Source organism: Rhodococcus zopfii NBRC 100606 = JCM 9919 (assembly GCF_001895025.1).
Classification (GTDB): Bacteria; Actinomycetota; Actinomycetes; order Mycobacteriales; family Mycobacteriaceae; genus Rhodococcus; species Rhodococcus zopfii.
Map to the genome: position 1 here is coordinate 1 of NZ_BCXI01000051.1, position 51,363 is coordinate 51,363.

A 51,363-nucleotide genomic window follows, 5' to 3' on the forward strand; every position below is an offset into this window, starting at 1 on the left:
TGCGGTCACGAATCTGAACCTGTTTCAGCTACCGCTGACGCGGGTGCTGCTCGAGGCACGTGCCCTGCCCGGTCGCCTGGTCGATGCCCGCGGCCGGCACCGAGGACCGCCGCGGACCCCGGAACCGCCGACCTTCCGCATCCGGGACCTGCCTGAGCGGGGCTGGATCGTGCTGGGGGAACGGCCGGGGTCGGAACTGGTGTGCGGCCAGGTGGGCAAGCCGTGGAAGGGCGCCGGTGGCATGCCGGACCGGCCCGTCACGACGGGCGATTTCGCCGCCTTCGACCAACCGGGCTTCGCGAAGTTGGCGGAGAGCACGCTGGTCATGCCATACGGGGCAGCCGCGTGCGTCTTGATCGCGGAGTCGCGGGTCGCACTCACCGACGAGGACAGCAGGCGACGGTTCCGCCGCTACTGGCTCGCGGCCGGGCCGTTCATCCGTCTGATGCGCCCAGCGGTGATGCATGCGCTCGCTCGGCAGTTCCCGGAGCCTCGGCAGTTCCCGGAGCAATGAGCGGCGGCGAACCTCACGTTCCCTTCCCGGCGGGGCGGGAACGATCGATGTCCAGCCGAAGGTGATAAGTTACCGGTCGGTAACGTCGGGTAGGCTCCGAACGCATCGGGCCTTTCCCGGTCCGGGACCGACCGCTCGTCGCGGACCGTGACGAGACGAGAGCATGGCTCCATCAGGAGGAATCAGCGTGGCTCCAACCACCTCAACGCAACGCAGTGTCGTGTTCGTCGACGGCATCCGCACCCCGTTCGGTAAGGCCGGGGCGAAGGGTATCTACGCCGAGACTCGTGCCGACGACCTGGTCGTCAAGGCGATCCGCGAACTCCTTCGCCGCAATCCGCAGCTGCCGCCGGAGCGCGTCGACGAGGTCGCGATCGCGGCCACGACGCAGACCGGTGACCAGGGCCTGACCATCGGCCGCACTTCGGCGATCCTCGCGGGTCTGCCCGAGACCGTCCCCGGCTTCGCGATCGACCGCATGTGTGCCGGCGCGATGACCGCCGTGACCACCACCGCGTCGGGCATCGGCTTCGGTCAATACGACGTCGTCATCGCCGGTGGCGTCGAGCACATGGGCCGCCACCCGATGGGTGAGGGCGCCGACCCGAACCCGCGTTTCCTCGCCGATCGTCTCGTCGACCCGTCCGCGCTGGTCATGGGCAACACGGCCGAAAACCTGCACGACCGGTTCCCGTCGATCACCAAGGAGCGCACCGACGCCTACGCCGTCGCGTCGCAGAACAAGTACGACGCCGCGAAGAAGGCCGGCTTCATCGCCGACACCCTCACGCCCGTCGCCACCCGCTCCGCCAACGGCTGGGGTCTGGCCACCGAGGACGAGCCGCCGCGGCCCGGCACCACCGTCGAGGATCTCGCGCAGCTCAAGACCCCGTTCCGCACCGCGGGCCGGATCTCCGCCGGCAACGCCGCGGGACTCAACGACGGCGCCACCGCCTGCATCCTCGCCGGCGAGGACACCGCCGCCGAACTGGGCCTGCCGGTCGGCATGCGCATGGTCGGCTTCGCATTCCAGGGCGTCGATCCCGCGGTCATGGGCATCGGCCCGGTTCCTGCGACCGAGAAGCTGCTCGCGCGCACCGGCCTGACGATCGAGGACATCGGCCTGTTCGAGATCAACGAGGCATTCGCGGTGCAGGTGCTCGCGTTCCTCGAGCACTTCGGCATCGCCGACGACGACCCGCGCGTCAACCAGTGGGGCGGCGCCATCGCGTGCGGCCACCCGCTCGCATCCTCGGGCGTGCGCCTGATGACCCAGCTCTCCCGCCAGTTCGCGCAGAACCCGGATGTCCGCTACGGCCTGACCACCATGTGCATCGGTCTGGGCATGGGCGGCTCCGTCATCTGGGAGAACCCCAACCACGCTGATTACCAGGCGGGAGTCAAGTAAATGACCGGAATTTCACACGAGGCGAGCGAAGCGACGGGAATTGTGACCGCATTCGCCGACGAGGTCGTCACCAACGCGTACACCAAGCTGGTTTCGGTGCCCGGCATCGACGGCCCGATCGCGCTGATCACGCTCGACAACGGGTTCGACCACACCAAGCCGAACTCGTTCGGCCCCAAGGGTCTGCTCGCGTTCGACGCCGCGCTCGACGAGGCCTTCGCCGCGAACCCCACCGCAATCGCCGTCACGGGCAAGCCGTTCATCTTCGCCGCGGGTGCGGACCTCAAGGGCGTCCAGGCCGTCACCACCCGGGAGCAGGGCCTCGAGGTCGGCCGGCTCGGCCACAAGGTGTTCGGCCGACTGCGCACCTCCGAGATCCCGACCTTCGCGTTCGTCAACGGGCTCGCCCTCGGCGGCGGCCTCGAGGTGGGTCTGCACTGCCACTACCGCACCGTCGCCGACAACGTGCCGGCCCTCGGCCTGCCCGAGACCATGCTCGGCCTCGTGCCGGCGTGGGGCGGCACCCAACTGCTCCCGAACATCGTCGGCCCGGACAACGCGGTCACGCTGATCCTGGAGAACCCGCTCAACAACGGCCGCACCATCAAGGCGAAGCAGGCCGCCGACCTCGGCTACGCGGACATCGTCTTCGGGTCCGCCGATTTCCTCGAGCAGTCTCTCGCATGGGCCGCGCAGGTTCTCGCCGGCAAGGTCACCCCGACCCGCCCGGAGATCGACCGCGGCGCCGGCTGGGACGCGGCGATCGGCCGCGCCAAGGCGCTCGTCGCCGGCAAGACCCGCGGCTTCGCGCCGGCTCCGAACCTCGCGATCGAACTGCTCGAGGCCGCGCGCGGCACCGACATCGCGGACGCGGCGTCGCTCGCGGCCGGCTTCGCCGCCGAGGACGAAGCCCTCGCCGACCTGGTGCTCTCCGACGAGTTGCGGGCGGGCCTGTACTCCTTCGATCTGGTCAACAAGCGCGCCAAGCGCCCGGCCGGAGCCCCCGACAAGTCGCTGGCCCGCAAGATCACCGGCGTCGGCATCGTCGGCGCGGGCCTGATGGCCAGCCAGCTCGCGCTGCTGTTCGTCAAGCAGCTGAAGGTGCCGGTGATCCTCACCGACATCGATCAGGAGCGGATCGACAAGGGTGTCGGCTACGTCCACACCGAGATCGACAAGTTGCAGGCCAAGGGCCGGCTGTCCGCGGACGCAGCCAACCGTCTCCGGGCTCTGGTGACCGGTTCGCTCGACAAGGCCGCGTTCGCGAAGACCGACTTCGTCATCGAGGCAGTCTTCGAGAACATGGACGTCAAGAAGAATGTGTTCGCCGAGCTCGAGCAGCACATCACCCCCGAGACGATCCTGGCGACCAACACCTCGTCGCTGTCGATCACCGAGATGGCCGCGGATCTGCAGCACCCCGAGCGGGTCGTGGGCTTCCATTTCTTCAACCCGGTCGCGGTCCTGCCGCTGCTCGAGGTCATCAAGGGTGAGCAGACCGACGACGCGACCCTCGCGACGGCGTTCGCGACCGCGAAGTCGCTGAAGAAGTCCGCGGTGCTGTGCGGCGACAAGCCGGGCTTCGTGTTCACCCCGTCGCCCGGACTGTCGGCGCTCGTCGACGCCCGCAAGCCCGGCGTGTGGACCTACGGCGAGAACGGCCAGGTCGTCGATCCCGAGGTGGCCGCCCTGTGGCCGCAGGGCGACAAGCCCTCCACCGCCGACGAGGTGCTCGAGCGCACTCGCCGCGCGTTCGCCGAGGAGATCCGCATCATGCTCGACGAGGGCGTGGTCGCGGCCCCCGAGGACATCGACCTGTGCCTGATCCTCGGTGGTGGGTTCGCGTTCTGGAACGGTGGCATCACCCCCTACCTGGACCGCACCGGAACCTCGGAAGCCGTGAACGGCAAGCGATTCCTGGAGCCGGGAGTCGCCGACGCCCGACGCTGACCTGCTCCGCCCGACGACGGCGCATCACCGCACGGTGATGCGCCGTCGTTGCGTAATCTGCCGTGCGAGCAGGCACTTCGGGCGTAGCGTGAGTTCATGACGCAACCCTCCGGTGGTCACGCAGCCAAGGTCATCGCCGTGACGGTCGCCGCGGCGGTAGGCGGATTCCTGTTCGGTTTCGACAGTTCGGTCATCAACGGGGCGGTCGACTCGATCCAGGGCAACTTCGGGCTCGGCGACTTCTTCACCGGTTTCGTCGTCGCTATCGCCCTGCTCGGATGCGCGGTCGGCGCCTGGTTCGCCGGGGAACTCGCCGACCGGTGGGGCCGCAAGAAGGTGATGCTCCTCGGCTCGGCGCTGTTCGTGATCTCATCGGTCGGCTCTGGATACGCGTTCAGCGTTCCAGATCTGATGCTGTGGCGTGTGATCGGCGGCCTCGGCATCGGCATCGCGTCGGTGATCGCTCCGACGTACATCTCCGAGATCGCGCCGGCCCGCTATCGCGGCGCGCTCGCATCGCTGCAGCAGCTCGCCATCACGATCGGCATCTTCGCGGCCCTGCTGTCGGATGCGGTGTTGCAGAACGCCGCAGGCGGTCCGTCGAACGATCTGTGGTGGGGTCTCGAGGCGTGGCGCTGGATGTTCCTCGTCGGGGTGATTCCCGCGCTCGTGTACGGCATTCTGGCGCTGCTGATTCCGGAATCGCCGCGATTTCTGGTGGGCAAGAATCTGGACCGGGAAGCCGCGCAGATCCTCGCGAACATCACCGGTGAGCTCCGCCCGAACGAACGCGTGCACGAGATCCGCCTGACGTTGCGCCACGAGTCCACGCGCTCGTTCGGCGACATCCGTGGGCCGCGGTTCGGCCTTCAGCCGCTGGTGTGGGTCGGCATCATCATGGCGATCTTCCAGCAGTTCGTCGGCATCAACGCGATCTTCTACTACTCGACCACGCTGTGGAAGTCGGTGGGGTTCAGCGAGAACCAGTCGTTCACGACCTCGGTGATCACCTCGGTGATCAACGTGGGCATGACGTTCGTGGCGATCCTGTTCGTCGACCGCATCGGCCGGCGCATCCTGCTCATGATCGGCTCGATCGGGATGTTCGTGAGCCTGCTGCTCGCAGCCGTCGCGTTCTCGCAGGCGGTCGGTGAAGGTGAGAACGTCGAACTACCCAGCCCGTGGGGTGCGGTCGCGCTCGTCGGCGCCAACCTGTTCGTGGTGTTCTTCGCGGCCACGTGGGGTCCGATCATGTGGGTGATGCTCGGCGAGATGTTCCCCAACCGGATGCGCGCGGTCGCGCTGGGTTTGAGCACGGCCGCGAACTGGCTGGCGAATTTCACTGTCACCCTGGCGTTCCCGCCCCTGACGAGCACGGTGGGGCTGTGGTTCCTCTACAGCCTGTTCGCGTTCTTCGCACTCCTGTCGTTCTTCTTCGTGCGCGCGAAGATCCCGGAGACGAAGGGCATGGAACTCGAGGACATGCACGCCTGACGCAGCGGTCCCGGAAGCGAGCGATCCCCGGACGTCGGTCCGGGGATCGCTGGCCGTTCTGGGGGGGTCAGCCGACTCCGCGCTCGCGCTCCTCGACCGATTCCGGCGGGCCGGCGGAATCGAAACCCGCGACCCATCCGGTGATGCGACGAGCGACGTCCTGCGCGGTCAGTCCGAGTTCCTGGTGGATCTGACCGCGCGAGGCGTGATCGAGGAACCGTTGCGGCACACCCAGTTCGCGAGTGGGCACGTCGAGGTCGGCTGCGCTGAGGGCGGCCGCGACCGCGGACCCGACGCCACCGTGCACGCCGCTGTCCTCCACGGTCACCACGATCCGGAAATTGCGGGCGAGCTCGGTCACCGCAGCCGGCACCGGCAGCACCCACCGCGGATCCACGACCGCGGCGGTGATGCCCTGCTGCGCCAGGCGTTCGGCGGCATCGAGTGCCAGCCCGGCGAACGCGCCGACCGCCACGAGCAGCACGTCTCCGCGGTTCCCGTCCGGCATCCGCAGCACGTCGACGGTCCCGCCGAGCCGCTCGAGTGCCGGGATATCCGCCCCCACCGCGCCCTTCGGGAACCGCAGGGCGGTCGGGCCGTCGTCGATCGCGAGCGCCTCGCCGAGTTCCTCCCGGAGTGTCGCACCGTCACGCGGTGCGGCCACGCGGATGCCGGGCACGATGCCCAGAAGCGAGAAGTCCCACATGCCGTTGTGGCTGGCACCGTCCGAGCCGGTGATGCCGGCGCGGTCGAGCACCAGGGTGACGGGCAGCTTCAGCAGCGCCACGTCCATGAGCAACTGGTCGAACGCGCGATTGAGGAACGTCGAATACACCGCAACCACCGGGTGCAGCCCACCCAGGGCCAGGCCGGCTGCTGAGGTGACCGCGTGCTGCTCGGCGATGCCGACGTCGAACATCCGGTCGGGGAACCGTTCTCCGAACTTCGCAAGACCGGTGGGTCCGGCCATCGCGGCGGTGATCGCGACGATGTCGTCGCGGTTCTGAGCCTGCGTGATGAGCTCGTCGGAGAAAACCGATGTCCAGTCCGGCACCGACCCGGACGAGGTGGACCGGCCGGTGCGGGGATCCATGACTCCGGTCGCGTGCATCTGATCGGCCTTGTGGTTCTCGGCCGGGGCGTAGCCGGCGCCCTTGCGGGTGACCGCGTGCACGAGCACCGGTCCGCCGTACGCCTTGGCGCGGCGCAGCGCCCCCTCGAGGGCAAGTTCGTCGTGGCCGTCGACCGGTCCGAGGTACTTGATGCCGAGATCGGTGAACAGCACCTGAGGGCTGACCGCATCCTTGATACCGGCCTTCATCCCGTGCAGCACCGAGTACGCGGCCGGACCGATCCAGGGCAGCTTCTTCACGATGCGCCGGCTGTTGTCGAGAAGTTTCTCGTAGCCCGGCTGCAGCCGCAGCGCCGCCAGGTGGTCGGCGAGACCACCGATCGTCGGCGCGTAGGAACGTCCGTTGTCGTTGACGACGATGACCAACGACCGGTCCTTACCGGCGGCGATGTTGTTGAGCGCTTCCCAGCACATGCCGCCGGTGAGGGCGCCGTCACCGACGACCGCGACGACGGTGCGGTCGCGCTGCCCGGTGAGCGCGTAGGCCTTCGCCAGGCCGTCTGCGTAGGACAGGGCCGCCGACGCGTGCGACGACTCGACCCAATCGTGTTCGCTCTCCGCCCGGCACGGATAGCCCGACAGGCCACCCTGCTGACGCAGAGTGCCGAAACCGGCGGCGCGGCCGGTGAGGATCTTGTGCACATACGCCTGGTGACCGGTGTCGAACAGGATCGGGTCGTGCGGCGAATCGAAGATGCGATGCAGCGCGAGGGTCAGTTCGACGACACCGAGGTTCGGACCGAGGTGGCCGCCGGTCGCGGAGACCTTCTCGACGAGGAACCGCCGGATCTCACCGGCGAGTTCCTTGACCTCGGCAGGCGTGAGCCGCCGCACGTCGTCGGGCGACTGGATGCGGGAAAGGACACCCAACTGGTTTTGCTCCCTCCAGCTCGACTCACGCGAGGGCGCGCGAGCAGTTCCACTCAGTCTACGGAGCGCGGGAAGCACTTCCGCCCCCACACCTCCGCTTCGGCAGGTCCGACATCGAGGTCATGACCTCACCGGCGAGCCATCGTGAGCTTCCTCACAGGCTGCGCGCGTGGTTCGTACGCCGGACTCGCGTCCGGGCCTGCGGACAACGAACGCCGCGCACCTCACGTGGTGCGCGGCGTCGTTGTGGTCGACGTGCCGGCGCGGATCAGGACACCGCGACCGGCTCCATTTCCTCCGGAGCCAGGTCGATGGTGGTCCGCAGCTGGCGCTTCGGGATGAGAACCACCGCGACCAGGGTCACGACCGCGAACGCTGCGGCGACGAGGAACAGCAGACCGGTGGCGTCACCGTAGGCGCCGCGGATGATCGCCGCGATCGGCTCCGGCAGGGCACCCAGGTCGAGGTTGCCGCCACCGGCACTCGAACCGGTGTCGATGCCGAGCTTCGCGAAACCCTCGGCGGACAGGGTGGCGACCCGGCTCGCGAGGATCGAGCCGAGGACGGACACGCCGATCGCACCGCCGAAGGTGCGGAAGAACGCGACCGAGCTGCTGGCGGCGCCGATGTTGCGGACGCTGACCGTGTTCTGCACGGCGAGCACCAGGTTTTGCATGAGCATGCCGGTGCCGAGCCCCACGATTGCGATGTACACGCCGATCAACCACAGCGAGGTGGCGTGATCGATCGTGCCCAGCAGCGCGAATCCGGCGAACTGCAGGACGGCGCCGCCGATGAGGAACGCCTTCCACTCGCCGAAGCGGGTGATCAGCTGCCCGGAGACGACCGACGACACGAGCGTGCCCAGGACCATCGGGATGGTCAGCATGCCGGCTTCGGTGGGACTGAAACCGCGCGCGGTCTGGAAGTACTGGCCGAGGAACGTCGTGGCACCGAACAGGCCGATACCGACGGCAACGGAGGCGATGATCGCCAGCCCGGTGGTGCGCTCGGTGATGATCTTCAGCGGGATGACCGGGTCGGCAACCTTGGATTCGACGATCACCGTGGCGACGAGCAGTGCGAGACCGGCGGTCACGTACAGGACCGATTCGGCGGAGAACCACTCGAAGCTCGAGCCGGCGAACGAGACCCACACCAGCAGGACGCTGACACCGGCGGTGAGCAGGGTCGCGCCGAACCAGTCGATGCGCACGTCGCTCTTGCGTTCGGTGGTCACGTGCAGGGTGCGCTGCAACAGCACCAGCGAGAGCACCGCGATCGGCACGGACGCGAAGAAGCACCAGCGCCAGCCGAGGGGGCTGTCGACGATGATGCCGCCGAGGATCGGCCCGCCGGACATCGCCACCGCCATGACGGCGCCCATGTATCCGGAGTATCGGCCACGATTGCGCGGCGGGATGATCGTCCCGATGATCGCGACGACGAGAGCGGTCAGTCCGCCCATGCCGAGACCCTGGACGACGCGGGCGGCGAGCAGCACCGGCACGTTGTGGGCGACACCGGCCAGGATCGAACCGGCGACGAAGATCACGATGGCGGACTGCACGAGGGTCTTCTTGTTGAACAGGTCGGCGAGCTTCCCCCAGATCGGGGTGCTGGCGGCGTTTGCGAGCAGCGCGGTGGTGATGACCCAGGCGTACTGGGTCTGACTGCCCTGCAGGTCGCCGATGATGGTGGGCAGCGCAGTGGCGACGATGGTGCTGCTGAGCATCGCGGTGAACAACGCCGCGAGAAGACCGGCGAGTACCTCGAGGATCTCCCGGTGGGTCATCGAGTCACCCGGGTGTGCCCCCGGTGCTCCGTGTGTCGTCTGGGTCATCAAGCGGTCCTTCGTGCGTTATCGGTGAGAACAGGGGCAAGCGTGTCGTTCAGACGGCCGAGCACTCGAAGCGCGTCGTTCATCTCGGTCTCGTCCCAATCGGCGAGCGCCTCCCGGAGCCGCGCGGCGCGACGGTCGCGGACGCCCCGCAGTACCTCGACGCCGGCGTCGGACACCCGCACCCGGTGGGCGCGTTTGTCGTCGGGGTCGGGGTGCCGCTCGATGTAGCCCCGCTCGACGAGCTCCCCGATCTGGCGGCTCAGTGCGGATTGGCTCACGCACATCTCGGCGGCGAGTTCGCTCGGCCGGCATTCGCCGGTGCGCCACAACAGGAAGAGCACACCCGCCAGTGCAGCGGGCAGCAGTTCGTCCTCCATGTGCGACAGCGCGGTCCGGACCGTGCGACCGAGCAAGAAGATCACGTCCACCAGGGCGCTTGCCGTGTCCGGGGGAACCGTCATCGCCTACTCCGTTCCACAATCAATTGCTTGCGTCATGCAACTATACATTAGTTGATTGCTGCAAGCAATTAACAACAGAACGGACAAAGCCCGGCACGGTACCGGTCCGTGCCGGGCCACCGCTCGGGAACGATGCCCGGGTCGGAACGGCGTCAGCGTGTGAACAGCGCCAGGCACTCCACGTGGTGAGTCGACGGGAAAGCCGCGAACACCCGCAGATCGGCGAGCTCGAATCCGTGGGACCGATACAGTCCTACGTCGCGACCGAAGGATGCGGCGTCGCACCCAACATGCACGATCCGTTCGGGTGTGGCCGCGGCGAGCGCCTCGATCACCTCACGACCCGCCCCCGCCCGCGGCGGATCCAGCACCACCACCTCGGGTCGCGGCAGATCCGCGACCATCCGCTCGACCCGCCCGTGGTGGAATCGCACCTGCGGCAGGTCGGCCAGGGCCAGGGCGCCGTCGTCGACCGCAACGCGCGACGACTCCACCGATTCGATCCGGCCGCCTTCACCGACCTGATCCGCCAGCGCTGCCGCGAACACACCGACACCGCCGTACAGATCCCAAGCGGTCGCTCCCGCGGAGGCATCCGCCCACTCCCCCACGACCGCCGAATAGGTCGCGGCGGCGCCCCGATGCGCCTGCCAGAAACCGGTAGCGGCGAGCCGCCACTCCCGCGACCCCACCCGCTCGACGGGACGGCCGGAGCCCTCCACGACCTTCTCCGCGCGCGGCGCATTCGCCGCCGCGCGGCGCGCGGACGCACCCCGGCGACCGGGACTATGGCGGCCGGTACGCGAGACCGGCGCCGGCGCTATCTCCACGATGTGCCGCTCGCCGTCCGCGTCCAGCACAACCTGGAGCTCGGCGCCGGGCTGCCACACCCGGTCGGTCAACCCGGCGTACGCCCGCGCCTCGATCTGCGGGCACGCCAGATCCGTCTCCACCTCGTGACTGTGGTGCCGGCGGAACCCCGGATTTCCGGCGCGGTCGACGGCCAGGCGCACCCGGGTCCGCCACCGGGTGCCGTCGGCATCGCCACCCGGAAGCAATTCGACTTCCACCGCACGCTCGACACCGCCGAGCCGGCGCAACTGTTCCGCCACCACCGCGGCGCCGATCCGCTGCTGTGCGGGCACGCTGGCGTGGGACAGGTCGCAGCAGCCGGCGCCACCCGGCCCGGAGATCGGGCAGACCGGGTTCACCCGGTCCGGCGACGCCTCCAGGATCTGCACCGCGTCGGCGAAGCAGAACGCCCCGCCTCGGTCCTCGGTGACGAGCGCCATCACCCGTTCGCCGGGCAGCCCGTGCCGGACGAACACGACCCGGCCCTCGTATCGCGCGACGGTCGAGCCGCCGTGGGCCGGGTTGCCGAGGATCACCTCGATCCGGCGACCGGACCAATCCGTACCCGGGACCTGCCGTTCGTGCCGGCTCACCGCTTTTCCTCCTGATCGTCGAATCCTCGACGTACCGCACCGGGCGCCACGTCGATTCGTTCCTTGCGTACGCCCGCCGACGAGTGCAGCTGCCAGGGCACGCTCGTGACCATCACGCCGGGCTGGAACAACAGCCGGCTCTTGAGGCGCAGCGCGCTCTGATTGTGCAGGATCTGTTCCCACCACCGCCCGACCACGTACTCCGGGATGAACACGGTCACCACGTCGCGCGGCGAATCGCGCCGGACCCGTTTGACGTACTCGAGCACCGGACGCGTGATCTCCCGGTAGGGCGATTCGATGACCTTGAGCGGCACGGTGATGTCGCTGGCCTCCCACTGGCGCACCAGCTGGCGGGTGTCCGCGTCGTCGACGTTGACGGTGACCGCTTCGAGTGTGTCCGGGCGGGTCGCCCGCGCGTAGGCGAGGGCGCGCATCGTCGGATGGTGCATCTTCGAGACGAGAACGATCGAATGGGTCCGGCTCGGGAGCACCGCGTCCCATTCGGTGCCCTCGAGTTCCTGGGCAACGCTGTCATAGTGCCGGCGGATCGCCTTCATCAGCCCGAAGATCGCGATCATCGTGACGATCGCGATCCACGCACCCGCCACGAACTTCGTGATGAGCACGATGACCAGAACTGTCGCGGTCATGATCAGGCCTATCGTGTTGACCACGCGGGAGCGGAGCATGCGCCGGCGCTGCAACGGATCCGTCTCCGTCGCCAGGTGCCGGGTCCAGTGCCGGATCATGCCGGTCTGGCTCAGCGTGAACGACACGAACACCCCGACGATGTAGAGCTGGATGAGGTGGGTGACCTCGGCGCCGAACATCCACACGAACACGATCGCGACACCCGACAAGAACAGGATGCCGTTGCTGAACGCGAGGCGATCACCGCGAGTGTGCAGTTGCCGCGGCAGATACCGGTCCTGGGCCAGCACCGACGCGAGCACCGGGAACCCGTTGAAGGCCGTGTTGGCGGCGAGCACGAGGATGAGCGCGGTGACGATGGTGATCAGGTAGAAGCCGATCGGGAAGTCGTCGAACACGGTTTCCGCGAGCTGGGCGATCAGCGTCTTCTGGTGGTATCCCTCGGGGGCGCCGTGCAGCTGGGTCGCCGGGTCCTCGGCGATCACGATGCCGAGTTTCTGGGCGAGCACGATGATGCCCAGCAGCAGGGTGATCGCGATCCCGCCGAGGAACAGCAGCGTCGTCGCGGCGTTGCGCGATTTGGGCTTACGGAAGGCCGGAACCCCGTTGCTGATGGCCTCGACACCGGTGAGCGCCGCGCAACCGGACGAGAACGCCCGCGCGATGAGGAAGGCGAACGCGATCGCCGTCAGATCCGAGTGTTCGGCCGTGAGCTCGAACGCGGCCGACTCGGCCTGCAGGTCCTCCCCCAGCACGAAGATGCGAATCAGGCCCCAGAGGAGCATGACCAGCACACCGAACATGAAGGCGTACGTGGGGATGGCGAATGCGGTGCCTGCCTCGCGCAAGCCTCGCAGGTTCACCGCGGTCAGGAGGGCGATGGCGGTGACCGCGAACAGCACCTTGTGTTGCGCGACGAACGGCACCGCCGAGCCGATGTTCGCCGCGGCCGACGAGATCGACACGGCGACGGTGAGCACATAGTCGACCATGAGGGCGCTGCCGACGGTCAGACCGGCGGTCGGCCCGAGGTTGACGGTCGCGACCTCGTAGTCGCCACCACCGGACGGGTAGGCGTGCACGTTCTGCCGGTAACTGGCTACGACGACGGCCAGCACGATCGCGACCATGACCCCGATCCACGGAGCGAACACGAACGCCGACATGCCTGCGACCGACAGGACGAGGAAGATCTCCTCGGGCGCGTAGGCCACCGAGGAGAGTGCGTCCGACGCGAAGACCGGCAAGGCGATTCGCTTCGGCAGCAGGGTGTGGCCGAGCGTGTCGCTCCGGAACGGCCTACCCAACAACAACCGCTTCGTGGCGGTCGAAAGTTTGGACACTCGCAAAGCGTAAGCCGTCCCGCGGGCAATCGACCGCGGACCCGCTCCGCTGCCCGATATGGTCGAATCCGAACGGACGGCCGGACCCGGAAGTACACGCATCCGCCGCGCGGGACGGTACGGTTTCGGTTCGGCAACCCCGACGATCCCGGATCATCGATATCGCAGGACGGGCGCAACAATGGAACGGAGTCGAACGTGTTCGTGGTGGTCATGGGATGTGGCCGCGTGGGATCGTCGCTGGCCGCGGCCCTCGTCCGGCTCGGGAACGACGTTGCTGTCATCGATCGCGACCCGAGCGCCTTCCTGCGTCTGGGCCCCGACTTCCCGGGAACGACGATCGTCGGCATGGGATTCGACCGGGACGTGCTCGTCCGGGCGGGAATCGAACGCGCCGACGCGTTCGCCGCCGTGTCCTCCGGTGACAATTCCAACATCATCTCCGCGCGTGTGGCACGCGAGACATTCGGCATCGAGCGGGTCGTCGCCCGCATCTACGACGCCAAGCGCGCGGCGGTCTACGAACGGCTCGGCATCCCGACTGTCGCGACCGTCCCGTGGACCACGGACCGGTTCCTGCATTCACTCGTCCGGGACGCGGAGACCACCCGGTGGCGCGACCCCACCGGAACCGTCGCGGTTGCGGAGGTGAGCCTCAACGAGGAGTGGATCGGACGCAATGTCGTCGACCTCGAGGCCGCGACCCAGTCGCGGGTCGCGTTCATCATCCGCTTCGGCGCCGGGCTGCTGCCCGACCGCAAGACCGTGCTGCAGGCCGACGACCAGGTGTACATCGCGGCGGTCTCGGGCACCGTCGCCGAGGCGCTCGCACTGGCCGCGAACCCGCCGGTCGAGAACGACTGAGAGGACCACGTCGATGAAGGTGGCGATCGCCGGTGCGGGCGCAGTGGGACGCTCGATCGCGCGCGAACTCATCCGCAACAAACACGAGGTCATGCTGCTCGAACGCAAACTGGAGCATGTCGAACCCGAGTCGGTGCCGGATGCGAAGTGGGTGCATGCCGACGCGTGCGAGTTGAGTCTCCTCGAGGCGGCCGAACTCCAGCGCTACGACGTGGTCATCGCCGCGACCGGCGACGACAAGGCCAATCTCGTCCTCAGCCTGCTCGCGACCACCGAATTCGCCGTGTCGCGCGTGGTGGCGCGCGTCAACGATCCGCGCAACGAATGGTTGTTCGACGAGTCGTGGGGCGTCGACGTCGCGGTGTCCACACCGCGAATGCTCGCCGCCCTCGTCGAGGAAGCGGTCTCGGTGGGCGACCTGGTTCGCCTGATGACACTGCGCAAGGGCGCCAATCTGGTCGAGATCACCCTGCCCGACACGACCGCGCTCGCCGGCAAACCGGTCCGCAAGCTGGCGCTGCCGCGCGATGCGGCCCTCGTCACGATCCTGCGGGGCGATCGCGTGATCGTGCCCCAGCCCGACGATCCGCTCGAGGGTGGCGACGAGCTGCTGTTCGTCGCATCCGTCGAGGTCGAACAGGAACTGCGCGAGGCGGTCGGCCTCTAGACGTCCTCAGTCGTCGTCACGGCGCGCCTCGCTGCCCGGCAGCGAGGCGTCCTGCTCGGTGACGACAGGTTCGACGATGCGATCGGCACGACGCACCGCCCACAACGTCACCAGCAGCACGACCGCGGTGAGCGGCCAGCCCATGCCGATCCGGGCGACCGCAAGCCACCCCGTGCGATCGGCATCGTAGAGGTGGTTCTGCACCAGGTACCGAGCCAGGAACACCAGTGCCCATGCCGCGGTCGCGAGGTCGTAGGCGCGCACCGCGTCCCGGTGGGTGCGCCATCCGGTGCCGTGGCCGTTGAGCATGCCCCAGATCACACCGACGAGCGGGTAGCGCACGAGCACCGATGCCAGGAACACCGCGCCGTACGCAAGGCTGCTGTATATGCCGAACAGGAAGTAGCCCTTGGCATCGCCCGTCCGGTAGGCGATGAACGCGCACACCGCCACCCCGATGAAACCGGAAACCGCCGGCTGAATCGGCGTGCGCTGCACCAGCCGCCACACCAGCACAGCGGTCGCGACGGCGATCGCCGACCAGATCGCCGCGGTCAGCCCCCACAGGCTGTTGACCGGGACGAAGGCCAGGACCGGCAGTGTCGAGGACACCAACCCGCTGAATCCACCGAGTTGCTCGAGTACCGTCGGCTGCTTGCTGTCGCTCACTCCTACGAGGGTGCCACAACGCAGCGCCGACGCTTCCGTGCGAGCTGCTTCGAGCACCGACGTCGAACGCGCCGGCGAGTACCGACGACCTCGGTCAGACCCGTTCGCGCAGCTCGTAGTAAGGGTTGTAGATGATCTTCGCCCCGTCGCGTTCACCGAGCCGGCCTCGTACGAGGATCGTCTTGCCCGGTTCGATGCCCGGGATGCGGCGGCGGCCGATCCAGGCGAGCACGACCGCGTCGGTCCCGTCGAACAGTTCGGCCTCGACCGTTGCGCTGGCGGCCTTCGAGCAGGTCCCGACGCTGCGCAGGCGCCCGAACATCGTCACTTCCTCGCCCCGGGTACAGTCGGCCGCCTTGCGGGCGCCGGTTGCCTGGGACGACTCGGCGATTTGCTCGGCATCGATGTCTTCGAGGTCCTCGGTCAGCCGGCGGGTCAGTCGGCGGAAGTAACCGGCGGCGGGTGCCATAACAGCGCTCCTGAAACGGGGTGCGGCATGGATCGCATCCGCACATAGGGGTCTCTGACGGCCACTGTAGACCGAATCGAGACCCACAACCACATCCGATGCGGCCCCCCGGATTCCCGTTCGGCACTATCGACGCATGCACGATGCCGATCCCACCGCGTCCCCCTCCGGGCACCGACCGCTGACCGCCGTCGTTCTGCCCGGAACCGGCTCGGACGCACAGTTCGCCGACGCGGCGTTCCGGGCTCCGCTCGAGCGTCGCGGCATCCGCGTGGTGGCGGTCGAACCCGATCCGCGGCGGGTCGTGGGCAGCTACCTCGATGCCCTCGACCGTGAAGCGCGTGCGGGTGCGATCCTCGCCGGCGGCGTGTCGATCGGTGCCGCGGTCGCGCTGCACTGGGCGGCACGGCATCCTTCCGCAGCGGTCGGGGTCCTGGCGGCGCTCCCGGCGTGGACCGGATCCCCAGAGGACGCGCCTGCCGCGGCCAGCGCCCGGTGGACGGCACACGAGTTGCGCACACGCGGGCTCGAACCAGTGGTGGCGGCGATGGTCGAATCGAGCCCGATGTGGCTGGGCCGGGAACTGTCCCGGTCCTGGCGGGCCCAGTGGCCGGATCTGCCCGCCGCGCTCGAAGAGGCCGCGACCTTCCACGCACTCGACGCGGACGCGCTCGGGAGTGTGACGGTGCCGGTCGGGATCACCGCCGCGATCGACGACGCGGTCCACCCGCTCGCTGTCGCGCAGCAGTGGGCCGACCTGCTGCCCCGCGCAGCGATGACCACAGTCACCCTCGACGAGATCGGTGCAGATCCGACGATTCTCGGCACGGGCTGCCTGACCGTGTGGGACCGTGTAACCGCGTGACAGACACGCGCGATACCACCGGCATGTCATCCCCATCACAAGTGCAGCCGATCGACGCTGCCTACGTTCTCGAAGCGGATCGAGGTCACCACCTCGACCCGCTCAACATGTGGGTCTTCGACTCGGGGTCCGGGACGCCCCCGACCGCTGCGGAGATCACCGAGCACTTCCGCCGCCGCGCACCGATCTTCGCACAGTTGAACCGCCGTTTCGTCGATGTTCCGGGACACCTCGACCACGCGTACTGGGTGGCCGACGACCCCCCGATCGAGCAGCGGATCGTGCACGACGAGCGGGTGGGGCTGGACTGGACGGCGCTGCTCGACGTGCTCGGGGGCCTCGCCGCCGCTGCCCTCGACGCCCGGGAGACGGCCTGGCGGATCGACGTCTTCCATGATGTCCGCGACGTCCCCGGCACGACCACACCGGCAACGGTGGTGGTGTTTCGCGGGAACCACTCGCTGATCTCCGGACCGCTCGTCCATCCCCTCTGGGAGGCCTTCTTCGGCACCGGGACCGAACCCGTGCACTTCCCCGGTCTGGGACCTATGGTGCCGCGCGTCAACCGCGTGCTCGCGGCTGCGCGAGGAATCGCGCGCGCTCCCCGCGCAGCCGTCCGGTACATCCGTACCATGCGCGCCGCTCTGCGCGACGCCAAGGAGTTGCAGGCAGCCGGGGCAACCGGGTCGGCGCCCCTGCGGGATCTCACCTCCACCGGACTCAATCACGATCCCGGTGACCGGCGCACGCTGCTCGTCCTGCGACTGGGCACAGCCGGGCCGCTGCCCCGGGGGTTCACGGTGACCGCACTCGCGCTGACCGTGGTATCCGTTGCGCTGCAGCGGTATCTCACCGAGGTGGACGGACAGTGCCCGCCGGATCTGACGGCATTCGCGACCCTCGCGGTCGGGGCGGCACCGGAGTCACTCGGCATCAACCGCATCGGCTGGACGGATGTTGCGCTGCACCCCGGCATCGACTCGCTCCCGGCACGCGCCGCCGCGGTTCAGGCGTCGCTGGTGGAGGGCCGGGAGGCGGCGACGGCCGCCACCCTGCGCCGCCTGACCGACGCCACCTCGATTCCCTCCTTCGTGCTGCCGATGGAACTCGCCGCTAACCGGCGTCGCCTGGAATCCCGCACGTCCCCCCGCATGCATACCGTGCTGACCAGCATCCGGGTCGGTAACACGACTTCGTGGGCGATGGCCGGCCGCCCCTTGCTGTTCGGCGCGGGATGCCCGCCCTTGACATCGGAGGCCACCCTCATCCACGGGCTGTTCGGCCTGGGCGACGACCTCACCCTGACGGTGATCACCTCGCCGGACATCATGCCGGACGCTCAGCGCTACGCCACGCTGCTCCGGGAAGCGTTCGCGGAGGTCGTCTCGGAGGTCCGGCCGCAGGGGTGAGCGCGCGCGGGAGGACTTGTGCGCCACGGTAGATTCCCGCGGTGCCCAACTCTCGAATGACCGTCGTCGACGCGTCCTATCACCTCGAATCGCAGATCGGCCCGCATCTCGATTGGCCCATGTTCTGGGCGTTCGATTCCGGCGGGCACGACGCCCCGACTCCGTCCGAGATCACCGATCATGTGGTCGGCCGTGCTCATGTGCTGTCGTCGCTGCGGCGCACCCCCCGTCATGTGGCCGGGGGCGTCGACTACCCGCACTGGGTGGTCGACGACACTCCCCTCGAGGATCACATCGAGCATCACCACGGCGAGGCACGGTCCGGGATGTCGTGGACGGAGTTCCTCGACGCGCTCGGCGGACTCACGGCGACCGCTCTTCCACGGCACCGCGCGTGGCGGCTGCACGTCTTCCACGCCGTACGGGACGTGCCGTCGGCACAGGGTCCGTCCACCGTGGTGGTTCTGAACACCAGCCATGCCCTGATGGCCGGACCGGCACTGCCGCCGGTCTCGGCGGCGCTGTTCGGGGCGGACGATATGCCACTCGACCTCCCGGGAGTCGGCCCGGCAGCGCGCCGCTGGAGCGCGGCGGGCCGGGCGGCCGCTGGGGTCCTCGGGATACCGGCCGCGCTGCTGCGCTGGTGGTCTCATCTCGGATCGGCGCCACATGACGATGCCGAATCACCGCCCGCCAGAGCGCTGTCCCGCTTCAACCTGGATCCCGCAGCCGGGGGACGATCACGTGCGATCCGCATCCTGACGTTGCCGCTCTCGGGACTACGCCCGCCCGGCACGACCGTGACCACGGCCGTGCTGACCGCGATCTCGGAGGCAATGCGGCGGTATCTGGTGGAGTTCGACGGCTCGTGCCCGCCCGACCCGACCGCCGTGGTCACTGTGGCGCTCCACGACCTCCCGGAGGAAGTCGGCGTGAACCGGCTGGGTCCGGCGCGGGTGATGTTGTCCCCCAACGTCGAGGATCTCGACGAACGAGCCCGGCTGATCCAGGCGGAATTGGCCGCGGGGCGCAGGGACGTGAATTCTCCCGGGTACGCCGCGAAGATGCAGACCACCAATCTGATGCCGGCTGTTCTCTATTCCGCGGCCGCCGCGGAGGTTCTGGACCGGAGCGTGAGCCTGTACAACTCGGGACACGCGCTCGGGCACACGGTGCTCACGAGCATCGACTGCCGCGGTTCCGAACGCGCGCGCCTGTGCGGGCGCGAGCTGGCGCTGTTCGGGATGACGCCACCGTTGCCGCGGGATATCGGACTCGTTCACGGCGTCGTGGGCACCGCGCGGGGATTGACTCTGACTGTGCACAGCACACCGGAAGCCGTCGCCGACCCGGACCGGTACCTCGAGCTCCTGCGGGAGTCGATCGACCTGATGGGCGCCGGTTCCGGGGTGCGCACGTGAGGTGCCGGCCGCCGCCGGGTTCAGAAGCCGAGCTGTTGCATGGCCGAGCCTGACTCGCCCCGTCGAGGTCGCGGCGGCTGCGGCGCGGGCACCTGCGGCGGAGGCACCGGGGCGCCCGGCGGTCGGCCGGGTGCCCGCTGTCCGCCCTGTTGTTGCGGCATCTGCCCCTGTTGCGGCATCGGCCTCTGTTGCTGAGCCTGTTGCTGCTGCTGAGCCTGTTGCTGTTGCTGTGCGGCGGCAAGCTGCTCGGCCAACGCCTGCGGAAGGACAATCGGCAGCGGCGTGCGCACCGGGTGCGGCTCGGTGCCGCGGCGGACGATCGTGTCGGCGACGACGGCGCGGGCGATCTCGACCAGCGGTGCGTTCGCGACGACCGCACCCGGCGGCCCCGCGGCGACGCAGCGGATCATCCATCGGTACCCGTCCACCCCGATGAACCGCAGGTCGGCGTTCGGGGTGACACCGTGCAGTTCGCGACCCCACGGCCCGTCCTCGATGCTCACCGTGGCCTTGTCGTTGCGCAGCGTGTCGGCGAGCTCACCGGCGACCTCGCGCCACTGCCCGGGCGACTTGGGTGCCGCGTACGCCGTCACGGTGATCCGGCCGTGCTGGGTTACCAGGTGCACGGCCTGCGGTGCGCCGTTCTGTGCCATCTCGACCTGGATCTGACCGCCCGGCGGGAGCGGAACGAGGACCGAACCGAGGTCGAGCCGGGTCGTGCCGATCGCGTCGTCGCCGATGTCGTCGATGTCGAACGGACCCGTTCCCGGTGCGGGGCTGTCACCGGCGGCCGCGTCGTCGTATTCCTCGTATGCGGCGTCGTCGTATGTGGCGTCGTCGTATGCGGACTCGGCGCGGTTCTTCCTGCGGCGTCCGAACATGTCACAAACCTTCCTTGACGAGGCCGGCGTGCCCGCCGCTCGATCCGTATCCACCCGCACCGCGGGTCGTGTCGTCGAGTTCGTCGACCTCCACGAAGTCCACGAGTTCGACCTTCTGGACGACGAGTTGCGCGATCCGGTCACCGCGTCGCAGCTCGATCGGCTGTTCGGGATCGTGGTTGATCAGGCAGACCTTGATCTCGCCCCGATATCCGGCGTCGACGGTGCCGGGTGTGTTCACGACGGACAGGCCGAATTTCGCAGCAAGCCCGGATCGCGGGTGGATCAGCCCGACCGTCCCGATCGGCAGCGCCACCGCGATGCCGGTTCCCACCAGCACCCGCCTGCCCGGTTCGATGGTCACGTCGGACGTGGTGCACAGGTCGACGCCGGCGTCACCGGCGTGGGCCCGACGCAGCACGGGGATCCCGGGGTCGAGTCGACGAAGCGGGACGGCTGGTAGGTCGGTCACGTGGACCGAGAGTACCCGTGCAGGCGACTACTCTGAACGACGTGTCTGAATCATCTCGTCCCGGAGCCGCCGCCGACAGCGTGACCGGTTCCCCGACCTATTCCGAACGTCTGTGGGTGCCTCTGTGGTGGTGGCCCGTGGGCTTCGGCGTTGCCGCGTTGGTCGCTGCCGAGCTGAACATGGCGGCGCGAGCCCTGCCCGACTGGCTGCCCTACGTGGTCCTGCTGCTCATTCCGGTGTGGGTCCTGTGGTGGCTGTCCCGGAAGGAGATCCGGGTGGTCGACGGCGAGCTCGTCGTCGACCGCGCTCACCTGCCGGTCGGCGTGATCGCCCGCGGCATCGCGGTCCCTGCCAGCGCGAAGAGCGCAGCAATGGGCCGGCAGCTCGACCCGGCCGCGTTCGTCTCCCATCGCCCGTGGGTGGGGACGATGGCACTGGTCGTACTGAACGACCCGGAGGACCCGACGCCCTATTGGCTGTTCAGCACAAGGCGGCCAGCAGAACTGCTGGCCGCCTTGGGATGTGCGGACACCTCGAAGAGCTGACACGGCCGTGGTCTCTCCGGCGACCGCGGGCCGTGCCTCCCGCGGTCCCCGGCGCGACCGTCAGGCCGCGCAATCCCTACAGATCAGGACGCCGTTCTCCTCGCTCGCCAGCCGGCTGCGGTGGTGAACCAGGAAGCAGCTCGAGCAGGTGAACTCGTCCGCCTGCTTCGGGACGACGCGCACCGACAGTTCCTCACCCGAGAGATCGGCTCCGGGCAGTTCGAACGACTCGGCTGTATCCGATTCGTCGACGTCTACGACCGCGGACTGCGCCTCGTTGCGTCGCGCCTTCAGTTCCTCGAGTGAATCCTCCGACACTTCGTCGCTGTCGGTTCGCCTCGGTGCGTCGTAGTCAGTCGCCATTTCCTCTTACCTCTAGTCCTCGTGCAGATGCTCTTCCGGCGAGCCCTGTTCGCGCTCTCCGGCCAGGGCAACGCCCGACTGTCACGGGAAGTTCCCGCCGGTGGTGTCCCGGTCTCGGACATACCCGGGGCTTCCGTTTCCGAACCCTTGTGGCCGCCTCCCTCGACGACCGGGCCGCCGAACAATAGCCGACGCGGGAGCGAATTTCTCAACCGTTTCGCGTGTGTATGCGAATTGACGATCAATTGTCACCAACAACACAGCAACTCGAGACATTCCTGCCGCCTACCACCTCCACCCGACCCGCAGGCGCGACCTCTACAGTGATGTCCGCACCCCATACCGACACGACGAGAGGCAGGCGGCGTGGTTTCCCTGATCACCGAGGGCAGCGCAGCGGACAAACGCGGCCGGCCGTTCGTCCGGCGACGCAAGACCCCCGTCGTCGTCCTGTTCGCGATCCTGTCGACGATCATGATCGTGGTCTGGGTGTCGGTGTTCACGTCGTCGGAACCGGTCGCCACCACCGTCGCGTGCAACGCCCCGCCGACCGCGGCAACCGAACCGGGCGGACCCGAGCCGGCACCCCTCGGTGAGACAGTGAGCCGTTCGACACTGCTCGATGTAGAGCCCGCGCCGGTGTCCGCGACCCGGGTACGCGTGTTCAACGCCAACGGTGAGCGTGGTCAGGCCACACACGTCGCCGCGCAGCTCGGCGACTACGGATTCGCGAGCGCACCCGACGTACAGGCCGGCAACGACCCGGTCTACGTCGATCAGAACATGCAGTGCCACGGCCAGATCCGGTTCGGTCCCGGTGGGCTGGCCGCCGCGAGCACCGTCTGGCTGGTCGCGCCGTGTGCCGAACTGATCCAGGACACGCGCACCGACGACACCGTCGATCTGGCGCTGGGCACCTACTCGCGGGAGATCTCCCCCAACCCCGACGCCGAGGAGGTCCTGCAGGCACTGCGGGAGGCCCCGGTCAACGGGCAGACCGCGCCCTTGGACATCGATCTGCTCGCCGCTGCACGCACCGCGCGCTGCTGAGCGCTACGCGATCGGCGCGTCGGCTCCGAGCGCGGTCAACAGGGCCTGGAACTCCCCGGCGATACCCGGAGCAACCGCCACGGTGAGTTCGCCGTCGGCACCGAATCCGGTGGGCAGCCGCACCGACGCTCCCGCCTCCGCGGCGATCAGCGCACCGGCCGCCCAGTCCCACGGGTTCAGCCCGTGCTCGTAGTGGGCATCGAGTCGGCCCGCCGCGACCATGCACAGATCCAGCGCGGCGGCACCGATCCGCCGGATGTCACGGACCCTCGGCAACAACTCGGCGACGAGCCGGCCCTGGCGGGCTCGTCGGCCGGCGTCGTACGAGAAGCCGGTCGCGACGAGGGCCAGGCCCACGTCGGTGACCGGAGTGCAACGCAGGATCGCGACAGCACCGTCCGCGGTGGTCAGCGTGGCTCCCTCGTCCACCGCCGCCGAGTACGTGTCGCCGGTGGTCACGTCGACGACGGCCCCGGCGAGCGAACGCCCGTCGACCTGCGCGGCCACCGACACCGCGAACGCCGGAATGCCGTACACGAAGTTGACCGTGCCGTCGATGGGGTCGACGACCCACCGCACGCGGTGCTCACCCCCCGCAGAATCGCCACCGCGTTCCTCACCCAGGAATCCGTCGCCCGGACGCAGGTGCGTCAGCCGGCGGCGGATCAGATCCTCGCTCTCGGTATCGGCGACCGTGACGGGATCGGTGTCGGTCGACTTGGTACGGACCGCCCCCACCTGGGCTGCGGGGTCCGCCCCGAACAGTTCGCGCCGGCGGGCGCGGACATGATCGGCGGCTTCCCCGGCCACTGCCACCGCCACCGCGCGGAGCGTAGATGGATCGGCCGAGGCGACGGCGTCGAGTCCCTGGAGGGCATCGAGTCCCTGGAATTTGCTCACCCGCCCATCGGAACACACGCCGTACCCGCGCACCACCCACGCCCTGGCCCGGTTCGCACTAGTGTGACGGCACGAGCGCCGCCCGATCCGATCTGCCCTCCGGCGCCGCGGGCACCTCCACCGACGACAGGAAGGCACGAGATGACGCAGGAAACCCGCACCGATTCGGCGACTCTCGGTTTCGGCATCGATATCGGGGGAAGCGGCGTCAAGGGCGGCGTCGTCGACCTGTCCACCGGGCAGTTGGTGGGTGAACGCATCAAGATCCTCACGCCGCAACCGTCGACGCCCGCGGCCGTCGCCGACACGGCCGCGCAGATCGTCGCCCAGGCCGGGTGGACGGGTCCCGTCGGTCTGACCCTGCCGAGTGTGGTGACCGGCGGCATCGCCCGGACGGCCGCGAACATCGACCGGTCCTGGATCGGGACCGACGCGCGCGCACTGTTCTCGGAGGCACTCGGAGGGCGCGAGGTGACGGTCCTCAACGACGCGGACGCCGCCGGCGTAGCCGAGGACCGGTTCGGGGCCGCGAGCAACGTGCGTGGTGTCGTCGTCCTGCTGACCTTCGGTACGGGTATCGGTTCGGCGGTGCTGAACAACGGAGTGCTGCTCCCGAACACCGAGTTCGGCCACATGGAGGTGGACGGGAAGGAAGCCGAGCACCGCGCCTCGTCGAAGGTCAAGGAGGACCGGGACTGGTCCTACAAGCGATGGGCCGACGAGGTTTCCCGGGTGCTGTCGCGCTTCGAGGCACTGTTGTGGCCGGATCTGTTCGTCGCCGGAGGTGGGATCAGCCGCAAGAGCGACAAGTGGATTCCGATGCTGACGAACACCACGCCTGTCGTTCCGGCCGAACTGCGCAACACCGCGGGCATCGTCGGGGCTGCATACGCTGCAGAAACAGCACTCACTCCCTGAGTCCGGCACATCGACCGTCACGGCGATCGTTACAATGGTGCACAACCGGCCGTGAACCCGGTCCGATCCCGACAGACCTCTCCGCCGGAGCCACTCTGGCGCGACGCCGCACTACCTCGTCACGAAAGGGCGTACGTGGCAGCCACCGACATCCACACCGCTGATTCCCCCACCGAATCGGCACCCGTCGCGGACGCCGCGGGCGCCGCCGCGGACCCTGCGACCGGTACCGCACCCACCACGAAGCGGCCGGCGAAGAAGGCCGCCGCCAAGAAGGCCCCGGCGAAGAAGGCCGCCGCCAAGAAGGCCCCCGCGAAGAAGGCCGCGAAGAAGACCACCGCGAAGAAGGCCGCTACGAAGAAGGCGACGAAGGGTGCCGGCGAAGAGGACTTCGACGGCGACGACGCCCAGCTCGAAGATCTCGACATCGGCGAGGACGACCTCGCGGGCGCCGAGGAGATCGTGGTCGAGGACGAGGACACCGAGGCCGCGGCCGACGAACCCAGCGAAAAGGACAAGGCGTCCGGCGACTTCGTGTGGGACGAGGAGGAGTCCGAGGCCCTGCGGCAGGCCCGCAAGGATGCCGAGCTCACCGCGTCCGCCGATTCGGTTCGCGCCTATCTCAAGCAGATCGGCAAGGTCGCGCTGCTCAACGCCGAGGAGGAGGTCGAGCTCGCCAAGCGCATCGAGGCGGGCCTGTACGCGACCTACCGGATGCAGGAATTCGCCGCGAAGGGCGAGAAGCTGCCGGTGGCTCAGCGCCGCGACATGAACTGGATCTGCCGCGACGGCAACCGCGCGAAGAACCATCTGCTCGAGGCGAACCTGCGCCTGGTCGTTTCGCTCGCGAAGCGCTACACCGGCCGCGGAATGGCGTTCCTGGACCTCATCCAGGAAGGCAACCTCGGTCTGATCCGTGCAGTCGAGAAGTTCGACTACACGAAGGGCTACAAGTTCTCCACGTACGCGACGTGGTGGATCCGCCAGGCCATCACCCGGGCGATGGCAGACCAGGCCCGCACCATCCGTATCCCGGTGCACATGGTCGAGGTCATCAACAAGCTCGGTCGTATCCAACGTGAGTTGCTCCAGGATCTGGGTCGTGAACCCACGCCGGAGGAGCTCGCCAAGGAAATGGACATCACGCCGGAGAAGGTGCTGGAGATCCAGCAGTACGCGCGTGAACCCATCTCGCTCGACCAGACGATCGGTGACGAGGGCGACAGCCAACTCGGCGACTTCATCGAGGACTCCGAGGCCGTCGTGGCGGTCGATGCCGTGTCCTTCACGCTGCTGCAGGATCAGCTGCAGTCGGTGCTCGAGACACTGTCCGAACGCGAGGCCGGTGTCGTTCGGCTGCGGTTCGGCCTCACCGACGGTCAGCCCCGCACGCTCGACGAGATCGGCCAGGTCTACGGCGTCACGCGTGAACGTATCCGCCAGATCGAGTCGAAGACGATGTCGAAACTCCGGCACCCGTCCCGCTCGCAGGTGCTGCGCGACTACCTCGACTAGAAGATCCCGCTTTCGATGCAATCAGGGCCCCCGGGAGGGGGCCCTGATTGCATTCCGAGGTGGTCAGAGGAGGTCCGGTTCTGCGCCCGGTGACTTGACGGTCTCCTGCCCGGACCTGCGACTCGTCAGGACCCTCGTCGCGGGTTCCACGACACGCGCCGCGATCGGACCGAGCACCGCGGTGATCATCACGTACGCGGAGGCGATCGCGGCAAGTTTGCTGTCGACGTGACCGGACGCGACGGCGAGGCCCGCGATCACAATGGAGAACTCGCCGCGCGCGATGAGCGCGGCCCCCGCGCGGGCACGGCCCATGACGCCGATTCCATGCTGCCGCGCGGCGATCCACCCGGTCGCGAGCTTCGTCAGCGACGTGACGACAGCCAGCAGAACCGCCCACCCGAGCACCGGCGGGATCGCCGTCGGATCGGTGTTGAGACCGAAGAAGACGAAGAAGATCGCGGCGAACAGATCACGCAGCGGCTCGAGGACCCGCGACGCGTCGTGCGCGGTCGAACCCGAGATCGCGATCCCCAGCAGGAATGCGCCGACCGCCGCCGACACCTGCAGAGCAGACGCGATGCCTGCGACCAGCAGCGCGGCACCCAGCAACTTCAGCAGCAACGATTCCCGGTCAGGGCTGTCGAGAACGAGCGAGACGTAGCGGCCGTACTTCAGGACCAGTACGAGCACGATGGTGACCAGACCGAGCGCGATCGCGACGGCCTCGAGGCCGCCGAGCAGGCTCACGCCGGCGAGGATTGCGGTGAGGATCGGCAGGTACACGGCCATGGCGAGATCCTCGAAGACGAGGATCGACAGCACGATCGGGGTTTCCCGGTTACCCAGCCGGCCGAGGTCGCCCAGGACCTTGGCGATGATCCCGGACGAGGAGATGTAGGTGACGCCGGCGAGCACGAATGCGCCGATCGGGCCTAGTCCGAGCATCAGTGCGAATATCGCGCCCGGTGTCGCGTTGAGGAGGAGGTCGATGATTCCGGCGGTACGCGAGCGACGAAGGCCGGTGACCAACTCGCTGGCGGTGTACTCGAGTCCCAGCAGGAGCAACAGCAGCACCACGCCGATCTCGCTGGCGAGGTGGCTGAACTCGCTGATGTCGCCGAGTTGGATGAATCCGCCGTTACCGAAGCACAGCCCACCGATGAGATAGAACGGGATCGGCGACATGCCGAACCTGGCGGCGACACGCCCCAGGACGCCGAGCGCGAAGAAGACCGCACCCAGTTCGATGAGCGCGAGAGTGGTCGAATTCATGCGTGCGGATCAGCCGTTCCGCAGGATCTTGGCTGCGGCGTCGAGACCGTCGGCGGTGCCGACTGCGACGAGGATGTCTCCTCCGGTGAGGACATAGTCAGGTTTCGGGGATGGTGCGACCTGCCCTGCGCGCATCACCGCGACGACGGAGACACCGGTCCGGGTACGCAGCGCGGTGTCGCCGAGTACGCCGCCGTCGAAGCGCGAGCCTTCGTGGACATGGAGCTGGCGCGTGATGATCCCGGGAAGGTCCCGGTGGTCCTCCTGGAGCTGAGCGACGAGCTGCGGCGCCCCGAGCAGGTTGCTCAGCGTCGCCGCCTCCTCGATGGTCAGTGGAAGGGAGGCGGCACACGCGTCGGGGTCGTCGGCCTTGGAGATGATCAGGTCGGAATGGCCGTCGCGGTGGGTGATGACCCCGATCCGGCGCCCCGACGCCAGCTCGAAATCCTTACGTACCCCGATCCCCGGAAGCGGCGTCACGTCGACGTTCATCCCGCAAGAGTAGGACTGCTCGGCGACCGGCGACAGCCAGGGTTCACCCCTGCCCGAATTGCCTGATTCTTCGGTGGCGCGGGTGACTTCGAGGGACGGCTCGCCGATTCACCGGGCCGCGAACCGGCCGTCCGGACCCGGCTCGTACGGGGTCACGTCCACGACCGCGCCGACCGGAAGCGGTCCGTACAGATGCGGGAACCGCATCGATTCCGGATCGTCCGGCACCCCGGGTTCGTATCGCACCAGATCGGACAGCCGTTCGGGTGCGACATGGAGGAGGACCAGGTCGCGTCGCCCGGCGAACAACCGGTTCGCCGGTAGGTGTACCTGCGCCGGCGTGGACAGGTGCACGAAGCCCACCGTGTCCAGCGAATCCGGTGCCACTCTCCCGTCCTGCTGTGCCGCCGCCCAGTCGTCCCGGCCGCAGATGTGCAGCAGATTCCCTGTCACCGACCCTCCTCTACGCTGCGCTGTGAGCGAACAAACACCCGGCATATGTCCACGTCCTGGGCTTTCCGGGGCGTCCACGTGAAACACGCCACGATCCACCGCGGACGGGAACAACACATGAACGCGCAACGTCTGTCAGAGTAGATCTACCGCGCCATCCCCGGCGCGGCGGACCAGACCCCAGGCGACCGATGTGGTGGTGGCCAGTTTGGAGGAGTCATGCCCGGTACCTTGACCAGCCCGAAGTTGACCGCTACAGACCGGTGCGACCGGTGCAGTGCCGCCGCTCGCGTCCGCGCCGTTCTGGCCACCGGTGGTGAGCTGTTGTTCTGCGGCCACCACGCCAAGGAACACACCGACCGGCTCCGCGAGATGGGCGCCACGATCGTCACCGAGGACGACGCCACCGCCACCATCTGATCCGCCGTCCGGAGCCGCACGGCTTCCAGACCCGACCCGAAACGGGCGCCCACACCGTGGGCGCCCGTTTCCTCGTTCGTGGCGTTCGCGGCACGTTCGTGGCGACCACAGCACAGCCCGATCACCAGCTTCGCAGCACCGCGATGCGGTCACGCAACTGCTCGGCCGTCGCCAGTGCGGTCGGCGGGCCTCCGCACTGCCGACGCAGCTCACCGTGGATGACCCCGTGAGGCTTGCGGGTCCGATGGTGCACGACCGCCACGAGGGAGTTCAGATCCCGGCGTAACTGGGCGAGGGTGTCGGCGGTCGCGACCCGCTCGACGACTTGCGGTGGGGGTTCCGGGGCTGCCTCCCGCGGCTTGCTGAGCTGCTCCTCCTGCCGCTGCCGTAGCAGTGCGCGCATCTGATCGGCGTCGAGCAGTCCGGGCAGGCCGAGGTAGTCGGCCTCTTCGTCGCTGCCGGAGAACGTGGCCGTTCCGAACGAGGAACCGTCGTAGATCACCTGGTCGAGTTCGGCGTCCGCGCCGAGGGACGTGAAGGCCTTCTCCTCCTCGCCCGGCTCGTCCTTGCGCCGGTTCGCGTCGGCGAGCAGTTCGTCGTCGAAGCCCTCCTTCTCCCGGTGCGGTTTGCCGAGCACATGGTCGCGTTGAGCCTCGAGCTGGGCCGCCAGATCGAGGAGCACCGGCACCGACGGCAGGAACACGCTGGCCGTTTCCCCCTTGCGTCGCGACCGCACGAAACGGCCGATGGCCTGTGCGAAGAACAACGGAGTCGACGCGCTCGTCGCGTACACACCGACGGCGAGTCGCGGCACGTCGACGCCTTCGGACACCATCCGCACCGCGACCATCCAGCGCTGGCCCCCGTCGCTGAACCGGGAGATGCGATCGGAGGCGGTCGGGTCGTCGGACAGCACGACGGCGGGCATCTCGCCGGTGAGCCGTTCGAGGATCTTCGCGTACGCACGCGCCACCGTCTGGTCGGTCGCGATCACGAGGCCCCCGGCATCGGGCATTCCGCCCGCGCGCAGCTGCTCGAGCCGCGTGTTCGCGGCGCCGAGGACGGCGGGAATCCAGTCGCCGTCGGGATCGAGGGCGGTGCGCCACGCCCGCGCCGTCTGCTCTGCGCTGAGCGGCTCCCCGAGTCGCGCGGTGAACTCCTCCCCCGCGCTCGTGCGCCACCGTGCCTCACCCGAGTACGCGAGGAACACGACCGGTCGGACGACGCCGTCGGCGAGCGCGTCGGAATACCCGTACGAGTGGTCCGCCTTGGACTGCATGAGTCCCTCGTCGTTCGGCTCGTACGTCACGAACGGGATGGCGCTGTCGTCGCTGCGGAACGGTGTTCCCGTGAGGGCGAGGCGCCGGGTCGCGTCACCGAACGCCTCGAGGATGCCTTCGCCCCAGCTCTTCGCGTCGCCGCCGTGGTGGATCTCGTCGAGGATCACCAGCGTCCGGCGCGCTTCGGTGCGAACCCGGTGTTTGAACGGGTGTGACGCCACCTGCGCGTAGGTGACCACGACGCCCTGGTAGTCACTCGACGTCTGCCCTGTCGAATTCGTGAAGTTCGAATCGAGGGCGATGCCGCTGCGCGCCGCCGAGGCCGCCCACTGGTGCTTGAGGTGCTCGGTGGGTGCAACGACGGTGATCTGGTCGACGGTGCGGTCCCGCAGCAACTCGGCGGCGACACGCAGCGCAAACGTCGTCTTGCCCGCGCCGGGCGTCGCGACCGCGAGGAAGTCCCTCGGGCCGGTCGCCAGGTACTTGGTCAGGGCGCGCCGCTGCCAGGCGCGCAATTGCCCCGCAGGGGCGGAAGTGGTGGTCGTGCCTACGGTTTCGGTGCTCACCGGTTGCTTGTGCTCCTTCTCCGCTCACGATCGGTCGGCTGCCGCTGCGTCGTCCCGACCTTCCGCCGACCGTGGGGCAGCCTATCGTCTCCTGCGACCGTTCCCTGCCGCGAACCGCCCGGCCGCCGAGGTTTCGCGCGCGATCGTGGCAGAATTCGACGCGCACACATCGACCGCGCCTGCACGTCCTCGCGCGTCGTCAGGAATGCTGGAAGTACATGAGCGAGCCATCCCGATCCCCCGCACCGCGAACTGTTCACCGACGCGTCCCGCGGCCGGTGCGGGCCGCGCTGCGGGTGATGGGTCGAACGGCGACCAAGGCGTGGGACGACTCGATCTTCAGCAAGGCGGCGACCGCCGCCTTCTGGCAGACGTTGTCGCTGCCACCGCTGGTGCTCGGACTGATCGGAAGCCTCGGCTACGTGGGCGGATGGTTCGGACCCGACACCGTCGACATCATCCTGTCCAAGACCATCACCTTCAGCCGGACCATCTTCAGCGAGAACGTCGTCGACGGCATCATCAGCCCGACCGCCACCGACGTGCTGGGCCGCGGACGTCCCGCGCTGATGTCGCTGGGCTTCCTGTTGTCGCTGTGGGCGGGCTCGTCCGCGATCTCCACCTTCGTCGATTCGATCGTCGAGGCCCACGGCCAGCAGGAGCATCGTCACCCCGTGTGGCAGCGCTTCTTCGCGCTGCTGCTGTACGTGATGTTTCTCATCCTCGCAGTGTTCACACTGCCGCTGGTCGCTCTCGGGCCGAATCTGATCGGCCGGGCGCTGCCCGCGTCCTGGTACGACCTCGGGTCCCGGATCGTCGACACGTTCTACTACCCGGCGGTGGGGCTGCTCCTGCTGGTCGGCCTGACCACGCTTTACAAGGTGGCGCTGCCCAAGTCGCTGCCGTGGCACCGACTGCTGGGCGGCGCCGTTGTCGCGGGGGCGTTCTTCCTCGCCGCCAGCGAGGGCCTGCGCTGGTACCTGAGCTGGCTGGCCGGCACCGGCTACACCTACGGCGCGCTCGCCACGCCCATCGCTTTCCTGCTGTTCACGTTCTTCCTCGGCTTTGCCGTGGTGCTCGGCGCCGAGTTCAATGCGACCGTGCAGGAGTTCTGGCCCGCGCGGGCGACCCGGCTCGAGCAGTGGCGAGAATGGCTGGCCGAGCAGGCCGCGCAGCAGCCGTCGCCGGACCTGGGGCCGGTGACGAACCTCACCCGGCGGCTGACGACGAGTCCGGTGCGACTGACGGATCTGATCCGTCCGGGCGATCGGGAACCGGAATCGTGCCCGATCGACGGCACGCCGGAGGCGCAGGAGACGCGGCCGGAGAATCTCCCTGCGGACACGCCCGGGCCGCAGAAGACTGCCGACCAGGCCGCGGGAGAGTCACCGAGTCCCGACCCGATCATCCGGGCCGGGACTCCCCAGGCTCGGTCTTCCGGGTCGCCGTCTCAGTCGCCGTCGCCCTTACGAAGGCCGTCGTAGACCTTCTTGCATTCCGGGCAGACGGGCGAGCCGGGCTTCGGGGACCGCGTGACCGGGAACACTTCGCCACACAGTGCGACGACGTGGGTACCCATGACCGCGCTCTCGGCGATCTTGTTCTTCTTCACATAGTGGAAGAATTTCGGGGTGTCGTCATCGGTCGACTCGTCGGTTGTGGTGTCGGGCCGTTCCTTGATCTGGGTGCTCACCGTTCCATGATGCCGCACCGCGTGTGCATTCGAAACGCCGGAGTGGGACAGTAGGAGCATGGCGAGAACTTCAGGTTTCGGTGGATCCCCCGAGAGCGGATCGCCCGACAACCCGGTTCTGATCACCGAGGCCGCCACGTCTCTCGAGGACCAGCACCGGGCACGGGTCCGCAAGTACTTGACAATCATGGCATTCCGTATCCCGGCGCTGATCGTGGCGGCGCTGGCCTACGGTGCGTTCGAGAACCCGTGGATCTCGATGGCGATCATCGGGGCGTCCATTCCGCTCCCGTGGATCGCTGTGCTCATAGCCAACGACCGGCCGCCCCGTTCCAAGGACGAGCCGAGCCGCTGGGACGGCCGGCGCGCGGACATTGCCGCGACACAGGCGCTCGAGGCCTCCAAACCGCACGTCATCGACGGTTGACGGACGACCTCGCCGCCGTCGGCCCGCCCGTGGGCTGCGAGAATGCAGGACGTGGACCGTGACCTACTGCTGTCGATCTGTTCCCCGCTGCGCTCCGCGCTGCTCCGTTGCCGCTACGACACCGACACCATGCTCGAACTCCTCGGACCGGAAGCGCATGCGGCGCTCGGCCGCAGCGAGCCTGTGCCGGTCCGTCGTGCTGCCGTCCGGGGTGGCGACCTCGGGACGCTGATCCGCCTGTTCCTGCTGGGCGACACCTGCCCGACCGGCGAGGTCGCGTCGGCGCTGGCACCCCTTGCGGTCGATGCTGCGGTCGCGGCGGGTCTGCTCGAGAAGGACGGCGACGGAGTGCGCGCGGGCCTGGACCTGCGTCCGCTCGACGCCGGCACCGGAACCCGATGGATGCTGTCCGATCTCGACGGCGCGATCCGGCCGGTCCCGACGCGACCCGACCACGTGCTCGGGGTCGGGCAGGCATCGCTGTCGCTGCTGCGGGCCATCCCGGACGATCCGGTCCGGACCGTACTGGATCTGGGCACGGGGTGCGGTGTGCAGGCGGTGCGAGCCACCGATTTCGCCGGCACGGTCACGGCTACCGACATCAATCCCCGTTGCCTGGCACTGGCGGAGGCCACCGCCGCGCTCAATGAGGTCGAGCTGGAACTGCTCGCAGGTTCGTGGTTCGAGCCGGTCGCGGGCCGCCGCTTCGATCGGATCGTCGCCAATCCCCCGTTCGTGGTGAGCGCCGGACACGTCGAGCACAGCTACCGCGATTCCGGTCTGGATCTCGACGGCGCGAGCAAGCTGATGCTGTCGCAGGCCGTCGATCATCTCGAATTCGGCGGGACTGCGGCGATCCTCGCCTCCTGGGTGCACGTGGAGGACGAGGATTGGCGGGCTCGCGTCGCGTCGTGGTTGCCCGCGCACGGGGTCGACGCGTGGATCGTGCAGCGTGACGTGGCCGACCCGGCCCTGTATGTCGGCACGTGGCTCCAGGACGGCGATGCCGATCAGCGCGATCCCGCAGTCGCCGACCGGGCGGAGGCGTGGCTCGATCATTTCGACAGCCGTCGGGTCGAGGGTATCGGGTTCGGGTTCGTGTACCTGCGTCGCACGGACGGTCCGTCGGACGTGCTCGCCGAGGACCTGCGGCACGGTTTCACCGATCCGCTCGGTGCCGAGGCGATCGCCTACTTCGAGCGGCTGGCGTGGCTGCGTGACCACGATGTCCTGGAGGCCCGGTTCGCGGTGCGCGCGGACACCGCGCTCGAACGGGTGTACCTGCCCGGCGCGGACGGTTGGCAGCAGGTCGTCGCGCGGGTGCACCGTGGTGACGGGCCGGCCTGGCAGCACGAGATCGACGATCTCGCGGCGGCGTTGCTCGCCGGCATGCGTCCGGACGGCCTGGTGCTGGAGGAACTGCTTGCGCTGCTCGCGGTCGCGCACGGGGAGGACGAGGAGGAACTGGCCGAGCAGGCGATCCCGCTCGTCCACGGGCTGGTGCGGCACGGGCTGATCGAGCCGGTGTGATTCCACAGAGGTGACGGGACGGGGTTCCGGTAGCGGTTCCCCATTCGTTCCCTCGGTGGAACTTCTCAGCAACTTCTCAGGACGAGCTCCCCATCGGTGCAGGTCAACGGTAGCGGCGCTCGGGAACCGCGGGAACTTCCGAGACTGCCGGAGCGTTGAACGCTGTGAGACACCACCGATGAGGAGGCACGTCATGGCACGCCCCGACACCTACGCTCGAGTCGATTCCGACCTCGATTCCCAGAGCCCGGCTGCGGATCTGGTTCGCGTTTACCTGAACGGCATCGGCCGCACGGCCCTGCTGACAGCGGCGGACGAGGTGGAACTGGCCAAGCGGATCGAGGCCGGCCTGTACGCGCAGCATCTGCTGGAGACGAAGAAGCGGCTGGGTCCCGCCAAGAAGCAGAGCCTGGCGATGCTGGTGCGCGACGGCAAGGCCGCCCGCAGCCACCTGCTCGAGGCGAACCTGCGTCTGGTCGTGTCGCTCGCGAAGCGCTACACCGGACGCGGCATGCCGCTGCTGGACCTGATCCAGGAAGGCAACCTCGGTCTGATCCGCGCCATGGAGAAGTTCGACTACGCCAAGGGCTTCAAGTTCTCGACGTACGCGACCTGGTGGATCCGACAGGCAATCACCCGCGGCATGGCCGATCAGTCCCGCACGATTCGGCTGCCCGTCCACCTCGTCGAACAGGTCAACAAGCTTGCACGGATCAAGCGGGAGCTGCACCAGCAGCTCGGCCGGGAAGCCACCGACGAGGAGCTGTCGGCCGAGTCGGGCATCGCCGTGGAGAAGATCGCCGATCTTCTCCACCACAGCCGCGATCCGGTGTCCCTCGACATGCCGGTCGGCAACGACGAGGAAGCGCCCCTCGGCGACTTCATCGAGGATGCCGAGGCAACGTCCGCCGAGAACGCCGTGATCGCGGGCCTGCTGCACAGCGACGTCCGCAGTGTGCTGGCCACCCTCGACGAGCGCGAGCAGCAGGTCATCCGGCTGCGGTACGGCCTCGACGACGGGCAGCCGCGCACCCTCGACCAGATCGGCAAGCTGTTCGGCCTGTCCCGTGAGCGGGTGCGGCAGATCGAACGTGAAGTGATGGGCAAACTCCGCGAGGGCGATCGTGCAGAACGCCTCCGCGCCTACGCCAGCTGACCGGGCAAGTCAGCGCCGTCGATCCCCGAGAACCGGGCTGGGTTCTCGGGGATCGTGGTGTTCGGGGACGTCCCCGCCCATCACCCGTGGGAGCGGGAGGGTGGGGAGTCAGCGCAGTCGGCGAGGGCCCAGATCCAGCGGGTGCGGTTCGGGGCCGATCCGCAGGTGCGCGTCGGTCAGCTCGGCGCCGGTCGCCGACGCGAGGACCGGTTCGCACGCGATCTCCCGCACCTCGGGCAGGTCGTCGGCAAGCGCCGAGATGCGCTGGACGAAGTCGATGAGCGCGGCCTTGCTGACGGGAGCGGCGTTGCGGTATCCCGACAGCAGTGGGGCGGCTTTCGGGGCGTCGATGAGTTCGGCGGCCTCGTCCTCGGTGAGCGGCAGTACCCGGTAGGCGCGGTCGCCGAGCAGATCGGAGATGACTCCGGCGAGCCCGAAGGAGATCAGTGAACCGAACGACGGGTCGTCCTGAACACGCACCACGCAGCCGATGCCCTTGGTGGCCATCTTCTGCACGTGCATGAGCGGCTCACCGGAAGCCGACGACAGATCACGGTAGGCGACACGCACTGCTTCGGCGTCGAGCAGGTCGAGGCGCACACCGCTCAGGTCCGGCCGGTGCCGCCACTGCGCCCCTGTGGCCTTCACCGCGACCGGGAATCCGATGTCCTCCGCCGCCGCGACGGCTTCGTCGGCGGTGGTCACGGTTCGGAAGTCGGCGACGTGCACGCCGTAACAGGACAGCAGCAGCGCGGCCTCCGAGTCGGACAACCATCGGCCGTCGGGGGAATTTGTGAGCCACCCGTCGACGAGTGTGCGGGCCCGATCCGGTTCGATGCCGCTAGGACGGACCACCTGGGAGGTCGGACGGCTGCGCCATTTCGCATACCGCCACGCCCTCGCCAGGGCCCGGACCGCGCGTTCCGGTCCCGGATAGGACGGCACCGAACCGCGGATCGGGTTGCCTTGGTCGTCTCGGACGGCGAGCACGTCCGGAATGCCTTCGGTGGCGAGAAACGTGCTGACCACGGGTTTGCCGGATCCGGCGACGACGTCACGCAGGGCCTGCGCGTACGGTTCGACCGTCACCGCGACGGGCGGAACGAACACCGCGATCACCGCGTCGACGTCGGTGGCGTGCACGGCCCGGGCGACGGCGTCGGCGAACTCCTTCGGGGTGGCCTGGGCCCCCAGGTCGATAGCAGCGCCCGGTTTCAGCCCCTCACTGCGGGCGGCGTCGACAGCCAGCAACCCGAGGGCGGTCGAGTTTCCGACGACCGCGACCCGGGGGCCTGGGGGAAGGGGCTGGTAGCCGAACAGCAGTGCCGTGTCGAACAGTTGCGCGATCGAGTCGACCTGCACGACGCCGGCCTGTTCGAACAGGTCCTTGACGATCGTGTCGTCCATCTCCCCGGTGTGCGCGGCCAGTGCAGGCGGCACTGCATGACGACCGCTCTTGACCGCGACGATCGGCTTGTTGCGGGCGACCCGGCGGGCGATGCGCGAGAACTTGCGTGGGTTGCCGAAGCTCTCCAGATACAACAGCACGACTTCGGTGGCGGGATCGCTGTCCCAGTACTGCAGCAGGTCGTTGCCGGACAGGTCGGCGCGGTTGCCTGCGGAGACGAACGACGACAGACCGACACCGGTCTTGGCTGCCTCGTCGAGAATCGCGATGCCGAGCGCGCCGGACTGGCAGAAGAACCCGACGTTGCCCGCCGCCGGCAGCACCGGGGCAAGGGTCGCGTTGAGCCGCACGGCGGGGTCGTTGTTCGCGACCCCGAGGGCGTTCGGTCCGATCAGCCGCATGCCGTGGGCCCGCGCGGCGTGCGCGAGGCGGCGTTCGGAATCGCGGCCCTCCGGACCGGTCTCGCCGAACCCGGACGACACGACGAGCAGCGCCTTGACGCCCTTGGCGAGGCAGTCGTCGAGCACGGCGTCGATGGAGTCGGCGGGCACCGCGGCGATGGCGAGGTCCACCTCGTCGGGAATGTCGCGCACCGTCGGATAGGCGCGCACGCCGCGCACCGAGTGGTGTTCGGCGTTGACCGGGTAGACGGGTCCGCTGAATCCGCTGCGCAACATGTTCACCAGCACCGCGTTACCGACCTTGCGGGTGTCGGTGGAGGCACCGATGACCGCGGCACTGCCGGGGCTGAGCAGGTTGCGGACACTGCGGGCTTCGGCGGCACGCTCGCGGGCGTTGCGCACCGAGACCAGCGCCTCGGTCGGGTCGATGGCGAATTCGAGGCGCACCACACCGCCGTCGAAGCTGCGGCTGACCTGGTATCCGGCCTCCCGGAAGACGGTGATCATGTTGCGGTTCTCGGCGAGGACTTCCGCGACGAACCGGTGCAGACCGTTCTCGGCGGCCGCGCCGGCGAGATGTTCGAGCAGGATCGGCCCGAGGCCGCGCCCCTGGTGCGCGTCCGCGACCGTGAAGGCGACCTCGGCGGATTTTCCGTCCCCCTCACCGGGTAGTCCTTCGTACCGGCCGACGGCGATGATCTCGTCGCCGAGCACCGCGACGAATGCGACCCGTTTGTGGTGGTCGACGACCGTGAAGTTGAACAGATCCTTCTTCGAGATCGTCGGGTAGGGCCCGAAGTAGCGCAGGTACCGGGTGCGATCGGAGAGTTTGCCGTGGAATTCCAGGAGCCGATCGGCGTCCTCCGGGACGATCGGCCGCAGGTTCACGGCACCGCCGTCGGAGGCCAGGACATCGGCGACCCAGTGGCGCGGGAAGTTGCGCGCGACCTCGATCGCGCGCTCCTGGGCGGCCTTCTTCTCTGCTTCTGCCGCGGCCTTCGCCGCGTCCGAAGTGGAGGTTGCGGGTGTGCCGTCGGGATCAGTCACGAGGGTCCTCCGGATCCAGGCCGAGCAGGGGGAAGCTGGCGCGTCGTGTGGCGATGATCGTCGAGTCGATTCGGGTCAGTGCTCGGTCCAGGGATGCGATGCCGGTCTCCGGGGTGCCACCGGGCCCGTCCCATTTCAGATAGGACACGTCGCCGCCCTCTCCCATCGTGGTCGGCAGATCCACCCCGGGCGCCATCGTCGCCACGCGCTCGCGCCACTCCTCGGGAACGACGGTGGCCGGATCGACCTCACGGTCGAGTGCCGCGGCGATCAGATGGGTCCAGGCGCGCGGCACGACACGCACGAGCCCGTAGCCGCCGCCGCCGACGGCGAGCCAACGGCCCTCGCAATACCGGTCGGCGAGGTCGCGCATCGCCAGGTAGGACGCGCGTTGACCGTCGACGGTCAACGACAGGTCGGCGAGGGGATCCTCGCGGTGACTGTCCGCGCCGCACTGGCTGATCAGGATCTGCGGCCGGAACGCGGCGATCGCACCGGGAACGACGGCGTGGAATGCGCGCAGCCAAAGCGAATCCACGGTTCCGGGCAGTACCGGGATGTTGATGGCCGTGCCCTCAGCGGCGCCGGAACCGATTTCGCTGGACCATCCGGTGTTCGGCCACAGCGTGGCCGGATGCTGGTGGATGGACACGGTCAGGACTCTGGGGTCGCCGAGAAAGGCATGTTGGACGCCGTCACCGTGGTGAGCATCGACGTCGATGTAGGCGATTCGGTCGTAACCGTGATCGAGCAGCCACGAAATCGCGATTGCCGCATCGTTGTACACGCAGAACCCGGCGGCCCAATCGGCCATGGCGTGATGCATGCCACCTCCGATGCTCACCGCACGCCGGGCGCGTCCGGCGGCGATCTCCCGCGCGGCGGCCAGGGTGCCGCCCGCGAGGATCGCACCGGCCTCGTGCATGTGCGGAAAGATCGGGTTGTCCTCGGTTCCGAGCCCGTGGGCGGCATCGGGTGCGGGCTCTCCCGAATCGGGTTGCTGCGCACCGGCCCGCTTGACCGCGTCGACGTACCCCGGGGTGTGGATCCGCAGCAGGTCGTCATCGGTTGCGGCGGTGGGACGGACGGTTTCGACGCCGTCGAGCAACCCGATGTTCCGTGACAGCGCCATCGTCAGATCGAGCCGTGTCGGGTTCATCGGATGGGTCGGCCCCCAGCGATAGCCGAGATAGTCCGGACTCCACACCACAACGCGATCGCCGCTCAGATGTGCCGAACCGCCGGTCGCGGTTGATGTGGTCGTCATGCCTGCAGACGCTACTGCGCGGCCCTTGCCGATGCGAGCACCGCACGCGCGTCGGCGCGAGCACCACGCGTGCCCCCACCGTACGTTTCGTCCGGCTAGAATCGGCCGCAGACGAAGGGGTGTGAGAGTGAAGGACCTGGTCGATACCACGGAGATGTATCTCCGGACGATCTACGACCTGGAGGAGGAAGGCGTCGTGCCCCTGCGGGCGCGCATCGCCGAACGCCTCGAGCAGAGCGGGCCGACCGTCAGCCAGACCGTTGCGCGGATGGAGCGCGACGGTCTCCTGCGTGTCGCCGGCGATCGGCATCTGCAGTTGACCGAGAAGGGCCGTGATCTTGCGGTGTCGGTGATGCGCAAGCACCGGCTGGCCGAGCGGCTCCTCGTCGACGTGATCGGACTCGACTGGGAGAACGTGCACGCCGAGGCGTGCCGCTGGGAACACGTCATGAGCGAGGAGGTCGAGCGCCGTCTGGTGGAGGTGCTCAACAATCCGACGACCTCCCCGTACGGCAACCCGATCCCGGGGCTGGCCCAGCTCGGGTTGAGCCGCCCCGCGGCGGCGGACGAGAAGCTGGTGCGGCTGACCGAGATCCCGAGCGGCAAGCCGACCGCGGTGGTCGTGCGCCGGCTGGCCGAGTACGTGCAGTCCGACCCCGATGTGATCGCGCGCCTGCGGGAGGCGGGAGTCGTTCCGGACGCGCGCGTTACAGTCGAGACGAAGCCCGGGTCGGTGATCATCACCGTGGCCGGCCACGACGGCTTCGAACTTTCCGATGAAATGGCTCACGCCGTTCAGGTGAAGCAGGTCTGATCGAGGCCTCTTCGCCGGCGGTGCCGGGCCGGCGAAGAGGGGTCGACGATCGTGAAGCTTCTGGTGACCGGCGGTGCCGGATACGTGGGTAGCGTGTGCAGCACCGTCCTGCTCGAACAGGGCCACGAGGTGGTGATCGTCGACGATCTGTCGACCGGCAACGCCGACGCGGTACCCGCAGGCGCCGAGTTCGTCGAGGGTGACATCGGAAGGATCGCCGCCGAGGTCCTCGGCAGCGGCGCGGGCGCTCCGCGTTTCGACGGAGTACTGCACTTCGGTGCGCAGTCGCTGGTCGGTGAATCCGTCGAGGTGCCCGAGAAGTACTGGCAGGGCAACGTCGTCACGACACTCGCGCTACTCGAGGCCATCCGGACCTCGGGAACACCGCGCCTGGTGTTCTCGTCGACTGCCGCGACTTACGGCGAGCCCGACCGGGTTCCGATCATCGAAGATGCGCCGACCCGGCCTACCAATCCGTACGGCGCCTCGAAACTCGCCATCGACCACGCTATTTCGTCGTACTCGCGGGCACACGGACTGGCCGCGATGAGCCTGCGATACTTCAACGTGGCCGGCGCGTACCACGGCGCAGGCGAAAACCGCGTCGTCGAAACACATCTCATTCCGCTCGTGCTCCAGGTGGCACTGAAGCAACGCGACCACATCTCCGTGTTCGGTACCGACTGGCCCACCAAGGACGGCACCGCGGTCCGCGACTACATCCATGTCAAGGACCTCGCCGACGCGCATCTGCTCGCTCTGACCTCGGCGCGGCCGGGCGAGCACAGGATCTACAACCTCGGCAGCGGTGAAGGATTCACCGTCCGCGAGGTGATCTCGGCCTGCGAACGCGTCACCGGTCTGCCGATCCCCGCCGTGGATGCACCGCGCCGGGCCGGCGACCCGGCCGTGCTCATCGCGTCGAGCCGACGCGCGATCGACGAACTCGGGTGGCGGCCCCAGCACACCGATCTCGACGAGATCGTCTCGGACGCATGGGATTACCTCCGCGGGCTCGGCGACCGCTCGCACACCGCGCGGCGCTGATTCACCCGGCGGAATCCGGTGGCGGCAGCGGAACACCGAGCCGGGCCGCGATCTCGTATCCCGTGTCGGCGAGCCCCCGCACGGTGTCCGGGCGCAGACCCGCCTGCAACGCCTGGTCGAGCAGATCCGCGAGCCGGTGTCGCGGATTCGACTCGAGAGCCACACCGAGCGCGACCCCGGCGAACGGCCCGTCACCGCGGACGTATGCCCCGAATCCGACGAGCGCGGCCGCTTCGGCGCGCTCGGGGTCGGGCAGGGACCGCGTCAGCGTGATCCACAAGCCCTCGGCCGCATCCGCGTACGGTCCGGCCGCGAGTCCCAGCAACGCATCGCGGACCGTCGGATTCGACAGCAGCACAGCGAGCTCTGCCATTTCCGGAGCGAGCAACTCCATTCCGCTGTCGTGGTCGGCGATTCGATCGAGGACCGTTTCGAGTTCCAGGCGGTCGGCGTGGTCGCGGCCACCGGACCGGACCGCGAATTCGTAGGCGAGGTCGCGGGAGTCGACGGCATCGTCGATATATCCGGCGACGCGACTTCGCACCGGCAGCGACAGCGGCTCGAGCACCTCCGCGAGTTCGGTGCGTGATCGCCGGATGAGGCCGCCCTCGTAGACGCGGGCGGCGGCGACCGGCGAGGCGCTCGGGTCCGGTACCGTTCCGCGACTCCCGTCGTCGCATCCGGCGTCGCCGCACAGCGTGAACCAATCTCTGCCGGTGTCGATCTCCGACGCCGCGTGCACCCCGGCCACGTCGACACCGTGGTGGGCCAGTTCTTCGGCCAAGTCGTCGACGAGCCGGCGGGCAGTGGGCACCGCCGGGCTGTCCGGCCGGTCGAGGCGAGGGTCGACGAGGACGACGAGGACCGCGTCGGCGCCGTCACGCGCGCACACCGCACCGAATCGAGCGAATGCCGCACCCATCACGTCGGGAACCGGGTCGTCACCGTCCGGCAACAGCAGATCGTGCCGCATCACGGCGCCGACGGTGGCGGTGCCCGGGGAATCGAGGGACGGACTCAGGCTCACCACGATCAGCGAGCGGATCGGTGTGAAGCCGAGCAGTGCGGGGACCGCGGCGATCAGTTCGCCGGGTTCGGTCAGCCGCAGCGGTCGAGAGGACGAAGCGAATGTGGTCATGCCCCGACCTTCCCCGATCCGAACGACGCGCGAGAGGGGCGACGAGCGGGTTCGCCGAATCTGGGGATGGACCGGACGCCTGTGGACAACGTCTACCGCACAGGGGTTCCCACAGACTCACAGCGCCGGGATTGTCGGACCCGACTGGCAACGGGCCGCACCGCCGGCGCCCGGGTCACCCCGCGAGGATCCGCGCGAGCGCCGAATCGTAGACGAGCCCGAGGTTGTCGAGGTCGGGCTCACCGTCCCCGAACGACATGTAGGTGACGAGCAGCCGGAGATCACCGATCTGGGCGACGCGGGTCCGCATCGACTGGGTGATCGCGTCGGTGCCCCGCCCGGATCGCACCGTGCGGGACAGTTCGAGGGCTCCGACACCCGACGCCGGCGACGGAGGTGCCGGTTCGGGAACCGTCGTGACGGTCGCGGTGGCGCCGCGGTAGCTGCTTTCCACATGGGCACAGTCGGTGAGATAGCTGCGCAGGTCGTCGAGCGCGGCAGCGCCGGCGACCAGTTCGACGCTGATGGTGGCTCGTCGGTCGTTGTCGGTGCCCACCACCATCGCGGTACCGTCCGGCCCGTAGTCCTGTACGGGTGGCAGGCACCCCGCCGGGCTCACCTTGGCACCGACCGGGATGCCGGTCAGATCGGGGGCGGCCTGAGCGACCGCCTGGGGCGGAAGGACGATCGCCGCGTAGTAGGGCTCCGGGAAGTCCTCGGCGGGCAGCAGAAGCTCCGCCAGCGGCCGCGTCGGTGGCACTACCGGCGCGGTCGCGGCGAGCCCGCTCACTGCCGACCCCTGCGGGACAGCCGCACCGGGGACGGCGGTCGCGCATGCGGTGACGAGGAGGAGCGCCGGGAGCGCCGACACCACCGCCGATCGCGCGCGCCGGAACCGGTCCCGCGAGTGGGGTTCTCGACGATCGTGCGTTGCCACTGGGACCTCCGACGTTCGACGACCCGGACCCGTGCCCGGGCATGAGCCGTTCACCGGTTCAACTAGACTCGTTGTCCACCATGCCACGTCGCGCCCCTCCGGGTACCGCGGGTGGTTCAGACGATCGGAGTGGTTTGCATGGACGAGCAGTCCCGCATGTACGAGCTGGAGTTCCCCGCTCCGCGCCTGACGTCGTCGGACGGCCGGGGGCCTGTGCTCGTACACGGACTGGAAGGGTTCGCCGATGCCGGGCATGCGGTGCGGCTGGCGACGACGCACCTTCGGGAGAGCCTCGAGACCGAATTGGTCGCATCGTTCTCGATCGACGAGTTGATCGACTACCGGACGCGCCGGCCGCTGATGACATTCAAGTCCGATCACTTCTCCGACTACGCCGCGCCCGAGTTGAATCTCTACGCGGTCGTCGACACCGAAGGGACACCGTTCCTGCTGCTCGCGGGGACGGAACCCGACCTGAAGTGGGAGCGGTTCATCACCGCGGTGCGGCTCCTGGCCGAGCAGTTCGGCGTGCGCCGCACCATCGGGATCAACGCGATTCCGATGGCGATCCCACACACCCGTCCGCTGGGCGTCACTGCGCATTCGACGAACAAGGATCTGATCGCCGATCACCACCGATGGTCCGGCGAACTGCAGGTGCCGGCCGGCGCATCGTCGCTGCTCGAGCTGCGTATGGCACAGCACGGGCACGAGGCGGTCGGGTTCTCGGTGCATGTTCCCCACTACCTCGCGCAGACCGACTACCCCGCCGCGGCCGAGACGCTGCTCGAGCAGGTCGCGGAAGTCTCGGATCTGCGACTCCCGCTGGAAGCACTCGGTGAGGCCGCGGCGCGAGTGCGCGAGCAGGTCGACGAGCACATCGGCGACAACGAGGAAGTGCAGACGGTGGTCCGCGCTCTCGAACGTCAGTACGACAGCTATGTGGCGGCTCAGGAGCAGCAGGCATCCCCGCTCCCCTCCGACGAGAGTCTGCCCACCGGGGAGGAACTGGGCGCGGAATTCGAGCGGTTCCTGGCCGAGTACGAACGTCGCGACGACGATCCGGGAATGAATCCGTAAGCTACGGTTACGGTCCGACAGCGCCCGGACCAGCAGCGATTACCGTCCGGTTACTTTCCGGTAACTCTTCACATTGTGCACCCCACATACAGTCGGTACGCTCGGCGTGCATGCAAGAGTGGGCAGGCGGTCGAACCCTCACCGGCCGGCCTTCCGGGTCCTCGTGACCTCGGATCCTCACGACGTCGTCAGGAGACGTTCATGGGTACAGCGCGCACACGGAAGCTCCGTCCGGTTCCCGACTCGGAATCGCGCATGGTCTTCCGCACGATCCACGGATACCGCCGTGCCTTCCGGCTCGCCGGTAGCGGGCCGGCGCTGCTGCTGATCCACGGCATCGGCGACAACTCGTCGACGTGGCAGGACGTCATTCCCCATCTCGCGCAGAACTACACCGTGATCGCCCCCGATCTGCTCGGCCACGGCCGATCCGACAAGCCGCGCGCCGACTACTCGGTTGCCGCGTACGCGAACGGCATGCGTGACCTGCTGTCCGTCCTCGGCATCGACAAGGTCACCGTGATCGGGCACTCTCTCGGGGGCGGCGTCGCGATGCAGTTCGCCTATCAATTCCCGCACATGGTCGATCGCCTCATTCTCGTCTCCGCCGGTGGCGTCACCAAAGACGTACATCCGGCACTACGCGTGATTTCGATGCCGGTGTTCAGCGAGACGCTCAAGCTGCTGCGGCTGCCCGGTGCCATGCCCGCAATCAGGATCATGAGCACCGTGTTGAGCCGGCTGCACGGCACCGCCCTACAGCCGGGCGCGCTGCTCCACGACACCACGGATCTGGTCCGCGTGCTCAGCGAACTGCCCGACCCCACCGCGTCCGAGGCGTTCCTGCGCACCCTCCGCGCGGTGGTGGACCGGCGCGGGCAAGTCGTCACCATGCTCGACCGGTGTTACCTCACCCAGAATCTTCCTGTGCAGCTGATCTGGGGAGATCACGACACGGTGATCCCGGTCGGCCACGGCTATCTCGCACATTCGGCGATGCCGGGTTCCCGGCTGGAGGTCTTCCGAGGCGCCGGGCACTTTCCGTTCCGCGACGATCCGATCCGGTTCCTGCGGGTCGTCGAGGAATTCCTCACCTCCACACCGCCGCTCGAATTCGACGCGGACCGCTGGCGGCAGCTGCTGATGTCCGGGGTGAGCGAAAGCCAGATCAGCGGTGGGCCCGAGACCCGCATGGCGGTCCTCGACGCGATGGGCGCCGACGAGCGCAGCGCCACCTGACCCCGCTCGGCGCCACGTCGACACAGACCGTGACTCGTACCCGTTCCTGCGCCGACTAGCCTGTAACGGTGCTGCTGCCGGATCTGATCCCCGACCCCGTCGACGAGGACTCGCTGTTCGACGCCTTCACCTCCTGGACGACGGACCGGGGACTGACGCTCTATCCGGCGCAAGAGGAAGCGCTGATGGAGCTCGTCGCCGGCTCGAACGTCATCCTGGCGACGCCGACGGGTTCGGGAAAGTCGATGGTGGCGCTCGGCGCGCACTTCTTCGCGCTCGCCACCGGCAAACGCACGTTCTACACCGCACCCATCAAGGCGCTGGTCAGCGAGAAGTTCTTCGCGCTGTGCGAGGTGTTCGGCGCCGACCTGGTCGGGATGATGACCGGTGACGCCTCGGTGAATTCCGGTGCGCCCATCATCTGCGCGACCGCGGAGATCGTCGCGAACCTCGCGCTGCGGGAGGGTGCGAACTCGGACATCGGCCAGGTGATCATGGACGAGTTCCATTTCTACTCCGAACCGGACCGCGGCTGGGCGTGGCAGGTTCCGTTGATCGAGCTTCCGCGCGCCCAGTTCCTGCTGATGTCGGCGACCCTCGGAGATGTCAGCCGGTTCCAGGCGGATCTGACGCGCCGCACCGGCCGGCCCACCACGGAGGTGTCCGGCGCCGAACGGCCGGTGCCGCTCACCTACTCGTATTCGCTCGCGCCGATCGGCGAGGCCATCGAGGAACTGGTCACCACGCATCAGGCTCCGGTCTACGTCGTGCATTTCACGCAGGCCGCGGCACTCGAACGTGCGCAGGCACTCACGAGCGTGAACATGTGCAGCAAGGCGGAGAAGGAGGCGATCGCCGAGGCGATCGGCGCGTTCCGCTTCTCGACGGGCTTCGGCAAGACGTTGTCACGGCTGGTGCGGCACGGCATCGGCGTGCATCACGCCGGGATGCTGCCGAAGTACCGTCGGCTCGTCGAGCGTCTAGCCCAGGACGGACTGCTCAAGGTGATCTGCGGGACCGACACGCTCGGTGTCGGGATCAACGTCCCGATCCGCACGGTGCTACTGACGGGTCTGACGAAATTCGACGGCACCCGCATGCGTCAGCTCAAGGCCCGCGAGTTCCATCAGATCGCCGGACGTGCCGGGCGCGCCGGGTTCGACACGATGGGGACCGTCGTCGTGCAGGCACCCGAACACGAGATCGAGAACCATCGGGCACTCGCCAAGGCGGGCGACGATCCCAAGAAGAAGCGGAAGGTGCAGCGCAAGAAGGCACCCGAGGGTTTCGTGTCCTGGGGCGAGGCGACGTTCGAGAAGATCGTGGCCGCGCCGCCCGAGCCGATGGTCTCGCGGTTCCACGTCACCAACTCGATGCTGCTCAACGTCATTGCTCGTCCCGGCAATTGCTTCGACGCGATGCGTCATCTGCTCGAGGACAACCACGAGCCCCGCAAGGCGCAGCGCCGGCACATCCTGCGGGCGATCGAACTGTATCGGGGTCTGCTGCAGGCCGGAATCGTCGAACGCCTCGACACCCCCGACGAGGACGGTCGCTGGGCGCGGCTCACCGTCGACCTGCAGCGCGATTTCGCGTTGAACCAGCCGCTGTCGCCTTTCGCGCTCGCGGTCCTCGAACTGCTGGACATCGAATCCCCCACCTACGCCCTCGACGTGGTGTCGGTGATCGAATCGACCCTCGACGACCCGCGGCAGATCCTGTTCGCGCAGCAGCACGCCGCGCGGGGGGAAGCGGTGTCGCAGATGAAGGCGGACGGAATCGAGTACGACGAGCGCATGGAGCTGCTCGAGGAGGTCACCTGGCCCAAGCCGCTCGTGGAGCTGCTCGAGCCGGCGTTCGAGACCTACCGGGCGGGACATCCGTGGGTCTCCGAGACGCCGCTGTCGCCGAAGTCGGTGGTACGGGACATGGTCGAGAAGTCGATGACATTCGCCGAACTCGTCTCCCACTACGGGCTGGCCCGCTCCGAGGGGCTGGTGCTGCGCTATCTCGCGGACGCGTATCGGGCACTGCGCCAGACGGTTCCGGATTCGGCGCGCACCGAGGACCTCGAGGATCTCACCGAATGGCTCGGTGAGCTGATCCGCCAGGTCGATTCATCTCTGCTCGACGAGTGGGAACAACTCGCCAACCCGGGCGTCGAGGCGGACGACCAGCAGATCGCGTTCGGCGCGGACACGCCGCGCCCGATCTCCGCGAACACCCGTGCGTTCAAGGTCATGGTCCGCAACGCCATGTTCAAGCGCGTCGAACTCGCGTCACGGCAGCGGTGGGACGACCTGGCCGGGCTCGGCGACGGACTCGAGGCCGAGGATTGGGCGGATCTGCTCGAGCTGTACTTCGACGAGTACGACGAGATCGGCACCGGCCCGGACGCGCGCGGGCCGGGGCTGTTCTCCGTCGCGACGGAACCGACACTGTGGCGGGTGCGTCAGACTCTCGCGGACCCTGCGGGCGACCATGGTTGGGCGCTGGTCGGCGAGGTGAATCTGGCCGAGTCGGATGCTGCCGGTGAAGTCGTGTTCGACGAGTTCGAGATCGTCGAGGGCTGATCGGCGCCCCCGCGCCGGGACCCACCGGACTCCCGGTGGGTCCCCTGGTCCGCGTGGGATCAGCGGCAGCAGTTCGGATCCAACACCACGCGCAGCGCGTCCAGGGCATCGGTGCGAGCTCGGTGGTAGACGTTCATCCCCCGACGTTCGGATTCGACCATGCCGGCCTTGCGCAGTTGACCGAGATGGTGGCTGACGGTGGATTCCGCGAGGTCGACCCCGCCGGCCAGATCGCACGTGCACACCGCACCGTCGGCGGCCGTGAGCAGGATCGACATGAGTTTGATGCGAACCGGGTCGGCGAGGGCCTTGAGCCGCAGCGCGACCCCGAGCGCGGCATCGTCGCTCATGGGCGCGGCCGAGACCGGGGCGCAGCAGATCGGTGCGGTGACGTCGATCACCGGGAGCGCTTTGGGCATGGCAACAACCCTATCGAACAATCTTGACTTATGTCGAAAAGGTGGCACGCTGAAGCCGTAAGTATCTTCGACATAAGTCGCAAAGGTGGAGGCTGGCATGTCACGCGCACAACTCGCCCTCAACGTCGACAACCTGCAGGACGCGGTCACGTTCTACTCGAAGCTCTTCGGCACCGAGCCTGCGAAACTCGAGCCCGGCTACGCGAACTTCGCGATTGCGGAGCCTCCCCTGAAACTGGTCCTGTTCGAGAATCCCGGCAAGGGTGGCACGATCAACCACCTCGGCGTGGAGGTCGACTCGTCGGAGAAGGTCCACGCGGAGATCGCCCGGTTGACCGGCGAAGGGCTGTTCACCGACGAGGAGATCGGGACCACGTGTTGCTTCGCCACCCAGGACAAGGTGTGGGTCACCGGTCCGGCCGGGGAGAAGTGGGAGGTCTACACCGTCCTCGCCGATTCGGAAACGTTCGGGTCGAGCCCGCAGCACCTCGACGCCCCGCAGGACGCGGGGGGCGGGTGCTGTAGCGCTGCCGCTCCGACTACGTGCTGCTGAGCCGCGAGATCGACGCACCCGTCGTAATCCCTCGCGATCAGCGCAAAGCGGCCCACCTGGCCACGACCGGGTCGAGCCGGCCGGGCCGGAAAGGCGGACGCCCTCTGTTTCCGCAGAATCCGGGGGCGATCCGGTACCGGTTTGGGCTACATGGGCATGTGCATCATCGGCATTCCACCCATCTGGTGCAGCCACATCATCAACTGGTGCAGCAGGGTGTGCGCTTGGTCCATCATCCCCATCATGTTCACGGCCGCGACCTTTCTTTCGTGATTCGCCTCTTCGTGTTTCGTCGAGGCGGGATGCTCCCCGCTCCCTCCTCCATCGTCCTCCTGCAGGGGTCGTTCACGCCGAGATCTGCTTTTCTCGAGCGGGTCTTTCACCGAAGCTCGGGGTGGACATGCAACGGTGACTTCGCCGTTCCCACCCCGGTCCTATAGGCGAGTCCGGACCGGCTGGTGGGTTTCGTACATCCGCACCGCAACGATGAGTGCGGAGACGGCGCTCACGGCCGCAGCCACGCCGACGGCGGCGTGCAGGCCCATCAAGTCGGCAACGATTCCGCCGAGAACGGCCCCGACCGCGTAGCCCAGATCGCGCCAGACGCGGTAGACGCCCACGGCTCGACCGCGCCAGGCCGGGTGAGCGACGTCGCCGACCACTGCCAGCAAGGTGGGGTAGACCATCGCGGTACCCGCTCCCAACAGCACGGTGCCAGCGGCCCAGCCGGCGAACCCGTCCCCCAGCGCGATGACCGCCAGGGCCGCGGCCTGGGTGGCCATGCCGGTGGTGATCAGGTGCTTGCGTCCGATCCGGTCCGACAAGGCCCCGGTGATCAGCTGTCCCACCCCCCACACCCCGGGATAGAGCGCGAAGAGCAGCCCGATCTGGCCCACAGTGAGCCCGGCGGTGGCGAACAGCAGGGGGAACAAGCCCCAGGAGAGCCCGAAGTTGAGGTTGTTGACCAGCCCCGCCTGGCTGGCCGACGACAGGGCCGGCTCCTTGATGCTGGTCTGTACCAGGATCTGCCGGTCGGTCAGGTCGGCATGGAGGTGGTCGTGGAGTCCGTCGGCGCGGGCCACGTGCTGACCGGCGTCGAGCAGCGCATGGCCACGGGTCTCCCTGACGAAGACCCCGGACAGCAGCAGCGCCAGAGCGGTATAGGCCAGTCCCAGCAGGAACGGGGCCGGGCGCAGTCCGTAGTGCTCGGCGAGGTAGCCGGCCAGCAGCGAAGTGGCGGCCACCGCGCCGTAGCCGGCGGCCTCGTTGAGACCCATGGCCAGACCACGCCGGGCCGGGCCGACCAGGTCGATCTTCATCACCACGGTGGTGGACCAGGTCAGGCCCTGGTTGATGCCCAACAGCACGTTCGCGGCAACCACCCACCACCAACTCGTGGCGAAGATGAGCATCAACGGCACCGGCAGGGCGAACAGCCACCCCACCAGCAAGACGGGTTTACGTCCGTAGCGGTCGGAGAATGTTCCGGCGAAGTAGTTGGCGATCGCCTTGGTGATCCCGAAGGCGGCCACGTACGTGAAGATGAACGTGTAGCCGGTCAGCCCGAATTCGTCCTCGGCCAGCAACGGAAGCACGGTCTGCTGCTGACCGACCATGCCCCCGACCAGGGCGTTGACGGCCACCAGCAGGGCGAACTGAGCGGAATTTGCCCGCAGCCCCAATACCGGGGGGCGGTCCGCGGCGCGGGTTCTCATGCCTCGACCTGCCGGTCGGGATCGACCGGCTTCGGCTCACGCATCATCTTCACGGTCGAAACCTCGTTCAGCGACGGAAGAGTGAACGCAAGGTCCGACGCTCACCTCGGGCCGGCGCATCCTGACCGCAGGTACAGCGGTCGGCGGCGGGCACCGAACGCATCACCGCATCGACGTGCTGTCCACAACCTCCCCAACCGGTCTTGCCGCAACGCGAACAGGTGACGGGATAACACATGGAATCCTCCTGGGATCGAAAGAACAGTCACCGACAACCCCGGCCGAGCGGCCGGAAACGATCAGGCAGGGAC

The 51,363-nt window shown here is 68.4% G+C and carries 46 protein-coding genes and 1 pseudogene; 24 read left to right on the forward strand and 23 right to left on the reverse strand.

The genetic code is table 11. From position 1 onward, the window contains the following. The 4 genes and pseudogenes from RZ1_RS30720 to RZ1_RS25660 form a co-directional block, all read left to right on the forward strand. Positions 1 to 514: pseudogene (locus RZ1_RS30720) on the forward strand (hypothetical protein); the annotation flags it as partial. Between the two features lie 187 nt (positions 515 to 701). Further along, on the forward strand, positions 702 to 1,922 hold the full coding sequence (locus RZ1_RS25650; protein WP_072815448.1) for a thiolase family protein: 1,221 nt from the start codon (positions 702 to 704) through the stop codon (positions 1,920 to 1,922). Continuing rightward, a complete protein-coding gene (locus RZ1_RS25655; protein ID WP_072815449.1) occupies positions 1,923 to 3,872 on the forward strand; it encodes a 3-hydroxyacyl-CoA dehydrogenase NAD-binding domain-containing protein in 1,950 nt (649 codons plus the stop codon). A 96-nt stretch (positions 3,873 to 3,968) separates the two neighbouring features. Beyond that, positions 3,969 to 5,366 (forward strand): sugar porter family MFS transporter, encoded by a 1,398-nt coding sequence (locus tag RZ1_RS25660; RefSeq protein ID WP_072815450.1) that lies wholly within the window; start codon positions 3,969 to 3,971, stop codon positions 5,364 to 5,366. 67 nt (positions 5,367 to 5,433) lie between these two features. Here the strand turns inward: RZ1_RS25660 and dxs are convergent, their stop codons facing one another. The 5 genes from dxs to RZ1_RS25685 all read right to left on the reverse strand — a co-directional run bounded on the left by dxs (position 5,434) and on the right by RZ1_RS25685 (position 13,114). Beyond that, complete coding sequence (gene dxs, locus RZ1_RS25665; RefSeq protein ID WP_072815451.1) at positions 5,434 to 7,368, reverse strand: 1-deoxy-D-xylulose-5-phosphate synthase; 1,935 nt, start codon at positions 7,366 to 7,368, stop codon at positions 5,434 to 5,436. 268 nt (positions 7,369 to 7,636) lie between these two features. Then, the gene (locus RZ1_RS25670) at positions 7,637 to 9,163 is read right to left on the reverse strand and encodes an MDR family MFS transporter (protein WP_072815486.1); all 1,527 of its coding nucleotides are present in this window, start codon (positions 9,161 to 9,163) and stop codon (positions 7,637 to 7,639) included. 47 nt (positions 9,164 to 9,210) lie between these two features. Then, positions 9,211 to 9,672, reverse strand: a complete 462-nt coding sequence (locus RZ1_RS25675; RefSeq protein ID WP_072815452.1) for a MarR family winged helix-turn-helix transcriptional regulator — start codon at positions 9,670 to 9,672, stop codon at positions 9,211 to 9,213. A 152-nt stretch (positions 9,673 to 9,824) separates the two neighbouring features. After that, entirely contained in the window at positions 9,825 to 11,117 is a 1,293-nt protein-coding gene (locus RZ1_RS25680; protein ID WP_072815453.1) for a class I SAM-dependent RNA methyltransferase, read from the reverse strand. Then, entirely contained in the window at positions 11,114 to 13,114 is a 2,001-nt protein-coding gene (locus RZ1_RS25685; protein ID WP_072815454.1) for an APC family permease, read from the reverse strand. The genes RZ1_RS25680 and RZ1_RS25685 overlap by 4 nt, the downstream gene beginning before the upstream one ends. A 198-nt stretch (positions 13,115 to 13,312) precedes the next feature. On the opposite strand from RZ1_RS25685, the gene RZ1_RS25690 reads away from it, so the two are divergent. Both RZ1_RS25690 and RZ1_RS25695 read left to right on the forward strand, forming a co-directional pair. Then, the gene (locus RZ1_RS25690; RefSeq protein WP_072815455.1) at positions 13,313 to 13,978 is read left to right on the forward strand and encodes a potassium channel family protein; all 666 of its coding nucleotides are present in this window, start codon (positions 13,313 to 13,315) and stop codon (positions 13,976 to 13,978) included. A 13-nt stretch (positions 13,979 to 13,991) separates the two neighbouring features. Then, positions 13,992 to 14,645 (forward strand): potassium channel family protein, encoded by a 654-nt coding sequence (locus RZ1_RS25695; protein ID WP_072815456.1) that lies wholly within the window; start codon positions 13,992 to 13,994, stop codon positions 14,643 to 14,645. Between the two features lie 6 nt (positions 14,646 to 14,651). On the opposite strand, the gene RZ1_RS25700 is transcribed toward RZ1_RS25695, so the two are convergent. Continuing rightward, complete coding sequence (locus tag RZ1_RS25700; RefSeq protein WP_072815457.1) at positions 14,652 to 15,314, reverse strand: DUF3159 domain-containing protein; 663 nt, start codon at positions 15,312 to 15,314, stop codon at positions 14,652 to 14,654. A 94-nt stretch (positions 15,315 to 15,408) separates the two neighbouring features. After that, positions 15,409 to 15,783, reverse strand: a complete 375-nt coding sequence (locus tag RZ1_RS25705) for an OB-fold nucleic acid binding domain-containing protein (RefSeq protein WP_072815458.1) — start codon at positions 15,781 to 15,783, stop codon at positions 15,409 to 15,411. Between the two features lie 136 nt (positions 15,784 to 15,919). On the opposite strand from RZ1_RS25705, the gene RZ1_RS25710 reads away from it, so the two are divergent. From RZ1_RS25710 to RZ1_RS25720, 3 genes are read left to right on the forward strand one after another with little or no spacing between them, the layout of a single operon-like run. Beyond that, positions 15,920 to 16,648: an alpha/beta fold hydrolase gene (locus RZ1_RS25710; protein ID WP_072815459.1), complete on the forward strand. Its 729-nt coding sequence runs from the start codon at positions 15,920 to 15,922 to the stop codon at positions 16,646 to 16,648. 23 nt (positions 16,649 to 16,671) lie between these two features. Further along, complete coding sequence (locus tag RZ1_RS25715; protein ID WP_139281977.1) at positions 16,672 to 18,057, forward strand: WS/DGAT domain-containing protein; 1,386 nt, start codon at positions 16,672 to 16,674, stop codon at positions 18,055 to 18,057. A gap of 41 nt (positions 18,058 to 18,098) precedes the next feature. Further along, complete coding sequence (locus RZ1_RS25720) at positions 18,099 to 19,478, forward strand: condensation domain-containing protein (RefSeq protein WP_139281978.1); 1,380 nt, start codon at positions 18,099 to 18,101, stop codon at positions 19,476 to 19,478. Between the two features lie 20 nt (positions 19,479 to 19,498). Here the strand turns inward: RZ1_RS25720 and RZ1_RS25725 are convergent, their stop codons facing one another. Both RZ1_RS25725 and dut read right to left on the reverse strand, forming a co-directional pair. Then, complete coding sequence (locus tag RZ1_RS25725; protein ID WP_072815462.1) at positions 19,499 to 20,359, reverse strand: DUF3710 domain-containing protein; 861 nt, start codon at positions 20,357 to 20,359, stop codon at positions 19,499 to 19,501. 1 nt (position 20,360) lies between these two features. Further along, on the reverse strand, positions 20,361 to 20,831 hold the full coding sequence (gene dut / locus RZ1_RS25730; RefSeq protein ID WP_072815463.1) for a dUTP diphosphatase: 471 nt from the start codon (positions 20,829 to 20,831) through the stop codon (positions 20,361 to 20,363). Between the two features lie 41 nt (positions 20,832 to 20,872). Here dut and RZ1_RS25735 point away from each other — a divergent pair, with 41 nt between their 5' ends. Continuing rightward, on the forward strand, positions 20,873 to 21,376 hold the full coding sequence (locus RZ1_RS25735; RefSeq protein WP_238071803.1) for a DUF3093 domain-containing protein: 504 nt from the start codon (positions 20,873 to 20,875) through the stop codon (positions 21,374 to 21,376). A 60-nt stretch (positions 21,377 to 21,436) separates the two neighbouring features. Here RZ1_RS25735 and RZ1_RS25740 read toward each other — a convergent pair whose 3' ends face one another. Then, positions 21,437 to 21,739: a DUF4193 domain-containing protein gene (locus RZ1_RS25740; RefSeq protein ID WP_068162126.1), complete on the reverse strand. Its 303-nt coding sequence runs from the start codon at positions 21,737 to 21,739 to the stop codon at positions 21,437 to 21,439. Positions 21,740 to 22,105: 366 nt separating this feature from the next. Here RZ1_RS25740 and cei point away from each other — a divergent pair, with 366 nt between their 5' ends. Beyond that, positions 22,106 to 22,789 carry an envelope integrity protein Cei gene (cei, locus tag RZ1_RS25745; RefSeq protein WP_072815465.1) on the forward strand — a complete coding sequence of 228 codons (684 nt, stop codon included), beginning with the start codon at positions 22,106 to 22,108 and terminating at the stop codon, positions 22,787 to 22,789. A 3-nt stretch (positions 22,790 to 22,792) separates the two neighbouring features. Here cei and RZ1_RS25750 read toward each other — a convergent pair whose 3' ends face one another. Beyond that, positions 22,793 to 23,689 (reverse strand): inositol monophosphatase family protein, encoded by an 897-nt coding sequence (locus RZ1_RS25750; protein WP_139281979.1) that lies wholly within the window; start codon positions 23,687 to 23,689, stop codon positions 22,793 to 22,795. 141 nt (positions 23,690 to 23,830) lie between these two features. Between RZ1_RS25750 and ppgK the strand changes: the two genes are divergently transcribed. Further along, positions 23,831 to 24,607, forward strand: a complete 777-nt coding sequence (ppgK, locus tag RZ1_RS25755) for a polyphosphate--glucose phosphotransferase (RefSeq protein WP_072815466.1) — start codon at positions 23,831 to 23,833, stop codon at positions 24,605 to 24,607. Positions 24,608 to 24,742: 135 nt separating this feature from the next. After that, positions 24,743 to 26,122 (forward strand): RNA polymerase sigma factor, encoded by a 1,380-nt coding sequence (locus RZ1_RS25760; RefSeq protein ID WP_072815467.1) that lies wholly within the window; start codon positions 24,743 to 24,745, stop codon positions 26,120 to 26,122. A gap of 63 nt (positions 26,123 to 26,185) precedes the next feature. Here RZ1_RS25760 and RZ1_RS25765 read toward each other — a convergent pair whose 3' ends face one another. From RZ1_RS25765 to RZ1_RS25775, 3 genes are all read right to left on the reverse strand, one after another. Next, the gene (locus RZ1_RS25765) at positions 26,186 to 27,397 is read right to left on the reverse strand and encodes a cation:proton antiporter (protein ID WP_072815468.1); all 1,212 of its coding nucleotides are present in this window, start codon (positions 27,395 to 27,397) and stop codon (positions 26,186 to 26,188) included. Positions 27,398 to 27,406: 9 nt separating this feature from the next. Next, positions 27,407 to 27,889, reverse strand: a complete 483-nt coding sequence (locus tag RZ1_RS25770) for a cation:proton antiporter regulatory subunit (protein WP_072815469.1) — start codon at positions 27,887 to 27,889, stop codon at positions 27,407 to 27,409. Positions 27,890 to 27,997: 108 nt separating this feature from the next. Next, on the reverse strand, positions 27,998 to 28,342 hold the full coding sequence (locus RZ1_RS25775; protein WP_072815470.1) for a DUF952 domain-containing protein: 345 nt from the start codon (positions 28,340 to 28,342) through the stop codon (positions 27,998 to 28,000). Positions 28,343 to 28,561: 219 nt separating this feature from the next. On the opposite strand from RZ1_RS25775, the gene RZ1_RS25780 reads away from it, so the two are divergent. Continuing rightward, positions 28,562 to 28,762, forward strand: a complete 201-nt coding sequence (locus RZ1_RS25780; RefSeq protein ID WP_072815471.1) for a DUF7455 domain-containing protein — start codon at positions 28,562 to 28,564, stop codon at positions 28,760 to 28,762. A 121-nt stretch (positions 28,763 to 28,883) separates the two neighbouring features. Here RZ1_RS25780 and RZ1_RS25785 read toward each other — a convergent pair whose 3' ends face one another. Then, positions 28,884 to 30,608, reverse strand: a complete 1,725-nt coding sequence (locus tag RZ1_RS25785) for a DEAD/DEAH box helicase (protein ID WP_072815472.1) — start codon at positions 30,606 to 30,608, stop codon at positions 28,884 to 28,886. 299 nt (positions 30,609 to 30,907) lie between these two features. On the opposite strand from RZ1_RS25785, the gene RZ1_RS25790 reads away from it, so the two are divergent. Next, on the forward strand, positions 30,908 to 32,092 hold the full coding sequence (locus tag RZ1_RS25790) for a YihY/virulence factor BrkB family protein (protein ID WP_138996917.1): 1,185 nt from the start codon (positions 30,908 to 30,910) through the stop codon (positions 32,090 to 32,092). Here RZ1_RS25790 and RZ1_RS25795 read toward each other — a convergent pair. Next, positions 32,059 to 32,301 carry a DUF3039 domain-containing protein gene (locus tag RZ1_RS25795; protein ID WP_072815488.1) on the reverse strand — a complete coding sequence of 81 codons (243 nt, stop codon included), beginning with the start codon at positions 32,299 to 32,301 and terminating at the stop codon, positions 32,059 to 32,061. The genes RZ1_RS25790 and RZ1_RS25795 overlap by 34 nt on opposite strands. A gap of 58 nt (positions 32,302 to 32,359) precedes the next feature. On the opposite strand from RZ1_RS25795, the gene RZ1_RS25800 reads away from it, so the two are divergent. The 3 genes from RZ1_RS25800 (at position 32,360) to RZ1_RS25810 (ending at position 35,414) form a co-directional block, all read left to right on the forward strand. Continuing rightward, entirely contained in the window at positions 32,360 to 32,728 is a 369-nt protein-coding gene (locus RZ1_RS25800; RefSeq protein ID WP_072815474.1) for a DUF3099 domain-containing protein, read from the forward strand. 51 nt (positions 32,729 to 32,779) lie between these two features. Continuing rightward, positions 32,780 to 34,258, forward strand: a complete 1,479-nt coding sequence (locus RZ1_RS25805) for a DUF7782 domain-containing protein (protein ID WP_072815489.1) — start codon at positions 32,780 to 32,782, stop codon at positions 34,256 to 34,258. Between the two features lie 193 nt (positions 34,259 to 34,451). Next, positions 34,452 to 35,414 (forward strand): sigma-70 family RNA polymerase sigma factor, encoded by a 963-nt coding sequence (locus RZ1_RS25810; protein WP_072815475.1) that lies wholly within the window; start codon positions 34,452 to 34,454, stop codon positions 35,412 to 35,414. A gap of 108 nt (positions 35,415 to 35,522) precedes the next feature. Here RZ1_RS25810 and RZ1_RS25815 read toward each other — a convergent pair whose 3' ends face one another. Together RZ1_RS25815 and RZ1_RS25820 are read right to left on the reverse strand one after the other, a co-directional pair. After that, on the reverse strand, positions 35,523 to 38,270 hold the full coding sequence (locus RZ1_RS25815; RefSeq protein WP_372481613.1) for a bifunctional acetate--CoA ligase family protein/GNAT family N-acetyltransferase: 2,748 nt from the start codon (positions 38,268 to 38,270) through the stop codon (positions 35,523 to 35,525). Then, the gene (locus RZ1_RS25820; protein WP_072815476.1) at positions 38,263 to 39,537 is read right to left on the reverse strand and encodes an acetoin utilization protein AcuC; all 1,275 of its coding nucleotides are present in this window, start codon (positions 39,535 to 39,537) and stop codon (positions 38,263 to 38,265) included. Before RZ1_RS25820 ends, RZ1_RS25815 begins: the two co-directional genes overlap by 8 nt. Before the next feature lie 127 nt (positions 39,538 to 39,664). Between RZ1_RS25820 and RZ1_RS25825 the strand changes: the two genes are divergently transcribed. Continuing rightward, positions 39,665 to 40,351, forward strand: a complete 687-nt coding sequence (locus RZ1_RS25825; protein ID WP_072815477.1) for an iron-dependent transcriptional repressor DtxR — start codon at positions 39,665 to 39,667, stop codon at positions 40,349 to 40,351. 51 nt (positions 40,352 to 40,402) lie between these two features. Further along, positions 40,403 to 41,398: a UDP-glucose 4-epimerase GalE gene (gene galE, locus RZ1_RS25830; protein WP_072815478.1), complete on the forward strand. Its 996-nt coding sequence runs from the start codon at positions 40,403 to 40,405 to the stop codon at positions 41,396 to 41,398. A gap of 1 nt (position 41,399) precedes the next feature. Here the strand turns inward: galE and RZ1_RS25835 are convergent, their stop codons facing one another. Together RZ1_RS25835 and RZ1_RS25840 are read right to left on the reverse strand one after the other, a co-directional pair. Then, on the reverse strand, positions 41,400 to 42,536 hold the full coding sequence (locus tag RZ1_RS25835; RefSeq protein WP_072815479.1) for a DUF4192 domain-containing protein: 1,137 nt from the start codon (positions 42,534 to 42,536) through the stop codon (positions 41,400 to 41,402). 175 nt (positions 42,537 to 42,711) lie between these two features. After that, a complete protein-coding gene (locus RZ1_RS25840; protein WP_083583919.1) occupies positions 42,712 to 43,473 on the reverse strand; it encodes a hypothetical protein in 762 nt (253 codons plus the stop codon). A gap of 138 nt (positions 43,474 to 43,611) precedes the next feature. Here RZ1_RS25840 and RZ1_RS25845 point away from each other — a divergent pair, with 138 nt between their 5' ends. The 3 genes from RZ1_RS25845 (at position 43,612) to RZ1_RS25855 (ending at position 48,365) form a co-directional block, all read left to right on the forward strand. Continuing rightward, positions 43,612 to 44,553: a proteasome assembly chaperone family protein gene (locus RZ1_RS25845; protein WP_072815480.1), complete on the forward strand. Its 942-nt coding sequence runs from the start codon at positions 43,612 to 43,614 to the stop codon at positions 44,551 to 44,553. Positions 44,554 to 44,754: 201 nt separating this feature from the next. Beyond that, positions 44,755 to 45,792 carry an alpha/beta fold hydrolase gene (locus tag RZ1_RS25850; RefSeq protein ID WP_072815481.1) on the forward strand — a complete coding sequence of 346 codons (1,038 nt, stop codon included), beginning with the start codon at positions 44,755 to 44,757 and terminating at the stop codon, positions 45,790 to 45,792. Positions 45,793 to 45,860: 68 nt separating this feature from the next. Beyond that, positions 45,861 to 48,365: a DEAD/DEAH box helicase gene (locus RZ1_RS25855; protein WP_072815482.1), complete on the forward strand. Its 2,505-nt coding sequence runs from the start codon at positions 45,861 to 45,863 to the stop codon at positions 48,363 to 48,365. Between the two features lie 59 nt (positions 48,366 to 48,424). Here the strand turns inward: RZ1_RS25855 and RZ1_RS25860 are convergent, their stop codons facing one another. Then, positions 48,425 to 48,784, reverse strand: a complete 360-nt coding sequence (locus tag RZ1_RS25860) for an Rv2640c family ArsR-like transcriptional regulator (RefSeq protein WP_072815483.1) — start codon at positions 48,782 to 48,784, stop codon at positions 48,425 to 48,427. A 97-nt stretch (positions 48,785 to 48,881) separates the two neighbouring features. On the opposite strand from RZ1_RS25860, the gene RZ1_RS25865 reads away from it, so the two are divergent. Further along, positions 48,882 to 49,337, forward strand: coding sequence for an ArsI/CadI family heavy metal resistance metalloenzyme (locus RZ1_RS25865; RefSeq protein WP_072815484.1), 456 nt, complete (start codon positions 48,882 to 48,884; stop codon positions 49,335 to 49,337). Positions 49,338 to 49,771: 434 nt separating this feature from the next. On the opposite strand, the gene RZ1_RS25870 is transcribed toward RZ1_RS25865, so the two are convergent. Both RZ1_RS25870 and RZ1_RS31975 read right to left on the reverse strand, forming a co-directional pair. Continuing rightward, on the reverse strand, positions 49,772 to 51,052 hold the full coding sequence (locus RZ1_RS25870) for an MFS transporter (RefSeq protein WP_072815485.1): 1,281 nt from the start codon (positions 51,050 to 51,052) through the stop codon (positions 49,772 to 49,774). 67 nt (positions 51,053 to 51,119) lie between these two features. Continuing rightward, positions 51,120 to 51,290, reverse strand: a complete 171-nt coding sequence (locus tag RZ1_RS31975; protein ID WP_505358130.1) for a DUF8730 family Cys-rich protein — start codon at positions 51,288 to 51,290, stop codon at positions 51,120 to 51,122. Positions 51,291 to 51,363: the final 73 nt, after the last annotated feature.

Bases quoted from the DNA above. Each gene is read 5' to 3' on its own strand.
- RZ1_RS25820 (WP_072815476.1), bottom strand. From the start codon at position 39,537: ATGACGACCACATCAACCGCGACCGGCGGTTCGGCACATCTGAGCGGC.
- RZ1_RS25705 (WP_072815458.1), bottom strand. From the start codon at position 15,783: ATGGCACCCGCCGCCGGTTACTTCCGCCGACTGACCCGCCGGCTGACC.
- RZ1_RS25725 (WP_072815462.1), bottom strand. From the start codon at position 20,359: ATGTTCGGACGCCGCAGGAAGAACCGCGCCGAGTCCGCATACGACGAC.
- ppgK (WP_072815466.1), top strand. From the start codon at position 23,831: ATGACGCAGGAAACCCGCACCGATTCGGCGACTCTCGGTTTCGGCATC.
- RZ1_RS25850 (WP_072815481.1), top strand. From the start codon at position 44,755: ATGGGTACAGCGCGCACACGGAAGCTCCGTCCGGTTCCCGACTCGGAA.
- RZ1_RS25660 (WP_072815450.1), top strand. From the start codon at position 3,969: ATGACGCAACCCTCCGGTGGTCACGCAGCCAAGGTCATCGCCGTGACG.
- RZ1_RS25780 (WP_072815471.1), top strand. From the start codon at position 28,562: ATGCCCGGTACCTTGACCAGCCCGAAGTTGACCGCTACAGACCGGTGC.
- RZ1_RS31975 (WP_505358130.1), bottom strand. From the start codon at position 51,290: ATGTGTTATCCCGTCACCTGTTCGCGTTGCGGCAAGACCGGTTGGGGA.
- RZ1_RS25810 (WP_072815475.1), top strand. From the start codon at position 34,452: ATGGCACGCCCCGACACCTACGCTCGAGTCGATTCCGACCTCGATTCC.
- RZ1_RS25740 (WP_068162126.1), bottom strand. From the start codon at position 21,739: ATGGCGACTGACTACGACGCACCGAGGCGAACCGACAGCGACGAAGTG.
- RZ1_RS25800 (WP_072815474.1), top strand. From the start codon at position 32,360: ATGGCGAGAACTTCAGGTTTCGGTGGATCCCCCGAGAGCGGATCGCCC.
- RZ1_RS25845 (WP_072815480.1), top strand. From the start codon at position 43,612: ATGGACGAGCAGTCCCGCATGTACGAGCTGGAGTTCCCCGCTCCGCGC.
- RZ1_RS25835 (WP_072815479.1), bottom strand. From the start codon at position 42,536: ATGACCACATTCGCTTCGTCCTCTCGACCGCTGCGGCTGACCGAACCC.
- RZ1_RS25675 (WP_072815452.1), bottom strand. From the start codon at position 9,672: ATGACGGTTCCCCCGGACACGGCAAGCGCCCTGGTGGACGTGATCTTC.
- RZ1_RS25710 (WP_072815459.1), top strand. From the start codon at position 15,920: ATGCACGATGCCGATCCCACCGCGTCCCCCTCCGGGCACCGACCGCTG.
- RZ1_RS25715 (WP_139281977.1), top strand. From the start codon at position 16,672: ATGTCATCCCCATCACAAGTGCAGCCGATCGACGCTGCCTACGTTCTC.
- RZ1_RS25860 (WP_072815483.1), bottom strand. From the start codon at position 48,784: ATGCCCAAAGCGCTCCCGGTGATCGACGTCACCGCACCGATCTGCTGC.
- RZ1_RS25865 (WP_072815484.1), top strand. From the start codon at position 48,882: ATGTCACGCGCACAACTCGCCCTCAACGTCGACAACCTGCAGGACGCG.
- RZ1_RS25670 (WP_072815486.1), bottom strand. From the start codon at position 9,163: ATGACCCACCGGGAGATCCTCGAGGTACTCGCCGGTCTTCTCGCGGCG.
- RZ1_RS25870 (WP_072815485.1), bottom strand. From the start codon at position 51,052: ATGAGAACCCGCGCCGCGGACCGCCCCCCGGTATTGGGGCTGCGGGCA.
- RZ1_RS25695 (WP_072815456.1), top strand. From the start codon at position 13,992: ATGAAGGTGGCGATCGCCGGTGCGGGCGCAGTGGGACGCTCGATCGCG.
- RZ1_RS25765 (WP_072815468.1), bottom strand. From the start codon at position 27,397: ATGAATTCGACCACTCTCGCGCTCATCGAACTGGGTGCGGTCTTCTTC.
- RZ1_RS25655 (WP_072815449.1), top strand. From the start codon at position 1,923: ATGACCGGAATTTCACACGAGGCGAGCGAAGCGACGGGAATTGTGACC.
- RZ1_RS25770 (WP_072815469.1), bottom strand. From the start codon at position 27,889: ATGAACGTCGACGTGACGCCGCTTCCGGGGATCGGGGTACGTAAGGAT.
- RZ1_RS25790 (WP_138996917.1), top strand. From the start codon at position 30,908: ATGGGTCGAACGGCGACCAAGGCGTGGGACGACTCGATCTTCAGCAAG.